44 protein-coding genes and 1 pseudogene (1 of these 45 only partly in view) are annotated in these 56,897 nt (G+C 73.2%); 12 read left to right on the top strand and 33 right to left on the bottom strand.

What is annotated here, in order from left to right; all coding sequences use genetic code 11:
* Positions 1-186 precede the first annotated feature (186 nt).
* The 5 genes from ACZ3IL_RS15940 to ACZ3IL_RS15960 form a co-directional block, all read right to left on the bottom strand.
* Complete coding sequence (locus tag ACZ3IL_RS15940) at positions 187-1,272, bottom strand: aldose epimerase family protein (RefSeq protein ID WP_467390708.1); 1,086 nt, start codon at positions 1,270-1,272, stop codon at positions 187-189.
* 129 nt (positions 1,273-1,401) lie between these two features.
* On the bottom strand, positions 1,402-2,409 hold the full coding sequence (yjfF, locus tag ACZ3IL_RS15945) for a galactofuranose ABC transporter, permease protein YjfF (protein WP_467390710.1): 1,008 nt from the start codon (positions 2,407-2,409) through the stop codon (positions 1,402-1,404).
* Entirely contained in the window at positions 2,406-3,521 is a 1,116-nt protein-coding gene (locus ACZ3IL_RS15950; protein WP_467390712.1) for an ABC transporter permease, read from the bottom strand. The genes yjfF and ACZ3IL_RS15950 overlap by 4 nt, the downstream gene beginning before the upstream one ends.
* A complete protein-coding gene (locus ACZ3IL_RS15955) occupies positions 3,518-5,077 on the bottom strand; it encodes a sugar ABC transporter ATP-binding protein (protein WP_467390714.1) in 1,560 nt (519 codons plus the stop codon). The genes ACZ3IL_RS15950 and ACZ3IL_RS15955 overlap by 4 nt, the downstream gene beginning before the upstream one ends.
* 68 nt (positions 5,078-5,145) lie before the next feature.
* Entirely contained in the window at positions 5,146-6,138 is a 993-nt protein-coding gene (locus tag ACZ3IL_RS15960; RefSeq protein ID WP_467390716.1) for an ABC transporter substrate-binding protein, read from the bottom strand.
* Positions 6,139-7,551: 1,413 nt separating this feature from the next.
* On the opposite strand from ACZ3IL_RS15960, the gene ACZ3IL_RS15965 reads away from it, so the two are divergent.
* Positions 7,552-9,858 (top strand): beta-L-arabinofuranosidase domain-containing protein, encoded by a 2,307-nt coding sequence (locus ACZ3IL_RS15965; RefSeq protein WP_467390718.1) that lies wholly within the window; start codon positions 7,552-7,554, stop codon positions 9,856-9,858.
* 105 nt (positions 9,859-9,963) lie between these two features.
* Here the strand turns inward: ACZ3IL_RS15965 and ACZ3IL_RS15970 are convergent, their stop codons facing one another.
* The gene (locus ACZ3IL_RS15970) at positions 9,964-11,388 is read right to left on the bottom strand and encodes a family 43 glycosylhydrolase (RefSeq protein ID WP_467391335.1); all 1,425 of its coding nucleotides are present in this window, start codon (positions 11,386-11,388) and stop codon (positions 9,964-9,966) included.
* A 722-nt stretch (positions 11,389-12,110) separates the two neighbouring features.
* On the opposite strand from ACZ3IL_RS15970, the gene ACZ3IL_RS15975 reads away from it, so the two are divergent.
* Positions 12,111-15,491 carry an RICIN domain-containing protein gene (locus ACZ3IL_RS15975; protein WP_467390720.1) on the top strand — a complete coding sequence of 1,127 codons (3,381 nt, stop codon included), beginning with the start codon at positions 12,111-12,113 and terminating at the stop codon, positions 15,489-15,491.
* Between the two features lie 105 nt (positions 15,492-15,596).
* Entirely contained in the window at positions 15,597-16,631 is a 1,035-nt protein-coding gene (locus ACZ3IL_RS15980; RefSeq protein WP_467390721.1) for a LacI family DNA-binding transcriptional regulator, read from the top strand.
* Between the two features lie 58 nt (positions 16,632-16,689).
* Here the strand turns inward: ACZ3IL_RS15980 and ACZ3IL_RS15985 are convergent, their stop codons facing one another.
* The 6 genes from ACZ3IL_RS15985 to xylA form a co-directional block, all read right to left on the bottom strand.
* Complete coding sequence (locus tag ACZ3IL_RS15985; protein WP_467390723.1) at positions 16,690-19,074, bottom strand: glycoside hydrolase family 3 N-terminal domain-containing protein; 2,385 nt, start codon at positions 19,072-19,074, stop codon at positions 16,690-16,692.
* A gap of 79 nt (positions 19,075-19,153) precedes the next feature.
* Positions 19,154-20,083, bottom strand: a complete 930-nt coding sequence (locus tag ACZ3IL_RS15990; protein WP_467390725.1) for a carbohydrate ABC transporter permease — start codon at positions 20,081-20,083, stop codon at positions 19,154-19,156.
* Positions 20,080-20,931, bottom strand: coding sequence for a carbohydrate ABC transporter permease (locus tag ACZ3IL_RS15995; RefSeq protein ID WP_467390728.1), 852 nt, complete (start codon positions 20,929-20,931; stop codon positions 20,080-20,082). The genes ACZ3IL_RS15990 and ACZ3IL_RS15995 overlap by 4 nt, the downstream gene beginning before the upstream one ends.
* Before the next feature lie 95 nt (positions 20,932-21,026).
* Positions 21,027-22,361 (bottom strand): extracellular solute-binding protein, encoded by a 1,335-nt coding sequence (locus ACZ3IL_RS16000; protein ID WP_467390730.1) that lies wholly within the window; start codon positions 22,359-22,361, stop codon positions 21,027-21,029.
* Between the two features lie 350 nt (positions 22,362-22,711).
* Positions 22,712-23,971 (bottom strand): FAD-binding protein, encoded by a 1,260-nt coding sequence (locus tag ACZ3IL_RS16005; RefSeq protein ID WP_467390732.1) that lies wholly within the window; start codon positions 23,969-23,971, stop codon positions 22,712-22,714.
* 161 nt (positions 23,972-24,132) lie between these two features.
* Complete coding sequence (xylA, locus tag ACZ3IL_RS16010; RefSeq protein WP_467390734.1) at positions 24,133-25,299, bottom strand: xylose isomerase; 1,167 nt, start codon at positions 25,297-25,299, stop codon at positions 24,133-24,135.
* Between the two features lie 126 nt (positions 25,300-25,425).
* Here xylA and xylB point away from each other — a divergent pair, with 126 nt between their 5' ends.
* Together xylB and ACZ3IL_RS16020 are read left to right on the top strand one after the other, a co-directional pair.
* Positions 25,426-26,871: a xylulokinase gene (xylB, locus tag ACZ3IL_RS16015; protein ID WP_467390736.1), complete on the top strand. Its 1,446-nt coding sequence runs from the start codon at positions 25,426-25,428 to the stop codon at positions 26,869-26,871.
* Positions 26,868-28,112, top strand: coding sequence for an ROK family protein (locus ACZ3IL_RS16020; RefSeq protein WP_467390738.1), 1,245 nt, complete (start codon positions 26,868-26,870; stop codon positions 28,110-28,112). Before xylB ends, ACZ3IL_RS16020 begins: the two co-directional genes overlap by 4 nt.
* Positions 28,113-28,555: 443 nt before the next feature.
* Here ACZ3IL_RS16020 and ACZ3IL_RS16025 read toward each other — a convergent pair whose 3' ends face one another.
* A complete protein-coding gene (locus ACZ3IL_RS16025) occupies positions 28,556-29,218 on the bottom strand; it encodes a DUF4097 family beta strand repeat-containing protein (RefSeq protein WP_467391336.1) in 663 nt (220 codons plus the stop codon).
* A gap of 224 nt (positions 29,219-29,442) precedes the next feature.
* Here ACZ3IL_RS16025 and ACZ3IL_RS16030 point away from each other — a divergent pair, with 224 nt between their 5' ends.
* Entirely contained in the window at positions 29,443-30,183 is a 741-nt protein-coding gene (locus tag ACZ3IL_RS16030) for a GbsR/MarR family transcriptional regulator (protein ID WP_467390740.1), read from the top strand.
* Between the two features lie 188 nt (positions 30,184-30,371).
* Here ACZ3IL_RS16030 and ACZ3IL_RS16035 read toward each other — a convergent pair whose 3' ends face one another.
* From ACZ3IL_RS16035 to ACZ3IL_RS16045, 3 genes are all read right to left on the bottom strand, one after another.
* The gene (locus ACZ3IL_RS16035) at positions 30,372-30,680 is read right to left on the bottom strand and encodes a hypothetical protein (RefSeq protein WP_467390742.1); all 309 of its coding nucleotides are present in this window, start codon (positions 30,678-30,680) and stop codon (positions 30,372-30,374) included.
* 49 nt (positions 30,681-30,729) lie between these two features.
* Positions 30,730-31,020, bottom strand: a complete 291-nt coding sequence (locus ACZ3IL_RS16040; RefSeq protein ID WP_467390744.1) for a hypothetical protein — start codon at positions 31,018-31,020, stop codon at positions 30,730-30,732.
* Between the two features lie 95 nt (positions 31,021-31,115).
* Entirely contained in the window at positions 31,116-31,712 is a 597-nt protein-coding gene (locus tag ACZ3IL_RS16045; protein ID WP_467390746.1) for a lysozyme family protein, read from the bottom strand.
* A gap of 235 nt (positions 31,713-31,947) precedes the next feature.
* Between ACZ3IL_RS16045 and ACZ3IL_RS16050 the strand changes: the two genes are divergently transcribed.
* The 3 genes from ACZ3IL_RS16050 to ACZ3IL_RS16060 are packed head-to-tail and all read left to right on the top strand — an operon-like array spanning position 31,948 to position 33,942.
* Positions 31,948-32,511, top strand: a complete 564-nt coding sequence (locus ACZ3IL_RS16050; protein ID WP_467390748.1) for a DUF2243 domain-containing protein — start codon at positions 31,948-31,950, stop codon at positions 32,509-32,511.
* Positions 32,511-33,380: a cytochrome c oxidase assembly protein gene (locus ACZ3IL_RS16055; protein ID WP_467390750.1), complete on the top strand. Its 870-nt coding sequence runs from the start codon at positions 32,511-32,513 to the stop codon at positions 33,378-33,380. Before ACZ3IL_RS16050 ends, ACZ3IL_RS16055 begins: the two co-directional genes overlap by 1 nt.
* A 13-nt stretch (positions 33,381-33,393) precedes the next feature.
* A complete protein-coding gene (locus ACZ3IL_RS16060; RefSeq protein WP_467390752.1) occupies positions 33,394-33,942 on the top strand; it encodes a flavoprotein in 549 nt (182 codons plus the stop codon).
* Here ACZ3IL_RS16060 and ACZ3IL_RS16065 read toward each other — a convergent pair.
* The 3 genes and pseudogenes from ACZ3IL_RS16065 to ACZ3IL_RS16075 all read right to left on the bottom strand — a co-directional run.
* Positions 33,885-34,274 (bottom strand): annotated as a pseudogene (locus tag ACZ3IL_RS16065) (DUF6892 domain-containing protein); the annotation flags it as partial. The gene ACZ3IL_RS16060 and the pseudogene ACZ3IL_RS16065 overlap by 58 nt on opposite strands.
* A 22-nt stretch (positions 34,275-34,296) precedes the next feature.
* The gene (locus tag ACZ3IL_RS16070; protein ID WP_467390754.1) at positions 34,297-34,620 is read right to left on the bottom strand and encodes an STAS domain-containing protein; all 324 of its coding nucleotides are present in this window, start codon (positions 34,618-34,620) and stop codon (positions 34,297-34,299) included.
* 128 nt (positions 34,621-34,748) lie between these two features.
* Positions 34,749-35,978: an ATP-grasp domain-containing protein gene (locus tag ACZ3IL_RS16075; protein ID WP_467390756.1), complete on the bottom strand. Its 1,230-nt coding sequence runs from the start codon at positions 35,976-35,978 to the stop codon at positions 34,749-34,751.
* A gap of 329 nt (positions 35,979-36,307) precedes the next feature.
* Here ACZ3IL_RS16075 and ACZ3IL_RS16080 point away from each other — a divergent pair, with 329 nt between their 5' ends.
* Positions 36,308-37,048: a 3-keto-5-aminohexanoate cleavage protein gene (locus ACZ3IL_RS16080; RefSeq protein ID WP_467390758.1), complete on the top strand. Its 741-nt coding sequence runs from the start codon at positions 36,308-36,310 to the stop codon at positions 37,046-37,048.
* 67 nt (positions 37,049-37,115) lie between these two features.
* On the opposite strand, the gene ACZ3IL_RS16085 is transcribed toward ACZ3IL_RS16080, so the two are convergent.
* Genes ACZ3IL_RS16085 through ACZ3IL_RS16120 form a run of 8 tightly spaced genes read right to left on the bottom strand, consistent with a single transcriptional unit; the run spans position 37,116 to position 45,321 of the window.
* Positions 37,116-37,535, bottom strand: a complete 420-nt coding sequence (locus tag ACZ3IL_RS16085) for a thioesterase family protein (protein WP_467390760.1) — start codon at positions 37,533-37,535, stop codon at positions 37,116-37,118.
* Positions 37,532-38,689 (bottom strand): GNAT family N-acetyltransferase, encoded by a 1,158-nt coding sequence (locus tag ACZ3IL_RS16090; RefSeq protein ID WP_467390762.1) that lies wholly within the window; start codon positions 38,687-38,689, stop codon positions 37,532-37,534. The genes ACZ3IL_RS16085 and ACZ3IL_RS16090 overlap by 4 nt, the downstream gene beginning before the upstream one ends.
* Complete coding sequence (locus tag ACZ3IL_RS16095) at positions 38,686-39,951, bottom strand: MFS transporter (protein ID WP_467390764.1); 1,266 nt, start codon at positions 39,949-39,951, stop codon at positions 38,686-38,688. The genes ACZ3IL_RS16090 and ACZ3IL_RS16095 overlap by 4 nt, the downstream gene beginning before the upstream one ends.
* Positions 39,952-39,998: 47 nt before the next feature.
* Positions 39,999-41,189: an acyl-CoA dehydrogenase family protein gene (locus tag ACZ3IL_RS16100; protein WP_467390766.1), complete on the bottom strand. Its 1,191-nt coding sequence runs from the start codon at positions 41,187-41,189 to the stop codon at positions 39,999-40,001.
* A gap of 22 nt (positions 41,190-41,211) precedes the next feature.
* Positions 41,212-42,195 carry a 3-oxoacyl-ACP synthase III family protein gene (locus tag ACZ3IL_RS16105; RefSeq protein WP_467390768.1) on the bottom strand — a complete coding sequence of 328 codons (984 nt, stop codon included), beginning with the start codon at positions 42,193-42,195 and terminating at the stop codon, positions 41,212-41,214.
* 17 nt (positions 42,196-42,212) lie between these two features.
* A complete protein-coding gene (locus ACZ3IL_RS16110) occupies positions 42,213-43,550 on the bottom strand; it encodes an aminotransferase (protein ID WP_467390770.1) in 1,338 nt (445 codons plus the stop codon).
* Positions 43,551-43,579: 29 nt separating this feature from the next.
* On the bottom strand, positions 43,580-44,317 hold the full coding sequence (locus tag ACZ3IL_RS16115; protein ID WP_467390773.1) for an SDR family oxidoreductase: 738 nt from the start codon (positions 44,315-44,317) through the stop codon (positions 43,580-43,582).
* 5 nt (positions 44,318-44,322) lie between these two features.
* On the bottom strand, positions 44,323-45,321 hold the full coding sequence (locus ACZ3IL_RS16120; RefSeq protein ID WP_467390775.1) for a Fe(II)-2OG oxygenase family protein: 999 nt from the start codon (positions 45,319-45,321) through the stop codon (positions 44,323-44,325).
* Between the two features lie 453 nt (positions 45,322-45,774).
* On the opposite strand from ACZ3IL_RS16120, the gene ACZ3IL_RS16125 reads away from it, so the two are divergent.
* Positions 45,775-46,749, top strand: coding sequence for a helix-turn-helix transcriptional regulator (locus tag ACZ3IL_RS16125; RefSeq protein ID WP_467390777.1), 975 nt, complete (start codon positions 45,775-45,777; stop codon positions 46,747-46,749).
* Between the two features lie 144 nt (positions 46,750-46,893).
* Here ACZ3IL_RS16125 and ACZ3IL_RS16130 read toward each other — a convergent pair whose 3' ends face one another.
* Positions 46,894-48,336, bottom strand: a complete 1,443-nt coding sequence (locus tag ACZ3IL_RS16130; protein ID WP_467390779.1) for a purine-cytosine permease family protein — start codon at positions 48,334-48,336, stop codon at positions 46,894-46,896.
* Positions 48,337-48,475: 139 nt separating this feature from the next.
* Here ACZ3IL_RS16130 and ACZ3IL_RS16135 point away from each other — a divergent pair, with 139 nt between their 5' ends.
* Positions 48,476-49,108, top strand: coding sequence for a TetR/AcrR family transcriptional regulator (locus ACZ3IL_RS16135; RefSeq protein ID WP_467390780.1), 633 nt, complete (start codon positions 48,476-48,478; stop codon positions 49,106-49,108).
* Between the two features lie 169 nt (positions 49,109-49,277).
* Here the strand turns inward: ACZ3IL_RS16135 and ACZ3IL_RS16140 are convergent, their stop codons facing one another.
* The 5 genes from ACZ3IL_RS16140 to ACZ3IL_RS16160 form a co-directional block, all read right to left on the bottom strand.
* A complete protein-coding gene (locus ACZ3IL_RS16140; RefSeq protein ID WP_467390781.1) occupies positions 49,278-51,233 on the bottom strand; it encodes a discoidin domain-containing protein in 1,956 nt (651 codons plus the stop codon).
* A 154-nt stretch (positions 51,234-51,387) separates the two neighbouring features.
* Positions 51,388-53,787, bottom strand: coding sequence for a discoidin domain-containing protein (locus tag ACZ3IL_RS16145; RefSeq protein WP_467390782.1), 2,400 nt, complete (start codon positions 53,785-53,787; stop codon positions 51,388-51,390).
* 48 nt (positions 53,788-53,835) lie between these two features.
* Positions 53,836-54,729, bottom strand: coding sequence for a carbohydrate ABC transporter permease (locus tag ACZ3IL_RS16150; RefSeq protein WP_467390783.1), 894 nt, complete (start codon positions 54,727-54,729; stop codon positions 53,836-53,838).
* On the bottom strand, positions 54,726-55,700 hold the full coding sequence (locus ACZ3IL_RS16155; protein WP_467390785.1) for a carbohydrate ABC transporter permease: 975 nt from the start codon (positions 55,698-55,700) through the stop codon (positions 54,726-54,728). The genes ACZ3IL_RS16150 and ACZ3IL_RS16155 overlap by 4 nt, the downstream gene beginning before the upstream one ends.
* A gap of 76 nt (positions 55,701-55,776) precedes the next feature.
* Positions 55,777-56,897, bottom strand: the 3' portion of a protein-coding gene (locus tag ACZ3IL_RS16160; RefSeq protein ID WP_467390787.1) for an ABC transporter substrate-binding protein. The gene runs 175 nt beyond the window's last position; only the last 1,121 of its 1,296 coding nucleotides appear in the window; the start codon falls outside the window, past its right edge — the gene reads right to left on this strand; the stop codon is at positions 55,777-55,779.

Raw genomic sequence — 56,897 nt, forward strand, 5'->3', positions numbered from 1 at the left:
GGGGGGGCTGCGGGGGGGGGGGCGGGGCGCCCGCCCCCGGGGGGGGGGCCCCCCCCCGCGGGGGGCCCCCCCCCCCCCCCCCCCCCCCCCCCCCGCCCGCGGCCGCCCCGCCCCCCCCCCCCCCCCCCCCCCCACGGCCGTGTCGTCGTTCCCCGCCCCGGTCGGCCGGGGGCGGGGAAGCCCCGGTCAGCCGGGGTGGCCGAACCGCAGGACCGTCCTCGACCGGTACTCCTCACCGGGGCGCAGCACCGGGGAGGGGTCGCCGGGACGGTTCGGGGAGTCGGGGAAGTGCTGGGTCTCCAGCGCGATGCCGGCGCCCGCCCGGTAGGGCGTGCCGCTCTTGCCGACGACGGTCCCGTCGAACTGCCCGGCGGTGTAGACCTGGAGGCCCGGCTCGGTGGTCAGCACCTCCATGCGCCGGCCCGCGGCCGGTGCGTGGAGGACGGCGGCCCGGCGGAGGGTCCCGTCGCCCTCTCGGGGGGTGAGGACGAAGTTGTGGTCGTACCCGCCGCCCGTGTCCACGGACGGGAGGCCGGGACGGGCCAGCGCCTCGGCGATCACGAGCGGCCGGCGGAGGTCGAACACCGTACCGGCGACGGGGCGGTGGGGCCCGCTGGGGATGAGGTCCGCGTCGACCGGCGTGTAGTGGGCGGCGTCGACGGCCAGTTCGTGGCCGAGGACGTCGCCCGCGCCCTCCCCCTCCAGGTTGAAGTAGGCGTGGTTGGTCAGGTTGACCGGGGTGGCGGCGTCGGTGACCGCCGCGTAGGAGAAGGTCAGTTCGGCGTTCCGGCCGACGAGGCAGCTGACGGTGACGTCCAGGTTCCCCGGGAACCCCTGGTCGCCGTCGGGGCTGCGGAGGTGCAGGAGCACGCCGGTGCGCTCCGGGGTGTGCACGCTCTCGGCCTCCCAGACCCGGTTGTCGAAGCCGTCGGTTCCGCCGTGCAGGCAGTGGCCGTTCTCCTGCGTGGTCAGCCGGTGGGTCTTCCCGTCCAGGGTGAACCGGCCGTGCGCGATGCGGTTGGCGTAGCGGCCGACGGTGGCGCCGAAGTACCGGGCCGCTGGGACGGGCCGGGCCGGGTCGCGGGGGCCGAGGACGACGTCGGCAGGGACGCCGTGCCGGTCGGGCACCCACAGCGCGTGGAGGCGGGCGCCGCGGGTGTGCACCTCCGCCACGAGTCCGTCGGGGAAGCCGAAGGTCCACAGCTGCCCGGACTCCGCGTCGGGCCGGCAGATCGGTGGGCCTCCGGTGAAGGAGGGCGGGGGCGGGTTCATGGGGTTCCTTGTCCGGGACGGGAACGGCCGGGAAGGGGGCCGGACGCGTGTCCGACCCCCTTGCCCGGGCACGGTCGTGTGCGGTGTCTCGATGCGGGGGGAGCTGGGTGCCGGTGTCCGGCGGGAGTCCTACCCGGCCGGCCGGGAGCCGCCGAAGAGGCGCTGCAGGAGGATGAACACGAACAGCAGGCCGCCGATGACGATGCGGGTCCACCACGAGCTGAGCGTGCCCTGGAAGCTGATGACCGTCTGGATCAGGCCGAGGACCGTCACGCCCAGCGCGGTTCCCAGCACGAAGCCGGACCCTCCGGTCAGGAGCGTCCCCCCGATGACGGCCGCCGCGATGGCGTCGAGCTCCATGCCGACCGCGTGCAGGGCGTAGCCGGACAGCATGTAGAACGTCAGCAGCAGACCGCCGAGGGCGGAGCACAGACCGCTCACGGCGTAGACCGCGATCTTGGTGCGTCCCACGGGCAGGCCCATGAGGCGGGTCGAGGACTCGTTGCCGCCCAGGGCGTAGACGGTGCGGCCGAAACGGGTGTGGTGCAGGACGACGAAGGCGAGCGCCAGCACGACCAGGGCGACGACCACCCCGAGCGAGACGAACAGGCCGCCGGGCAGGAGGACCCGGGTCTGGGCGATCCGCGTGGTCGTCGGGTCGGTGAGGGAGATGGACTCCGTGCTGATCATGTAGCAGAGGCCGCGGGCGAGGAACATGCCCGCGAGGGTCACGATGAAGGGCTGGATCTCGAAGGCGTGGATCACCCAGCCCATCAGCGCGCCGCCGCCGGCGCCCACCAGCAGGACCAGGGGCACGGCCAGGGCGAGCGGGAGGCCGTTCTGTTCGACGAGCCAGGCCGTCAGCATGGTCGACAGGGCCACCACGGAGCCCACGGACAGGTCGATCCCGCCGGTGAGGATGACGAACGTCATGCCGATCGCCACGACGAGCAGGAAGCCGTTGTCGATGAGGACGTTGAGCAGGACCTGCGCGGAGAAGAAGCCTTCGTACTGCAGGGAGCCGACCGAGAACATCGCGATCAGCAGGGTGGCCGTCACCATGAGCGGCAGACGGGTGGCGTGCCGGGCCGAGAGCCGGTGGAACGGCCTGGTGAGGGAGGCGAGGGTGGTGCTCACGGGTGGACCTCCTGCTTGCGGGCTCCCGTGTCGCCGGCGGCCGGGGCCTTCCCGGGGACGGCCGGTGCGCGGCGGCGCGAGAGCCGCGCGCGGAACGCGGACGACTGGACGAGGCACACGACGATGACGACCAGGGCCTTGAAGACGAGGGTGGTCTCCGGCGGTACGCCGAGGGTGTAGATCGTGGTCGAGAGGGTCTGGATGATCAGCGCGCCCAGGACCGTTCCGCCGAGGGAGAAGCGGCCGCCGGTGAGGGCGGTGCCGCCGATCACCACGGCCAGGATGGCGTCCAGCTCGATCCAGAGGCCCGCGTTGTTGCCGTCGGCGCTGGAGACGTTGGAGCTGATCATCAGGCCCGCCACCGCCGCGCACACGGCGCTGACGACGTAGACCATGACCAGGAGCCCGCCCGCCCTGATGCCGACGAGACGGCTCGCGACCGGGTTGCCGCCCACCGATTCGATGAGCATGCCGAGCGCGGTCCGCCGGGTGACGAGGGACGTGACGGCGACGAGGGCGGCGGCCAGCAGGACGGCGAAGGGGAGGGTGAGCCAGTACCCGCCGCCGATCATCTTGTAGGCGCTGCTGGACACGCTGATGATCTGTCCGTCGGTGATCAGCTGGGCCACGCCGCGCCCGGCGACCATGAGCACCAGCGTGGCGACGATGGGCTGGACGCCCAGCCGGGCGACGAGGAAGCCGTTCAGCAGCCCGATCGCGGCGGCGACGGAGAGGGCGATCACGATCGCCGACGTGACGGTGCCCGCGCTTCCGGGGTCCCCGGCGGTGGCGATGTGCTCGCACGCGAGGGCGCCGGCGATGGCCACCGTCGAGCCGACCGAGAGGTCGATGCCCCGGGTGGCGATGACCAGGGTCATGCCGAGCGACACCAGGACCAGCGGGGCGCCGAACTGGAGGATGTCGACGAGGCTGCCGTAGAGGTGCCCGTTCTGGACGCGGACGGCGAAGAAGTCGTGGGTGAGGGCGACGTTCCCCAGCAGCAGGGCGGCGAGGACGGCGGCGGGCCAGAACAGCCGGTGCTCGGTGAGCCGCCGGGCGCCGGCCGTCCGGGCCGGGCGCGCCGCGGCGCCCGTGTCGTCGGGTGGTGTCATGAGGTGGCTCCGGTGGCGATGGCGCCCAGTATCCGGTCGGGCGTCAGGGAGGGGTCGTTGTCGAGGGTGGCGACGAGCCGGTGGTCGCGCAGTACGCCCACCCGGTGGCTCAGCCGCAGCACCTCCTCGAGTTCCGCGGAGATGAAGAGGACGGCGGTGCCCTCGGCGGCCAGACGGGTGACCAGCTTCTGGATCTCCGTCTTGGCGCCGATGTCGATGCCCCGGGTGGGTTCGTCCAGGATCAGCAGCTCGGGATCGGTGAGCAGCCACCGGGCGAGCAGCACCTTCTGCTGGTTCCCGCCGCTGAGGTTGCGGACCTGTGCCTCGGGGTTGGCCGGACGGATGTCCAGGGTCTCGATCCACCGGGCGGCGATCTCGTCCTGCCGGGCGCGGGAGAGGGGCTTGATCCAGCCGCGGGCGGCCTGGAGGGCCAGCACGATGTTCTCGCGGACGGTGAGTTCCCCGATCAGGCCCTCCGCCTTCCGGTTCTCCGAACAGAAGGCGATCTTGCGGGCGATCGCGGCGCGCGGCGTCCGCAGCACGGCGCGGTCGCCGTCGATCCGCAGCTCGCCCTCGTCGGCGTGGTCGGCCCCGAAGAGCAGCCGGGCCGCCTCGGTGCGTCCGGCTCCGAGGAGTCCGGCGAGGCCGATGACCTCGCCGCGGTGGATGTCCAGGTCGTACGGCTGGATGGAGCCGGCGCGGCCGAGTCCGCGGGCGCTCAGGAAGGGGGCGTCCGCGGCGCCGGAGGCGGCGGCGCCCGTGTGGGAGGACTCCGCCAGTTCGTCGAGGGTGCTCAGCTCGCTGCCGACCATGCGGTGGACCAGGGTGACGGGGGTCAGCTCGTCGATCCGGTACTCGCCCTCGAGCCGTCCGTTGCGCAGGACGGTCACCCGGTCGCACAGGTCGAAGACCTGGTCGAGGAAGTGGGTGACGAAGAGGATCGCGACGCCCCGGTCGCGCAGCCGGCGCACCAGGGCGAAGAGCTGGGCGACCTCGTCCCGGTCGAGGCTGGAGGTGGGCTCGTCGAGGACGAGGACCTTCGCCTTGACGTCCACGGCGCGCACGATCGCGACGAGTTGCTGGACGGCGATGGAGTGGGCGCTCAGCGGCAGGCCGACGTCCAGGTCGAGTTCCAGTTCGGTGATGAGCCGTGCCGCGCGCTCGTGGAGGGCCGACCAGTGGATCAGGCCCAGGCGGCGGGGCTCACGGCCGATGAGGATGTTCTCGGCGACGGAGAGGTTGGGGCACAGGTTCACCTCCTGGTAGACCGTGCTGATCCCGGCGTGCTGCGCGTCCAGCGGTTCGGCGAACCGCTGTGCGTCGCCGTCGACGGAGACGGTTCCGCCGTCGGGCGGGTGGACCCCGGTGAGCACCTTGATGAGGGTGGACTTGCCGGCGCCGTTCTCGCCCATCAGGGCGTGGACCTCGCCCGGGAAGAGGCGCAGGTCCACGCCGTCGAGGGCGAGGACCCCGGGGAAGGACTTGCGGATGCCGCGGGCCTCCAGGACCGGCCGGCCGGTGTGGGTGGGTGTGCGGGGGGTGGGTGGGGCTGCCATCCGCCCTCCTCTCCTGAGGGGACCGGGGACGGCGCGAGGGCCGTCCCCGGCCGGGTGCGGGCGGGTGATCAGTACTGCCGGGTGGGCAGGGCGGCCGCGGCCTGGTCCTGGGTGAAGACGCCCTCCTTGACCTCGACCCGGCGCGGGACGCTCTCCCCCGCCGCGACCTTCTTGGCGAGTTCCATGAGCTGGTCGCCGAGGAGCGGGTTGCACTCGACCACGACGTTGATCTTCTTCTCCTGCATGGCGACGAAGGCGTCCTTGATGCCGTCGACGGAGATCACCTTGATGTCGGTGCCCGGCTTCTTGCCCGCCTCCTCGATGGCCTGGATGGCGCCCAGGGCCATGTCGTCGTTGTGGGCGTACAGGACGTCGATGTCCTTCTGCGACTTGAGGAAGGCCTGCATGACCTCCTTCCCCTTGGCGCGGGTGAAGTCACCGGTCTGGGAAGCGACGATCTTGAACTTGGGGTCGCCCTTGACGGCCTCGGCGAAGCCGGCCTTGCGGTCGTTGGCGGGCGCGGAGCCGGTGGTGCCCTGGAGTTCGACGATGTTGACCGGCCCGGAGGCGGACCCGTACTCCTTCACGAGCCACTTGCCGGCCTCCTGGCCCTCCTTGACGAAGTCGGACCCGAGGAAGGTCCGGTAGAGGGAGGTGTCCTGGGAGTCGACCGCGCGGTCGGTGAGGATGACCGGAATTCCGGCGTTCTTGGCCTCCTTGAGGACGGTGTCCCAGCCGGACTCCACGACCGGGGAGAACGCGATGACGTCCACCTTCTGCTGGATGAAGGTGCGGATCGCCTTGATCTGGTTCTCCTGCTTCTGCTGCGCGTCGGAGAACTTCAGCGTGAAGCCGGCCTTCTCGGCCGCCTCGCGCACGGACTTGGTGTTGGCGGTCCGCCAGCCGCTCTCGGCTCCGACCTGGGCGAACCCGAGCACCAGCTTTCCGTCGGAGGAGCCCTTGCCGGCGCCGCCGGTCTTCACGGGTTCGGTGGTACAGGCGGTCAGCACACTGCCGGCCAGAGCGGCGGCGGCGATGATGCGAAGGGCTCTGCGGGACATGTCGTGTTTCCTCTCGAAACGTGCGTTGCACCAGGTGGAGCCCTGAGGCGGCGGACCCGGCGGGGTGGGGCTGTGCGTGGAACGGTGACGGCGGGCACGTCGGGTGAAGCGCTGGTCCCGACGTCCGACGGGGTGGCGAATGCGACACATTGTGAGCGCTAACACTGGCGTAACTCAAGGGCTTGCACGACCGTTACCCGTTCTTGATATGCGGGCCCGGATCAACGACCCGGGCCGACGAGGGGGGGTTCGACAACCAGTCGGATCAAGTGGCCGCCCGCAGGGCCCTCTCCTCCCCGACGGGGCGACGGGCCCGGAACGGAACGGAGCGCCCCTCTTCCGACGCCTCCCCTTCGGTAGCCGTGCGCCGAGTATTGACCTAACTGATGTGAGCGTTAACACTCAGTGCCGTCATCCGTGCAGGCGAGGAGGAGGAAACGTCGGCCATGCGTCACCCCCGACCGCGACGACCACGACGACCACGACCACCGCGACGTGAACGCCGGGCGCCGGCACCGGACCGCGCACGGGACGACCGGAACGACCCGGGCGACCGGGCGGTCCGTCGTCCGGGGCCTCCGCGCTTTCCGTGACGTCCTCGCCTTCCTGGTCCTCCTCGTCCTCCGCTGTTTCCTCGCCCTCCGCGGTTTCCTCGTCCTCCGCTGCTTCCGCGACCTCTGCGGACGGGACGGGGGGCCCGGGAAGGAACCCGGACGTCCGTCGTCCGTGGCGCGCCCGGTGACGTCCGTGACGGCCGGGGGCCGGCGGCGTTCCCGAAGCGGGACCCCCCGCCCGCGCCGAGCGCCGGCTCCGGCTTCGGCTCCGGCCGCCGGGACGAACCACGGGCGTCGGCACGGACGACGGGAAAAGCAGGTCGGGCAGAACCCCGCCCACGGCCGCCGGACCGCCGGTTCGCTCCCCCGTCCGGGCACCGCACCCGTTTCCGCCCCCGTTTCCGCCCCCCTCCCCGCCTCCGTTCCCTTCACCGCCGCCACGACCGCCGCACCCGTTTCCGGCTCCGCCACCGTTTCCGCCGCCCCGCACGGCGGACGGTGGACGCCGTACGCCCCCACGAGGCCCGTCGCATACGCCCACGCCCCGACACCGGTGGGGGCACCGCCGTCCCCGCCCGCGGCGCCGCTTCCACGGGACCACCCGGAAGTCCCGTCCGGACCGGCGCCCCGGAGCCATCCGGTGATCCGGGAATCCGCCCGGATCACCGGAACCACCGAAGCCACCGAAGCCACCGACTGCGGTCCGGCGCCTGCCGAGCGGACGGCCCCGTACGCCCCGGCCGGCCCCTCTCCTCCTCCCCTCCCCCTCCCCTCCCCCGATCCCGCCAGGACCCCTTTCCGGCACGTGGCCCCCACACCCTCGCGACAACCCGCGAAGACCCACGAGAAAAGGTGCACCATGTCCTCATCCGTCAGCAGACGACGCCTCCTCCAACTGGCCGGAGCCACCGCAGCGGCATCCGCCGCGGGGCCCCTCCTCGGCGGTTCCGCCGCGAGGGCGGCCGTCCCCCCGGCCCGGTCCGACATCGGGACCCTGGCCTCCCCCTTCGCCCTCGGCCAGGTCCGGCTGACCGAGAGCCGCTGGCTGGACAACCAGAACCGCACCCGCGCGTACCTGCGGTTCGTCGACGTGGACCGGCTCCTGTACAACTTCCGCGCCAACCACCGGATCTCCACCGCCGGCGCCGCCCCCACCGGTGGGTGGGAAGCTCCCGACTTTCCCTTCCGCAGCCACGTCCAGGGCCACTTCCTCACGGCGTGGGCCCAGCTGTACGCGGTGACCGGGGACACCGTGTGCCGGGACAAGGCCCTCCACATGGTGGAGGAACTGGCCCGGTGCCAGGCCAACAACGCGGCCGCGGGGTTCGGCGCCGGATACCTGTCGGGCTACCCCGAGGCCGACTTCGCCGCCCTGGAGGCGGGGACGCTGTCCAACGGCAACGTGCCGTACTACACCGTCCACAAGACGATGACCGGTCTGCTGGACGTGTGGCGGCACATCGGCGGCACCCGGGCCCGCGACGTGCTGCTGGCCCTGGCCGGCTGGGTCGACCGGCGGACCGGCCGGCTGAGCACCGCGCAGATGCAGGCCGTCCTGGAGACCGAGTTCGGCGGCATGAACGCCGTCCTGACCGACCTGTACCAGCAGACCGGCGAGGAGCGGTGGCTCGCCGTCGCCCGGCGGTTCGACCACGCCGCGGTGTTCGACCCGCTGGCGGCGAACCAGGACAGGCTGGCCGGACTGCACGCCAACACGCAGGTACCGAAGTGGATCGGGGCCGTCCGCGCCTACAAGGCGACCGGCACCACCCGCTACCGGGACATCGCCACCCACGCCTGGGACATCTGCGTCGGCACGCACACGTACGCCATCGGGGGCAACAGCCAGGCGGAGCACTTCCGCGCCCCGCACGCCATCGCCTCCTACCTGCGCCACGACACGTGCGAGAGCTGCAACACCGTCAACATGCTCACCCTCACCCGGGAGCTGTTCGCGCTGACGCCGGACCGGGCCGCGTTGTTCGACTACTACGAGCAGGCGTGGCTGAACCACATGATCGGCCAGCAGAACCCGGCCGACCCCCACGGCCACGTCACCTACTTCACGCCCCTGAACCCCGGAGGCCGGCGCGGCGTGGGCCCGGCCTGGGGCGGAGGCACCTGGAGCACCGACTACACCACCTTCTGGTGCTGTCAGGGCACGGGCCTCGAGATGCACACCCGGCTGATGGACTCCGTCTACTTCCACTCGGGCACCACGCTGACCGTGAACCTCTTCGTGCCGTCGGTCCTCACCTGGACGCAGCGCGGCATCACCGTCACCCAGACCACGTCGTACCCCGCCGAGGACACCACGACCCTGCGCGTCACCGGCAACGCCGGTGGCACCTGGACCCTGCGCGTCCGCATCCCCGGCTGGACCGACGGAGCCACCGTCCGCGTCAACGGCGTCCTCCAGGACATCGCCACCCCGCCCGGCGGTTACGCGGCCCTGACCCGCGCCTGGTCCCCCGGGGACACGGTCACCGTGCGCCTGCCCATGCGCGTCGTCCTGCGTCCGGCCGACGACGACCCGACCGTCGCCGCAATCACCTACGGCCCGGTCGTCCTGTCCGGCGACTACGGCACCACCACCCTCGGCTCCCCGCCGTCGCTGGACCCGTCCTCGATCCGGCGCACCGGCTCCGCCCCGCTCGGCTTCACCGCCACCGCGAACGGCTCCGCCGTCTCCCTCGGCCCGTTCCACGACGCGCACGGCCACAACTACACCGTCTACTGGAGCACCGTCCCCACCGTCCGTCTCGTCAACGCGGGCAGCGGTCTCGTCCTGGGCATCCGGGACATGTCCACCGCGGACGGCGGCCGGGCGCTCCAGTGGACGGACTCGGGCACCGCCGACCACGACTGGCAGATGATCGCGGACGGCGACGCCTTCCGGTTCCGCAACTCCCACAGCGGAAAGGTCCTGGGCGTGCTCGACATGTCCACGGCCGCCGGTGCCGCCGTCCTCCAGTGGGCGGACAACGGCACCGCCGACCACCGGTGGACCCTGCTGGACCAGAACGACGGCACCTTCAAGATCCGCAACGTGCACAGCGGCGGGCTTCTCGCCATCGAGAACGGCTCCACCGCCGTCGGCGCCCTCGCGGTCCAGGACGCGGACGACGGCACCGCGGACAACCGGTGGCGCGTCGTGCGCGGTTGACACACCCGTACCGGCCCCGGACCGGCCGGTACGGGGGCCGGGAGCGGGGACACCGGCGGGGGCGGCACACGGGTGCGCCGCCCCCGCCGGCCGGTCAGCCGCGGCTCACTGGGTGTGGAAGGTGGCGTCGGCCCGGTCGGTCGCGGTGGTGAGGGCCTGGACCCGCAGCAGGTTGTCGTAGTGGCGCATGTAGCGGCCCGGGACGTTGGCCGACTCGTACGAGACCCCGGCCGGGTCGGAGAGGCCGGGCCGGGCGGTCCAGGAGGCGTCGCCGCGGAACAGCGCCGTGGAGTCGTCCTTCTCCAGCCACACCTCGAAGTTCCTGTGCCGCAGGTAGTGGCCGGGGAAGTTGGCCGATTCCAGGGAGACGGTGCCGTTGCCGGCCAGTCCCGTGACGACGCGGAACTGCGAGTCGGCCAGCGGGGAGACGTCCCGTTCGATCCTGGCGCGGAACTCCCAGTGGCGGACGAACCGGTCGGGGAAGTTGTACGAGGAGAGCCGGACGGGGGTGGGGCCGTCCGCGACCGGGATGCCGAAGTCGGGCGTGCCGTCGGCCCGCCAGTAGATCTTCTGCACGCGGGTGCGGCGGTTGGGGTCCTTCAGGGGGTCGCCGCTGATGTCCTTGTAGCCGCGGTCGTGGTAGACGAGGAGGTCGGACTTCCCGTCCTCGGAGACCGTGAACTGGTTGTGCCCGGGGCCGTACTGGCCGGTGGCCGGGTTGCTGGCGAAGACGGGGCCGGCGCTCTTGGTCCAGGACGACGCGTTCAGCAGGTCGGCGGAGGCGGACGCGGTCAGCAGGCCCACGCAGTAGTGGGCGTCGGTGGCGCTGGCCGAGAAGGTCATGAAGACCCTGCCGTTCCGCTGGATCACGGCCGGTCCCTCGTTGACCGTCTGGTTCCCGGCGGTCTCCCACGGGGCGGTCGGCCGGCTGAGCATGACCGGCGTGCCGGTGACGGTCCACGGGCTGGACATCCGCGCCATGTAGATGTTGGTGCCGGGGCCGACGGCCGGGTCGTTCTGCGCCCAGGCGAGGTAGCGGACGCCGTTGACGGCGAAGGTCGTCGCGTCCAGGGAGAAGGTGTCCAGGGGCAGCGCGATGCGGCCCTTCTCCGTCCAGGTGCCCGTGACCGGGTTCCCGTCGGCGCACTCCAGGACGTACGGGCGGATCTTCCAGACGTCACCGGCGTCACCGGCGGCGAAGTAGACGTACCACCTGCCGTTGATGAAGTGGATCTCCGGTGCCCAGATGTGGGCGCCCATCGCGCCGCTGGCGTGCCGGGTCCAGATGGTCCTCTCGGGGGCCGTGGAGAGCCCCTGGATCGTGGTGGCGCGGCGCAGGACGATGCGGTCGTACTCCGGCACGGTGGCGGTGAAGTAGTAGAAGCCGTCGGTGTGCTTCCGGATGTGCGGATCGGCGCGCTGCTCGACGAGGGTGTTCGTGTACGTCACCCCGGGGGACGCGGGCACGGCGGCGTGGGCGGTGCCCGGCAGGGCCCCGGCGAGGGCGGCGGCGGCCGAGCCGGTGATCATGCCGAGCACTGTGCGGCGGCTGGGTTCAGACCTCATGGTTCGCTTCCTTCGGGAGGGGGCGGGGCGGCGGTCGCCGGACGGGCGGTTCCCGGACCGGGACGGGCCCGGCGTACGGCGGACCGGTCGTGGCGCTACGGAAGTGTGAGCGCTAACAATCATGGAAGGCAAGAGGTCTGCACGAAGTGCGCACCGATACGCCTCCGGGAAACCGCCTCCGGCAGGCGGGCGGGACGGGATCGGCGGGGTGGGTGGGAAGAGCGGGAACGCGACCTCCACAGGGGAAAGAGTGAGCGCTTATGTGAGCGCTCACACCATGGTGGAAAGCAACCCGAACGAAGGGGGCGACCCGCATCCCCGCGGAGACGGCGGGTGCCGTCCGGAGACCGAGGGGCGCCCGCGTCCGGCTCCCCACCACGAGCGAAGGACACCGTAACCGGTGCGCACGAGATTCCCGCCGTACGCCCTCGCCGCGATACCGGCCGCGGGGAACACCGGTACAGCGGCCGGTCCGGGCCGCCGTGAACCCCCGGATCGCACCGGCCCGTTGGACGTCCGTCACGCCCGCCGTCAAACGATCCCTAGACGACAGGACCTCCGGGGGCGGAACCCTCCTCGTCCGGGCCGACGGAGCGGTCAACTACCGGTACATCGCCGGAGTGATCGGCCTGTGCGCGGGGATACCGGGCGGGCATCTCGCCGGCCGGTGAGGAGCGCGCACGATCATGATCTCGGCCCTCACGGTCCAGGCGGTGTCGATGGCGGCCCTCGTCCTCGTCGAGAGCCGGGCCGCGCTCACGGTCGTCGCGACGGTCGACCAGATCGCCTCGGCGGCCGGCGGGGCGGCGTGGGGCGCGCTGGTGGTCAGGGTCGGGAGTGATCGCCCGGTCCTCTTCCGGGCCAGGCTGCGCACGTTCGTCAACCTGGGCGTCGTCCTGGGAACGGCGGGTGCGGGGCTGGCGCCGGCCGCGAACACCCGCGGCGCCTACGTCACGCTGATCCTCGGCAACGCGGCGAGCTTCGCCCTGTGCGCGGTGCTTCTGCTCCTGCTGCCCCGCTGTCCGGTCCTGGCGGCGCCGCCGCGGCAGCGGCGCCGGCCGGTCTTCGCGGATCGTCCCTTCCTCGCGTTCACCGCCCTCTACGGAGCCATGGGACCGCAGTATCCGGTGGTCTCGCTGCTCCTGCCGATCTGGATCTCCGAGCACACCGAAGCGCCACGCTGGACGGTGGCCGCGCTGTTCGCCGTCAACTCCCTCTTCTGTGTGCTGATGCAGACCGGGATCGGGTCGCGCATCGAGACCCCGCACGACGGCGGCAGGGCGTTTCGCGCGGCGGGGCTGCTCTTCCTCGTCAGCTGCCCGATGATGGCGCTGGCGGCGTACGCCCACGCTCGTCGCCTACGACATCCCCGGCCGCGACTGCGACGGCGGCTGAGAACGGCCGGGGTACGCACCGGTCCCGGCCGGGCCGTACTCCGGCCGGGCCGTACCGGAAAGCGCCGCCGCGGCACCGTCCCCACCGCCGCCCGCCGGCTCGCCGCGAGGCCGGAACACCGGGGTCCGGGAGATCGGGACGCCGAAGTCCGGAAGACCGGAACTCCGTGGTCCGGAAGACCGGAACTCCGTGGTCAGGGAGACCGGAAGGCCGGGACCCGGGAGACCGGAACGCCGGGGTCCGCGAGGTCCGTGCCGTCAACTCCCGCGCACGACGGAGTCCGAAACTGTTTCGTGAGCCGACCGGTGACACGGGGATGCCGCGTGCCGATACTTCCACCAACCGGCTCACGGCCCGGGGCGCACCGCGCCCCCGCGTGGGCACCGGAGACGTTCCGCCTCGCCCCGCGAGGCGTCCCTCCCGTGCGTCCGGGCCGGCGGGACGGCCTCCCCGGACGCGCGGCATTCCCCGAGGAGTCGCAGCCGATGCCGGATTCGATACGGAAGGCTCTCACGGCCGCCGCGGCCGTGGGCGTCGGGGCGGTGTTCGCCCTGGCCCCCGCGCCGAACGCGTCGGCGTACCAGCCGAGTCCGTCCGACCTGTACGTGGCGGAGAACCCCACGTGCAACAAGCGGCCCTGCGTCCTGTACCCGAAGTCGGCCCAGCTTCCGGGCGGCAGGATCGTGGCGGCCTTCGAGAACAGCCAGGGCGATCCGGTGGGGCAGACGATCCCCCTGTACAAGAGCGACGACGACGGCACGACCTGGCAGAAGCTCACTGACGTCGGGGCGCCCGCCCGCATGACGGACGACCCCCGGTACGCGAAGTACACGAGCAACTGGACCAATCCCTTCCTCTACGTCCTCCCCCACGACGTGGGCCGTCTGAGGGCCGGCACCCTGCTCCTCGCGAGCGTCGTCTCCGGCGACGACCACTACTACCGCGAGCGGAAGGCCGCCGACCCCGGCTGGCAGCCCTCCGGCGACGGGGACCGCTCGGACGTGTCGATCGCCCTGTACGCCAGCACCGACGACGGCGCGACCTGGAGCTTCGAGAACATCGTCGCCGCCGGCGGCTGGCAGGGCGGCGGCGGGACGAACCGTTCGGCCGCCAACACCCACCGGCAGCAGGACCCCGTCTGGGAGCCCCACCTGTACGCCCTCGGCGGCAGGCTGATCGCCTACTACTCCGACGAGAACGAGTTCACCGGCCACGACGCCGCCACCGGTGTGCCGGTCCCCGACCCGGACAACGACACGGCGGCCGAGCCCGGCCACCAGATCCTCGCGCACAGGACCTGGGACGGCACCGCCGCGTCGTGGAGCGCCCCGGTGGTCGACGTGCCGGGCGCGACGGTGCGGGTCGGCGACAAGTCGCTGATCGGCGGCGGACGCCCGGGGATGACGACCGTCGCGCCGACCACCGACGGCAAGTGGCTCCTGACGTACGAGTACTGGGGCGGGGGCCCGACCGCCCGGTACCGGACGGCGGACGATCCGCTGGCTTTCCGCGCGGGACGCGACGACGCGGTCACCGCGCTGCCCGTGCCCTCCGGGGGCAGCCCGCTCGCGACGGGCGGCAGCCCCGTGCTCGTGGCGCTGCCCGACGGGCGCATCGTCTACAACGCCGGTCACAGCGGCGCCGTCTGGATGAACGAGTCCGGCAGGAGCAACGGCGTCTGGAAGGAGTACCGGACCCCGGTCGCCGCCGGTTACAGCCGTGCGCTCCAGCACGTCGGGGGCACGGGACGGGTCCTGATCCTCCAGGCCGCGTGGACCGGCGGAAGCATCGGCCCCGTGAAGTACGCCGAGGTCGACCTCGGGCACTCCGAGGGCGCCTACTACACGCTGGTGAACCGCCGCACCGGCCAGGCCCTGAGTCCCCGGGGAGGCAGGACCCAGGACGCCGACCTCACCGGAGGCGTCCCCGACCTCGTGACGAACCCGGTGGCCCCGGCCGACGACACGCAGCGCTGGCACCTGACCGACAAGGGCGGAAAGGTGACGCTGCTGAACAAGGCCGGTGGCCGCGCGGCCGGCATCTGGGGCGGCGCCGCGACCGCCGGACGGCAGCTCGCCCAGTGGGTCGACGACGGTGGCGCCGACAAGTGGTGGACGCTCGTCGCCACGACGGACGGCCACTACCGGATCAGGTCGGCGGACAACGGCCTGTACGTCACCGGGGCCACGGCGGGCGGGGCCGTCACCGTGGAGACGGCCGTCGACGCCTCCGGGAACCCCTCCGCGGACGACGCGCAGGAGTGGCGGCCGGTCCCGGACCCCCTGCCGACGGCCTCCTCCTTCACGCTGAGGGGCGACGCCTCCGGACGCTGCCTGGACGTGCCCGGCGGGCGGACCGGCGCCCAGGCGCAGATCCGCGACTGCGTCGGCGGCACCGGCCAGAGGATCACGGCGACCGCCGCGGGCGAACTGCGGGTGGCCGGCGGGTGCCTGGCGGCGGAGGCCGACCGGACCGCCCCCGGCACCAGGGTCATCCTGTGGACCTGCAACGGCAGGACCAGCCAGAAGTGGTCGTTCCGGCTGGACGGTTCGGTGGCCAACCGCTCCAACGGCCTCGTGCTCGACGTCGCCGGGTCGAAGACCGCCGACGGCTCGCCCGTCCACCTGTGGACGGCACTCGGCAGCGCCGGCCAGCGGTGGAGCCGGGGCTAGAAAGTGTCTTTCGGACGCCGGGCGCCGGGGGCTTGTCCACCGGCGCCCGCTGCTGTTGGCTGACGGCGGAACGCCCGGTGCGGAGCCGGTGGAGAAGGCAGGGCAGTGACTGTGTACGACAAGGGGCGGCCGCAGGCCCGGCACGGGCTGCTGACGAGCATCGCGCAGGAGGCGGGCGTGTCGCTCAGCACCGTCTCGAAGGTGGTGCACCGGCGCCGCGACGTGGGCACGGCGACCCGGGCCCGGGTCGAGGAACTGCTGTCGCGGCACAGCTACGTCCGTCCGTGGGAGCGGAATCCCGAGGTGCCCCGGCAGATCGTCGCGGTGTTCCGGGACCTGTCGGGCCCGTACACCCTGGAGGTGGCCCGGGGCATCGTGGACGCGGCCGGTGACCTCGGCATCCACGTGGTGACCGGCACCACCGGCAGGCGGTCCGTCTCCCAGTGGCTGCAAGAGGCCGCGGCGCTGGGCGCCGCCGGGCTGATCGTGGTGATCTCGATGCTGGCGGAGGAGGACCAGCGGCGCATCGTCGAGGAGCGGCTGCCGGTGGTGCTGATCGACCCCCTGAGCGCCCCGTCGGCGGACATCCCGAGCATCGGGGTGACGAACTGGAGCGGGGCCAAGGACGCGGTGCAGCACCTCGTCGGCCTCGGGCACACCCGGATCGGCATGGTCGCCGGGCGCTCCCACTCCCTGGCCGGGGCGGCCCGTCTGCACGGTTACCGGGCCGCGCTGGAGGAGGCGGGCATCGGCTACGACCCGGCGCTCGTGCGCTCGACCGACTTCGACTACGACGAGGCGCTGGCCGCCACCTCGCAGATCCTCGCGGCCGACCGGCCGCCCACGGCCGTGTTCGCGGCCAGCGACGCCCAGGCCCTGGGCGTGCTGGAGGCGGCCCGGCGGCGGGGGCTGCGCGTCCCGGACGACGTGGCGGTCATGTCGTTCGACGACACCCTGGTGGCGGCCATGGCCAGTCCGCCGCTGAGCGCGGTCCGCCAGCCGTTCGAGGAGCTGGGGCGGGAGGCGACCCGGGTGCTGCTCCAGATGGCCGACGGCCGGCCGCCGGCCTCGTCCCGCATCGAGCTGGCGACGGAGCTGGTCCTGAGGACCTCGACGGCCGCGCCCACGCACGGCGTCTGAGGGGAACGCCGGAGGGCGGCCGTCACGGGGACGGCCGCCCTCCGGCGGTGGGGCCGGTTCAGCTCCGGTCGAGGGTCACCGGCACGGTGCGGTGGCGGACGACGGGCACGTCCCGTTCTCCGCCCGTCAGGTTCACCACCGCTTCGGCCGGGGTGTCGGCGCTGGAGGAGCCGGCGTACAGCAGGATCTCGCCGGGTTCGACGATCCGGCGTCCGGCCAGGCCGGTGAAGGCCAGGCGGTCGGTGTGGACGCCGAAGCGGACCGTCGCCTCCTCGCCCGGTTCCAGGCGGACCTTGGCGAAGGCCAGCAGGGCCCGCACCGGCCGGGTGACCTGCGCGAGCGGGTCGGTGACGTACAGCTGGACCGTCTCGGTGCCGGAGCGGGCGCCGGTGTTGCGCACGCGGACCGAGGCGGTGAACTCCCCGTCGGTGGGCACCCGTTCGCGGTCCACGGACAGTCCGCCGACCTCGAACGCGGTGTACGACAGCCCGTGCCCGAAGGGGAAGGTGGGCGTGGGGTCGAGGTTGGACAGCCCGCTCTGCCGGTCGCCCAGCGGCGGGTGGAGGTAGGTGTAGGGCTGCCCGGCGGGCGAGAACGGTATCTGCACGGGCAGCTTTCCGGTGAAGTCCGCGTTCCCGGCGAGGAGTTCGGCGACCGCCCGGCCGCCCTCCTCCCCCGGCGGGAAGACCTGCACCATGGCCGCCGCGTCGGGGGCGAACCGGCCCACGGCGTACGGCCGGCCGCTGCTGACCACCAGGACGACCGGGGTGCCGGCGGCGAGCACGGCCTCCACCAGTTCCTCCTGGACGCCCGGCAGCCGCAGGTCCTCGACGTCGCACCCCTCGCCGGAGGTGCCGATGCCGAACATGCCGGGCTTGTCGCCGACGACCAGGACGGTGAGGTCGGCCGCCGCGCTCGCCCGTGCCGCGGCCCCGATGCCCGAGCGGTCGGGTTCGCGGACCGGGCAGCCCGGCAGGAAGTCCCATTCGACGCCGGGGAGTTCCGCGGCCAGCGCGTCGCGCAGCGAGACGGCTTCGACGCCGTCGCCGAGGTCGTCGCGCTGGGACAGGACGTGGTTGGGGAAGCTGTAGCAGCCGAACATCGTCCGTACGTCGTCGGCGCACGGGCCGATCAGGGCGATCCGGCCGGCGGACGGCAGCGGCAGGGTGCCGTCGTTCGACAGCAGCACGGCGCCGGAGCGGGCGACGTCGCGGGCGAGGGCGCGGCTCTCCGGCTTGTCCAGGTCGAGTTCGCCCGCGCGCAGTGCGGGCGGCCTCGGGTCCCAGTCCGCGTCGAGGAGGCCGAGCGCGGCCTTCTGGCGCAGCACCCGGCGCACGGCCCGGTCGACGTCGGCCTCGTCGGCCGCTCCCGCGCGCACGGCGGCCACCAGGGTGTCCCCGTAACCGCGCTGGTCGGGCAGTTCGACGTCCATGCCCGCCCTGAGGGCCAGTGCTCCGGCGTCGGACAGGCCGGCCGCCACCCGGTGCGCGCCGGCCAGGAAGGGCAGCGACCAGTAGTCGGAGACGACGGTGCCCTCGAAGCCCCAGCGTTCGCGCAGGACGGTCGTCAGGAGCCACCGGCTGGCGGCGGGCGCCTCGCCGTCGATCTCGGCGTACGAGTTCATCACCGAGCCCACGCCCGCGGCGACGCACCGTTCGAAGGGCGGCAGGATCACGTCGGCCAGTTCGCGGGGGCCGATCCGGGCGGGGGCGTGGTTGCGGCCGCCCATGGAGGCGGAGTAGCCGGCGAAGTGCTTCAGCGTGGCGTACACGCCCGCGTCCTGGAGGCCCCGTACGTACGCCTCGCCCATCTCGCCGACCAGGTGCGGGTCCTCCCCGTAGGTCTCCTCGCAGCGGCCCCAGCGGTAGTCGCGGATGACGTCGACGACCGGGGCGAGGCCCTGGTGGACGCCCGCGGCGGCCATGTCGGCGCCGATCGCGCCGCCGACCCGGCGGATCAGCCCGGGGTCGAAGGTGGCGGCCATGGCCAGGGAGGTGGGGTAGATGGTGGCGCCGTAGGCGGTGAAGCCGGTCAGGCACTCGTCGTGTGCCATCGCCGGGATGCCGAACCTGTTCTGCGCCATGATCTGCCGCTGGCGTTCGGCCAGGACGCGGGCGTGTTCCAGGGCGGGGCGGGGCACGGTGCCGTAGGGCCGGGTGAGCTGTCCCAGGCCGTGGCGGGCGGTCCCGGTCAGGTCGCCGACGGGGGCGAAGAGGCTGGTGCCTGGGGCGACCTCCGGGCCGGCGGGTTCGACGTCCTCCCAGCCGCTGCTCAGCTGGGCGACCTTCTCCTCCAGGGTGAGGCGGGAGAGCAGTGCCTCGACGCGTTCGCCGATCGGCCGGGCGGGGTCGTTCCACGGCCGGTCGCCGTCGTCCAGGGGGCCGGTTCCGTGGTCCGGCAGGCCGTGGTCCGGCAGGTCGTGGTCCGGGGTGGTGGTGGTCATGCGCGACTCCTCGGGGGATGGGTGGGCGCGCCGGGGCGGGCCGGGCGCGGTGGCCCGGCCCCGGCTTCGGCGCGGTGCGTCACTTGGAGAACCCGGCGGTCAGCCCGGCGACCAGCTGCCGCCTGGCGAGGACGAACACCACCAGCACGGGAAGGGTGGAGAGGACCACCGCGGCCATGGTGGCGGGGACGTCGATGCCGAACTGGCCCCGGTAGAGGGTCAGGGCGAGGGGCAGTACGGCCTTGTCCTCGCTCTGGGTGAGGATCAGGGGGAAGAGGAAGCCGTTCCAGACCTGGAGGCCGTCGTAGACGGCGACCGTCATCAGGGCGGGGCGGGCCATCGGCGCGACGAGCGAGAACAGCATGCGCCAGTCGCCGGCGCCGTCCACGATCATCGCCTCGAACAGCGACCGGGGGATGTCCCGCAGGAAGCTGACCAGGATCATCACCGTGACCGGCAGCGCGAACGCCGCCGAGGGCAGCACGATCGCGAGCAGGCTGTCGTACATCTCCATGCGGATGATCAGGAGGTAGACCGGGATGATCACCGCCTGCAGGGGGATGGCCAGGCCCAGCAGGTACATCCGGAAGGACAGGCGGGACCACGCGTCGGCGTACCGGACGATCGAGAAGGAGGCCGTCAGGGCGGCGGCCACGGTGATCGCGACGGCTCCGGCGGTGACGACGGCGCTGTTGAGCAGATAGGTCGTGAAGCCGCTGTCCAGGACGGTCCCGTAGTTGCTCAGGGTCGGGTCGTCCGGCAGGGACAGCGGACTGGCGGTGGTGAAGTCCCCGCGGTCGCGCAGGCTGGTGACGACCACCCAGTACACGGGGACGACGACGAGCGCGGTCCACACCAGCGCGGCCACGCCGCTGAGGGCGCGGCGCGGCGCGGCGGTCCTCCGCCGGCGGCGGGGTGCGTCCGGCTTCCGGGGGCGGGCGGCGTGCCGGGACCCGGACGCGGTGTGCGCCCCGGTCGTGGTGCGTGCCCCGGTCGTGGTGGTGCTCACATGCCCTCCTGCTGGCTGTCCATCCGGGTGAAGCCGGAGAGGCGGGTGGTGAGCAGCGACAGGCCGAGGCCGAACACCACCAGAAGGGTGGCGATCGCGCTGGCCCGGCCCATGTCGTGCGACTGGAAACCGGTGATGTACATGGCCAGCGGCAGTACCCGGGTCGCGGTGCCCGGGCCGCCCGTTCCCCCCGACAGGACGAAGATCAGGTCGAAGTAGGTCAGCGAGCCCACCAGCATGAGCGTGCTCGAGGTGACGAACGTGTACTTCAGCTGCGGAAGCGTGATCCGCAGCAGGCGCGTGACCGTTCCCGCGCCGTCGATGGCGGCGGCCTCGTACAGGGAGACGGGGATCTGCCGGACGCCCGCCTGGTACAGCAGCGCGTGGAAGGGCACGAACTGCCAGGCGATCACGAAGATCACCGTGTAGAGGGCCAGGTCGGGCGAGCCGAGCAGGGGCCGGGCCAGCCAGCGCAGTCCGGGGGTCGCGCCGATGCCGAAGGACGGGTCGAGCAGGGCCTGCCAGGTCAGGCCGATGGCGACGGCGGACAGCAGGAGCGGGAGGAACCACAGGACGGCCAGGAAGGCGCGCGTACGGCCCCGGGGCGCCTGGAAGAGTCCGAGGGCGAGGGCCAGCGGGGTCTGGACCAGCCAGCTGATCAGCATCACCTCGAGGGTGAGCCACAGTGCCTGCCAGGTGGCGCCGTCCGTCAGGACGGCGCTCCAGTTGTCGGTGCCGGCCCAGCCGATGGCCCCCAGGCCGTCCCAGCGGGTGAGACCGAGCACCACCACGCCGCCGAGGGGGACCAGGCCGAACAGGGTGAACAGCAGCAGGGCGGGGGCGGCCATGAGCAGGCCTCCGGGCCCCCTGCGGCCACCACGCGCCGTGGCCGGGCGCGCTCCGGGGGGAGCGGCCGGGCGCGGCGTACGAGCGACGGCGGCCATTACTTCGCCGCCTCGCTCATGTTCACGCCGAACCGCTCGGGCTCGATCTGCCGCAGGAACGACTTGTCCACGTTGGTCAGCAGCGGGTCGGCCTGGCCGGACGGCAGGTCCTGGTCCCAGGAGAGCTGGAAGCTCTGCGCGCCCTGCACCAGTTCGTACACGAAGGTCAGCCACTTCTTGTCCTCGGCGGACTTCACCGCCGCCAGCTTCGTCTCCAGCTTGTTGACCGGCGGCACGCTGCCGGCGGCGAGGTAGGAGTCGATCTGGGCGTCGTTCATGACGTACTTCTTGAGGTAGGTCAGCGCCGCCGTCTTGTTCTTGCTCCGCGCGTTCAGCGACAGGAAGTTCGAGGGGTTGCCGACGATGTCCTGCGGGTTGCCCGCGCCGCCGGGGAGCGCCGGGAAGGCGATGTAGCCCAGGTCCTTCTTCACGAAGTCCGGTGCCGCCTTGACCATGTTGGCGTATTCCCAGGTGCCCATCAGCTCCATGCCGGCCTTGCCGGTGTAGAGCAGGGCCGTGGAGGCTCCCTGGTCGTAACCGACGGAGGAGGCGTTGTCGCCGAAGGCGCCGGCCTCCACGAGTTCCTGCAGACGGGTGTTGGCCCTGGTGACCGCCGGGTCCTTCCAGGCCGCCGAGTCCCCGGAGGATATCTTCCGGAACACCTTGGGGCCGCCCTCGCGGTCGAGCAGGTACTCCAGGTGCATCAGCGTCGGCCACTTGGAGTTCGCCGCCAGGGAGATCGGGGTGATCCCCGCGCCCTTGAGCTTCTTCACGGCCGTCAGCAGTTCGGCGTAGGTCTTCGGCGGTTCGAGGCCCGCGTCCTTCAGGACCTTCTTGTGGTAGTAGAGGACGACCGGGGCGAGGCCGTTGGCGGGGACTCCGTAGACCTCGGCGCCGAACGTGGCGGTCCGCAGGACGCTGGGCATGAACCGCAGCAGGTCGACCTGGCTGTCGTCGAGGGGTTCGACCTTCCCGGCCTCGACGTAGTCGTTCAGGGCGCCGCCGCCCCAGTTGAAGAAGAGGTCCGGCGCCTGGTCCGCGCCGAACGCCACCCGCAGCTTCTGCTTGTAGTCGTCGTTGGCGAACAGCCGCAGGGTGATCTTCTCGTCCGGGTGGTCCTTGTTGTAGGCGTCGACGGACTCCTTGAGGGTCGTCTGGTCGTTCAGCGCCCACATCGTCAGCCCCTTGCCCGGCGAGGACGCGGACGGCCCCGACGATCCGCACGCGGTGAGGCTCAGTGCCGCCGCGACCGCGACCAGGGAAGCGATCGCGCGTCGTCGCGATGCCGGGAAGGTGCGGTTTCCCGCGTCACCGTGTTCCGGGGACCCGTGCATGCTCTGCCTCTTTTCTCTTTCGGCATGCTCTCTCCATGAACCAGGCGGGAGACCGGCGCCACGAAAGACTTTCGGATGCGCCCGGCCCGAACGGCGTGCCTGGTGAACCGGGACACTGGCACGGCTCTCGCGGCCGGGACAAGAAGGGGAAACCCCTCGGTTACGAAAACCTTTCGCGAACCGGCGGCGGCGTTCGGCGCGCCGGTCCGGGAGCGCGGGACACCGCCGGGAGGGGGAGGTTCCGCCGTCTCCGGAGCGGGGTGGGGGGACGGGGCCGGCCGGGGCGGCACCGGGGTCCGGTGTCGCCCCGGCCGGGTGGCGCGGTGCGGTTCAGGAGGAGAAGTGGCGGTTCAGGAGGGGAAGTGGCGGGCGAGGAAGTCGTTGCGGAAGACGCCCTCGGGGTCGTCGGCCGCCATCAGCTCCGCGAAACGGTCGTAGTGGGGGTAGAGGCCGCGCAGGGTGCCGGGCTCCGTGGTGAAGAGCTTGCCCCAGTGCGGCCGGGCGGCGAAGGGGGCCAGGGCGCGCTCGATCGCTCCGAGCGCCCTCGTCACGGGTCCGGGCTCGGGGAGCCAGGTGAAGTGGAAGGCCACCGAGGCGCGCCGGTGGGCGGGGCTGAGCCAGAGGTCGTCCCCGGCCACGCTGCGGATCTCCCCGATCCTCAGGTGGGGGGCGAAGTCCTCGCGCACGGCGTGCAGCGCGTCGAACGCGGCGACGGCGTCCTCGCGGGCGACGAAGTACTCCGACTGCAGTTCGTCGCCGCTGCTCGGGGTGTGTTCCAGCCGGAAGTGCGGCAGCAGGAGGTGGGACGGGCCCGGCAGGCCGTCCTGCGGGGTGCAGGAGCCGGCGGGCATCCCGGGAACGGGGTGGCGCGGCCCGTCGGCCCGTACGGCGCCGAGCCACCGGCCGGGCCAGGTCGCCGGCCCGTTGTCCTCCACGCGCCGCTTGAGCCAGACCTGGTCGATCGGGCCGCCCCGCCAGCGGGTGAAGAGGCTGACGCTGTAGGCGGCGGACATCACCTCCTCGAAGTCGTGCCGGAGGGCGGCCGGGGGCAGCCCCTCGTAGACCCGTTGCCGCAGGTCGAAGGCGGGCACCAGGTCCAGCGTCAGGGCGGTGACGACGCCGAGGGCGCCGAGGGCGACGACGGACCCGCCGAAGCGCTCCTCGCCCCGTTCGGTCCTCGCCCGTTCGCCGGTGGCCGAGACGTACTCGACCGCCCGGACGGCCGAGGAGAGGGTGCCGTTGCCGTCCCCCGATCCGTGCGTGCCGGTCGCGCAGGCGCCGGCGATCGAGAGGTGCGGCAGGGAGCCGAGGTTGTGCAGGGCGAACCCGGCCTCGTGGAGGGGGCCGGTGATCTCGCCGAAGCGGGTCCCCGCGCTCACGGTGACGGTGCCGGCCCCCGGGTCGATGTCGAGGACGCGGGGAAGGCGCGCCGTCGAGACCAGGGTCCCGGAGGTGTCGGCGATCGCGTTGAACGAGTGGCCGGTGCCCAGGGCGCGTACGGCCCGGGACCCGGCCACCAGTTCCTGGAGTTCCGCGACCGAGGCGGGGGCTTCGAGGCGGCGCGCGCCGAAGGTGATGTTCCCGGCCCAGTTGGTGAGGGGGTGTCTCATGTCCGTCCTCGTCGTTCCGGAGGGTCCCGTCGCGGCGGCCGGGGCGGACCGGCCCGGCCGCCGTGACGAGGGGGCCCGGCCTGTGGCGGCGGGCCGTGGGCGGCCGCCGGCGCCCGGGGGCGCCGGCGGGTGGTGCGGGGGCGGGCCGCCGTCGCGCCCGGTCAGCCGCTCACTCCCAGCAGGTGCTCCATGGCCAGCTGGTCGAGGCGTTCGAAGGCCATGGAGCGGGCGGCGGCGGCGTCCACGTCGAAGTCCTCGTAGGCCGTGCGGTCGGCGAGGAGGCTCCGCAGGCCGTCCCCGGCCGTGGGCAGGGCCAGTTCGTCCAGGCGGGAGGCGCGCAGGGCCTCCTGGACCAGCGGGTCGGCGCGGAAGGCCGCCGCCCGCTCCTTGAGGATCAGGTAGTTGCGCATGCAGCCCTCGGCGGAGGCCCAGACCCCGTCGAAGCCCTCGGTGCGCGGGGGCTTGAAGTCGAAGTGGCGGGGGCCCGTGTAGCCGGCGCTCTCCAGGAGGTCGACGAGCCAGAAGGCGGCGCGCAGGTCGCCGGCGCCGAAGCGCAGGTCCTGGTCGTACTTGATGCCGGACTGGCCGTTGAGGTCGATGTGGAAGAGCTTGCCGGCCCACAGGGCCTGGGCGATGCCGTGCGAGAAGTTGAGGCCGGCCATCTGCTCGTGGCCGACCTCGGGGTTCACGCCCACGAGTTCGGGGCGTTCCAGCCGCTCGATGAAGGCCAGGGCGTGGCCGATCGTGGGCAGCAGGATGTCGCCGCGCGGCTCGTTGGGCTTGGGCTCGATCGCGAAGCGGAGGTCGTAGCCCTGTTCGGTGACGTACTCGCCGAGCAGGTCGAAGGCCTCCTTCATGCGGTCCAGCGCCACCCGCACGTCCTTGGCCGCGCCGGACTCGGCGCCCTCCCGGCCGCCCCAGGCGACGTAGACCCCGGCGCCGAGCTCGGCGGCGAGGTCGATGTTGCGGAGGGTCTTGCGCAGGGCGAAGCGGCGCACGTCCCGGTCGTTGGCGGTGAAGGCGCCGTCCTTGAAGACCGGGTGGGTGAAGAGGTTGGTGGTGGCCATCGGCACGGTCAGGCCGGTGGCGTCCAGGGCCTCGCGGAAGCGCTTGACGTGTGCCTCGCGCTCGCTGTCGGAGGAGCCGAAGGGGATCAGGTCGTCGTCGTGGAACGTCACGCCGGAGGCGCCCAGGTCGGCCAGGCGCCGCACCGTCTCGACCGGGTCCAGGGCGGCGCGGGTGGCGCTCCCGAAGGGGTCCCCGCCCTGCCAGCCGACGGTCCACAGACCGAACGTGAACCTGTCCTCGGGGGTGGGCCGGTAGTTCATGCCACAGCTCCTTGTTCATGCGCGCGACTATTTCGTCATGGCACTTTACAAATTAGTATGCCGACGCACGGGTGGGAAGAGCCCAGGGGATGCGGTGTTCCCGGCCCCGCCGAGAGGGAGATCGTGATGTCAGTGACCGAGGGTCCGTTCGTCATCGGCGTGGACACGTCCACGCAGTCCACCAAGGCGCTGGTCGTCGACGTGCCCACCGGCAGGGTCGTCGCCGGTGGCCGGGCACCGCACACGGTCTCCTCGGGAGCGGGACGGGAGAGCGACCCCCGGGAGTGGTGGCGGGCGCTGTGCGAGGCGCTGCGGCAGTGCGGCGCGGACGCGCGCAGGGCCGCCGCGCTGTCGGTCGGCGGACAGCAGCACGGCCTGGTCACCCTGGACGCGCACGGCGAACCGGTGCGCCCCGCGCTGCTGTGGAACGACCTGCGGTCCGCGCCCCAGGCCCGCCGGCTGACCGGAGGACCGGGGGGCGCGGAGTTCTGGGCCGGACGCACCGGCAGCGTGCCCACGGCCTCCTTCACGGTGACGAAGTGGGCCTGGCTCGCCGAGCACGAGCCGGACGCGGCGCGCGCGACCGCGGCGGTGCGCCTGCCCCACGACTACCTGACCGAACGGCTGACCGGCCGGGGCACCACCGACCGCGGCGACGCGTCCGGCACCGGCTGGTGGGCCTCGGCGACGGAGGCCTACGACGAGGAGATCCTCGGACGCGTGGGCCTGGACCCGGCGCTGCTGCCGCGCGTGGTGCGGCCCGGCGAGGTGGTCGGCACCGTGCGCGACCACCCCGATCTGCCGCTCGCCGAGGGGGTCCTGGTCGCGCCGGGCACCGGCGACAACGCGGCCGCCGCACTGGGCCTCGGACTGCGCCCCGGCACCCCGGTGATGAGCCTGGGCACCTCGGGCACGGTCTACGCGGTCTCCTCCCGCCGTCCCGCCGACCCGACCGGGACCGTGGCCGGCTTCGCCGACGCGCGGGGCGACTGGCTGCCGCTGGCCTGCACGCTCAACTGCACCCTGGCCGTCGACCGGGTCGCCGCGCTCCTGGGCCTGGACCGCGAGGCCGTCGAACCCGCCGGGGACGTGACCCTGCTGCCCTACCTGGACGGCGAGCGCACCCCGAACCTGCCGGGCGCCTCCGGCCTCCTGCTCGGCCTGCGCCACGACACCACCGCCGGGCAGCTGCTGCAGGCCGCCTACGACGGCGCCGTCCACGCCCTGCTCACCGCGCTCGAACGGGTCCTGGACGAGGACGCGGACCCCTCGGCGCCGCTGCTGCTGATCGGCGGCGGCGCCCGCGGCGCCGCCTGGCAGCGGACGGTACGGCGGCTGTCGGGACGCCCGGTCCAGATCCCGCGCGCCGAGGAGTTGGTGGCGCTCGGCGCCGCGGCGCAGGCGGCGGGTCTGCTCACCGGGGAGGACCCGGCCGGGGTCGCCCGGCGCTGGGGCACCGCGCGCGGCCCCGTGCTCGACGCCGTGGCCCGGGACGAGGAGACGCTGGGCCGGATCTCCGGGGTACTCTCCGACGCGGCGCCCCTGCTGGAGCGGGGCGCGCCGGCCGGATGACACCGGCCGGGGACCGAACCTCCGGGAGGAGCGCACTGTTGCACGAGGCCCGTCCCGCGCCCCCCGGCCGCGCGCTGCCCGACACCCAGCAGGGCATGCGCCGGCGCAACCTGGCGCGGGTGATGCACACGGTCAGCGCCGAGGGCCCGCTCTCCCGCGCCGCGGTCGCCTCCCGCATCGGGCTGACCCGGGCGGCGGTGTCGACCCTCGTCGACGAACTCATGGGCACCGGGCTGCTGCGGGAGCTGGGGCCCGAGCGGCCGGGCCGGGCCGGACGGGGCCGGCCCGGGTCCGCCCTCGCCGTCAGCGACCGGGGTCCCGCCGGGGTCGGCGCCGAGATCGGCGTCGACCACCTGGCGGTCTGCGTGATGGACCTGCGGGGCGAGGTGCGCGCCCGGGTCGAGCGGCACGCCCCCAACCGGGGCCGCTCCCCCGGGGCGGTCGCCGGGGAGCTGACCGAACTCGTCCGGGAGGTCGCCGCCCGGGCCGGGGGCGAGGGACTGCGGCCGGCGGGGCTCGCCGTGGCGGTGCCCGGCCCGGTGGCACCGGACGGGCGCACCGTCGTCCACGCCCCGAACCTGGGCTGGCACGACGCCGACCTCGGTCCCCTGCTGCCCGGGGACCTCCTCCCGGTCGTGGACAACGAGGCCAACTTCGGCGGTCTGGCCGAGCTGTGGCTGGGCACGGACACGCCCCGGAACTTCCTGCACGTCTCCGCCGAGATCGGCATCGGCGCGGCGGTGGTCGTGGACGGGCACCTGCTGCGCGGTGCGCGCGGTTTCGCGGGCGAGCTGGGGCACGTGCCGGTGCGCCCGGACGGTCCGGCCTGCGGCTGCGGAGGCCGCGGCTGCCTGGAGCAGTACGCCGGCGAGAAGGCGATGCTGCGGGCGGCCGGCCTGGAACCGGACGCCCGGCGCGCGGGCCTGCTCGCCGAACGGGCCGCCGCCGGCGACCCGGCGGTGCGGCGGGCCCTGGAGGAGGCCGGCGAGGCGCTGGGCATCGCGCTGACCGGGGCGGTCAACCTGCTCGATCCCGAGGCCGTCGTCCTGGGCGGCGCGCTGGCCGGCCTCGCCCCCTGGCTGCTGCCGTCCCTGCGGGAGGAGCTGGAGGGGCGGACGGCCGGGCGGGCCTGCCCGGTGTCGGTGTCCCGGCTGGGCTCGCGGGGCCCCCTGCTGGGAGCGACGCACTCGGTGGTACGGGCCCTCCTGGACGACCCGGCGCGGGCGACCGGACACGTCTGAGGCACCCGCCGGGTCCCCGCGCGAAGTCCGTCACGGCCCCGAAGACGGCCCGGCGGGGCCTGTTCCGGCGGCGGGGGTGCCGACCCCACGGCGAGCGTCCCGTTCCCACGGCTGGCGTTCCGTCCCCGTGGTGAAGGGACCGGGGCCCGCGACGGAAGGGACCGGGACCCGTGCGACCCGGTCCGGCAGGCCGTTCCCGCCCGGCTCCGGCGGAACGGGGCGACGGAAGCGGCGACGGCCGGGCGGTCTCGCCGCCCCCGTCCGGAAGCGACGGGGTCCGCACCCTGCGCCGGCCGCGCGGACGGGCCGGAACGCCGACGGGGCGGCGTTCCGGCGTGGTGCCGGTGGACGCCGCCCCGGGCGGGACGAGGTGCGGGGGTCTCCCCCGGGCCCGCACCGCCCGCGCGGGCGCGCCCGTGGGGTGCTCCTCCGGAAGCCGCGGGTCAGAGGCTGCGGGCGGTGACGTCGCCGTAGGTGGTGGTCGCGTGGATGTCCAGGGTGGTGGTGCCGTCGTTCCTCAGGTCGTTGCCGACGCGGCCGTGGCCGGTGCCGGCGTCCAGGGAGGCGGAGACCCCGCGGGCCGCGCCGACCGAGATGTCGCCCTTCTCGGTGCGGAGCGTGACCGTGCCGCCTACGGCTTCGGCGATCCGGATGTCGCCCCGCCGGGTGGTGATCCGCGCGGAGCCGTCCAGGCGGCCGACCTCGATGTCGCCGTCCTGGGCGGTGAGGCGGACGCTCGCGGCCTCGTCGATCTTGATCTGCTGGTACGCGCCGTCGAAGGCGACGTCGCCGAGGCGTCCGACGCCCCGGAACGCGGTGGCGGCCGCCTTCCCCTCGATCCGGGAGCCGGCGGGCAGCCGGACGGTGACCTCGACGGAGCCGGAGGAACCGAGGGACCGGCTCTTCTCCGGCACCTCGATCCGCAGGACGCCGTCGGCGTACTCGACCGAGGTCTGCTCGGCGGCCCTGACGTCGCGGTCCTTGGAGGCGTTCGCGGGCAGGACCTCGACCACGGTGTCGGTCCGGTCGGCGGCGATGATCTGGACGCGTCCCGCGGGGATGCCGAGGACGGCGGCGATCGGGGCGGGGGTGTCGAACTTCTGCATGGTGTTCTCCTGGCCGTTCGCGGTTTCTGACACCGGAAAAGCTACGTTGCGTTCGCGGGTACGGCAATGGACTGATCGCGGCAGAACCAAGTAGTAGCAGCTCAAAGCCGCGAAATCATTGCAACGGTCTCCCATGTAATGCAACGTCAGCTTGTGGAAGCATTGCAATGGACTGACCGCGAACGCTAGGGTGGCGGCTCGGGAAGAACACGAAGGAGGCCGTGGTGCCGGGAGGCAGGCTCACCCAGAAGGACCGCCAGCGGATCGCGCTGGGGCTGGCCGACGGCCTCGCCTACGCGGAGATCGCCAGGAGCCTCGACCGTCCGACCTCGACGGTCACGCGCGAGGTCATGCGCAACGGCGGCCCCGCCGGGTACCGGGCGGACCTGGCCCATCGCGCCACGGAGCAGCGGGCACGACGGCGCGGGCCCGCCCCCTCCCGGAGGACGGAGCCGGACCCCCAGCCCTACGGACGGGACGCCGAAGCCGTCCGCGCGTACGAGGAGTCGTTCACCACCGTCATGACGCAGTCGGGCCTGCCCAGGATGATGGCCCGGGTGATGGTCGCCCTCCTCCTGTCCGACACCGGCAGCATGACGGCGGCCGAACTCGCCCGGCGCCTCCAGGTCAGCCCGGCGACCGTCTCCAAGTCGATCGCCTTCCTGGAGAGCCAGTCGCTCGTCCGCAGGGAGCGCGACGAAGGCCGCCGCGAGCGATACGTCGTCGACGCCGACCTCTGGTACCAGTCGACGATCGACAGCGTCCGGTCCCTCGTCCAGCAGGTCGAGGTGGCACGGGAGGGCGTGGACGTCCTCGGCCCCGGCACTCCGGCCGCCGTCCGCCTGGAGAACGTCGCCCGCTTCCTCGACTTCGTCGCCGAGAGCCTCGCCCGCGCCACGGAACAGGCCCGCGAGATCCTCTACGCGACCCCCGGAACCGTCCCGGACGACACCGCCGGACCGTGACGCCGGCACGTGGGCGGGCCGCCGGGAGACACCGGCTCCTCCGGGGGACGGCACGTTCCGCCGGGGAACGGCGAGCGGCCCGGTGGCGGTGTGCCACCGGGCCGCTCGCCGGACCGCGCCCGCGTATCCACGTCCCGCGGTCCCCCGCCGCCCGTTCGCCCGGGAAGCGGCGGGCGGCGGTGGACGCCTCAGAGGTCGTTGTCGATGCCGGTGACGGCCGGCGGGCCGAGCGGGGCACCGGACTCCGCGATCCCCGCCGCCCGCAGCGCGTCCGAGACGAGCCGCGTGGCGTCCAGTTCGGCCTCGTACCGGTCCGCCGCCTCGACTTCGAGGCGCACCGAGAAGGTGCCGTCCTCGTTCAGGGTGAGGAGGTCCAGGCCCTCGCTCTCGCTCACGTCGGTGTGCCGGGGTGCCAGTTTCCGTTCCAGGGCCGACCGCTCGGAGTCGGTGATCCCGGAGACGAACGTCCCCGGAACGGTGATGACGAAGGTGGTCATGGTGAATCCTTCCGTGGGACGGAGACCGGGCGCCTCTCCGGCCCGGGGATCAGGCGTTCGCGTGGCGGGGAGCGCTCACCCGGCGCGGCGCGGCGTGATGAGCGGGGCCCCCGGAGGCGGTCCGGAGGCGGCGCAGCCACAGGGAGACCGTGCCGAGCAGACCGGCGAAGACGGCCAGCAGGAGCGCGGAGATCCACATCTGCCGGGTTCCGGGATGCGTCCATCCCGTCCAGGCCGCGGCGGCCGCCCACAGCAGGACACCCGCGGCGTAGAAGGCGCGGACCCGGCGCAGCTGCCGGGCCGCCCGCACGGACATGAGGTTGTCGGTCTTCGGTGCCATGCGGACCCGTGTACCCCGATCGGCGCGATCCACCGGGGTTCCGCCGGGTGTTTCCGCACCCGGTCCCCCGGCGGCCGCGACCGCCTCCGCGGCGCTCACCCGGTCACCGCGTCACGCCGTCCCCGGTGGTCCGCCAGGACCTCGGCGGCCCTGTTCCGGTAGGCGCGGAAACGGCGCAGGTACGACCGCGCCATGGGGCCGGGCGGGACGCCCCGGGCGAAGGCCCGCATGTTGTGCTCGCCCGTGTTGTAGCCGAGGGCGAGCAGTTCGTCGCGGGTGTAGCGGCGCACGTGCCGCTCCGGAAGGTTCCGGTCGAGGTCCTTCAGGTGCAGGGCGGCCGCGTGGATGGCGAAGGCCGGGTCGTCACGGAGGTCCTGCCACCGTTCCGACAGCCCGTGCTCCCGCCGGACCTGTTCGAACGCCGAGCGGTGCATGTTGGCCAGGCCGAAGGAGGCGCCGGGCTTCCACCACTGCCACAACCGCTCCAGCAGCGGGTGGTGCGGTTTGTACGCCTCGTTGTGGAGCACGGTCATCACGAGCAGGGGCGAGACCCCGGCCTCCTCGGCACTGTGCACCACGGACGGGGCGTAGTCGGCCGGATCGTAGTCGCCGGGACGCAGCGGCGGCGTCCGCACGTCACCGCCCTCCGCCTGCCGGGACTGTCGCTTCGACGCCGTCGGTCGGTCGGCCATCCTCACCCGTTTCTCCCTGCTGCTCACCGCCCGCGCGAGCGGGCCGTTCTCGTCCTGGGGAGCGCGTGCCCGTGCGGACCGGTCTCAATCCGGTCCGGCCGTCACGCCCCCGGAGGTCCGGTCCCCCGGCGGCGGGGCCGGACGGAGGACACCGGGACCGGATGGGTCCCGCGATGCGGGGAAAGGGTTCCGCGAAACGTTCCCGACGCACCAGGTGCAGAAGTGGAGACCGGCGATGGCCACTACGGTGGGCGAGGCCCCGGCCGACGTCGCACGGCCGGAGGACATCCGGCTGCCGGGCGTCCTGCTCGGAGTGGGGGTGGGCGGGTTCGCCGACGGCATCCTGCTCCACCAGCTGCTGCGGTGGCACCACATGCTCAGCAGCACCGATCAGGACCGCGTCGGCGTGAAGTACTACGACCCCCGCACCGTGTCCGGCCTGGAGATGAACACCGTCTGGGACGGCGTCTTCCACACGGTGTGCTGGCTCGCGGTGCTCCTGGGGCTCGCCGTCCTGTACGCGCGCGTCACCCACGGCCGGCGGCGGGTGTGGGCCTCCCGGGTGCTCTGGGGCTGGGTGCTCGTCGGCTGGGGGCTGTTCAACCTCGTCGAGGGCGTGCTCGACCACCACCTCCTCGGCATCCACCACGTCCGCGCCGGGGACGGTCAGCTCTGGTGGGACCTCGCCTTCCTCGCCCTGGGCGTCCTGCTGGTCGCCGGCGGTTGGCTGTGGCAGCGCGGCGGCCGGGCCCTCGGTCCCGGCGCCCCCTCCGCCCCGCACGAGGGCCGGCGCGCCTGATGGACCACGACCTGTCCGGGCACGGGCACGCCGGGGGCGGGGGCGTCCCGGGGGCGCTGCCGCCCGCCCTCGTCCTGCTGACCGCCGCCGTCGCCTACGTGCTGCTGGCCCGCCGGGCACGGCACCGCAATCCGGTCCTGGGCTGGAGCCCGTGGCGGACGGCGAGCTTCCTGACGGGCGCCGCCCTGCTCGGCGTCGCGCTGCTGCCGCCCGTGGCCCCCTTCGCGCACGGGGACTTCCGGGGGCACATGCTCCAGCACATGCTCATCGGCATGTACGCGCCGCTCGCGCTCGTCCTCGCCGCCCCCGTCACCCTCCTGCTGCGCACGCTGCCTCCGGCGCGGGCACGGCGGCTGAGCGCCGTGCTGCACGGTGCGCCCGTCAGGGCGGTCACCCGTCCCGCGGTCGCGTTCGCCCTGTCCACGGGCAGCCTGGTCCCGCTCTACTTCACCCCCCTCTACGACGTGGCCTCGGGGAACCCGGCGGCGCACTGGCTGCTGCACGCCCACTTCCTGCTGTCCGGCTGCCTGTTCGCCCATGTCGTCGCCGGACCGGACCCCTCCCCCTCCCGGCCGGGCGTGCGCGTACGCCTGGTCTGGCTCGGTGTCGCGATCGCGACGCACGCGGTGGTCTCCCAGCTCCTGTACGGCGGTTTCGGCACCCACGTCCACGCGCCCGCCGACCAGGTCCGGGGCGGCGCGGAGATCATGTACTACGGGGGCGACATCGCCGAACTCCTCCTGGCCGCGGCCCTGGTCACGACCTGGCGCCCCGACCGCCGGCGCGCGGCGGGCCGTCGTGCCGCCGCCCCGCCGGTGACGTCCGCCCGGCGGCCGGACGGGGTGCCCTCCGGCGGAACACGCGTGTGATCGGATGGGAGCCATGAACATTCGGACCTTGTACCTGTTCAGCAGCGCTGCCCAGCCCGTCTTCGACGTCGCCCGGGTCATCGAGGAGGCACAGGCCGACGGCTGGGACGTGTGCCTGGGGCTGACGCCGAGGGCCGCCCACTGGCTCACCGGTTCCCTCGACGGCCTGGCCGCGCTCACCGGGCACCCCGTGCGCTGGGACCACCGGCTTCCCGGCGAGCCGGACGTGTGGCCGGAGCCGGACGCGATACTCGTGGCACCGGCCACGTTCAACACGGTCAACCGGTGGGCCCTGGGCATCACGGACACGTGGCTCGTCGGAGTGGTCGCCGAGGGCATCGGGAAGGGCGTGCCCATGGCGGTGATGCCGTGCGTGAACTCCGCGCACGTCGCGCACCCGCAGTTCGAGCGGTCGGTCGAGACCCTTCGCGGTGCCGGGGTGCGGGTCCTGCACGGCGAGGGAGGGTTCGTCCCCCACCCGCCGGGCGCGGGCGATCCCGGGGCCTATCCGTGGCGGGCGGCGCTCGACGCCGTCGCCGACGTCCTCCACCCCGTGCCCTGACGAACGGAGGGGGCGGGCCGGATGCTCCCGGCCCGCCCCCGGATGCTCCCGGCCCGCCCCCGGCGGCACCCGCCCGCCGGCCGCGCCGGCGGCGGCGCGGGTCCGTGCGGTCGGAGCAGGTCCGCCTCGACGCCCCGGTCGCGGAGCCCGGAGAGCTGTTCGTCGGTCGCGGCGAACAGCGTCATCCCGGTGAGGTTCGGGAAGAGCGCGACGTCGCGGAAGTCGGTGATGTCGAAGGTGTCGTCCTCGCCGCTCCACCGCGGGCAGATCGCCATGGAGACCTCGTCGCCGCCGTCCTGGTGGAGGGAGGTGACGGCGGCGGCGAGACCGGCCGGGGCCGGTGCCTTCTCCGGCTCACCCGGCGCGGGCCTCGTCGAGGTCCGCCGCGAGGGTGAAGGACGCGTCCGCCCCCGTGATCCGCAACAGCCGGGAGACCTGGCCGGACAGGGGACCGGCGAGGACGACCGGTACCCGCCGGCGCAGGAGGAGCAGGCAGTTCAGGCCGGAGGAGTCGGCGAAGGTCACCCCGCTCACGTCCACGACCAGGCGCTCGACGCCGGGAGCGGCCGCGACCGCCTCCCCCGCCCGCCGCAGGTCGGCGGCGGTGTCGAAGTCGAGTTCCCCGGCGCAGTGGATCACCCGCACCGGGCCCTCGGCCGGATCGGTCAGCACCTGCATGGAACCAGCCACCTTCGTCGTCGGGTTCGTCCCCGCATTCGATCACGCGGGCTTCCCGGCGTCGTCGTCGCCCCGTCCCCGGGCCCGGACGGGCGGGGCCGGGGACGGCGCCGGGGCTCCCCGGCGGGTCAGGCGGTGAACACCGCCCGGTGGGCGTCGAGGGTGCGCAGGTCCTCCAGGAGGACGTCGTGGTCGGGGTTCCACAGCAGTACGGCGGCGCTGAAGTCCCTGATGTCGCGGGGGGCCTCCGTGGTCTGGCCCGTCTCCACGTTCCACCGCCAGTGGTGGTCGCTGCGCAGCCCGGCGGTGCGGAGGTCCACGACGGTGCCGGAGCGATGGGGGAAGTACGCCCAGGCCGCGTGCAGCCCCGTGGCCTCCGGGGCGAGGGGGCGTTCCCCGCGCTGCAGCCGGAAGTGGGACTCCTCGATGTCCACGCCCCAGGCGATGCGGTGGGTGGAGGGCACGAGCGCCGCCGGGGCGCGGGAGGCGATCTCCAGGAAGACGAGTTCGCCGTCCCCCCGGCGGAAGACCTCGTGGTGGAAGACGCCGTCGCGCGGCTTGTCGGGGAACGCGTCGAGGACCCGCCGGTTGAACTCCTTGAGGGCCCCGGTCTCCGGCAGCTCGTCGGGGAGGGTCCAGGAGGCGCAGAGACGGCCCTTCAGGTAGTCGTAGCAGGGGTGGAGGTACCGGTTGGCCTTGGCGTGGAGGATCTTCCCGTCCTGGACGGTGGTGTCCACGTGGAAGAGGTCCCCGTCGAGGTACTCGTCCATCTCGAAGCGCCGTTCGCCCGCCTCCCGGGCCCAGGCGTGCAGGGCGGGGGCGTCGTGGAGGACGGCGGTGCCGACGCTGCCGGACTCGTCGAGCGGCTTCACGAACACCGGCCAGCCGATGTCGTCGCCCAGCCCGGCGGCGTACCCTTCGGGGTCGCGGTGGTAGTCGGCGGCGGACCACTCCCGGTGCTTCGGCAGCCGTACGCCCGAGTCCGCCAGGGCGGCCTTCATCACCAGTTTGTCGACGAACGGGGCCACCTGCTCCGGGCGGTCGCCCGGGACTCCGGCCAGGAGGCGCGCCTCGGCCACGGCGCCGAGCGCGTACTCGTCGTGGCAGAGCAGGCGTACGCCGTCGCGGTCGTCCGGGGGCAGGGCGTCGCGCACCGCCGTCACGCACCGCGCGATGCCCCCGGGGCCGAAGTCCTCGTGGACGATCACGCGGTCGAAGGCGTCCGCGCGGTTGCGCTCGAGGAGCTTGCGGTGCTGCGCCGGGCTGGTGACCAGGACGGTGCGGCGGTGGGGGCGGGACAGGACGGCGGGGTCGATGCGGAAGGAGGCGACGTTCTGTACGACGATGTCCGTCAGCATGTCAGCTCCCGTCCGGGCGGCGGTTCCGGGTCCGCGCGGTTCCGGGTCCTTCCGTCCCGGCCCGTGCGGTGGGTGCGGCCGGGCGGGGCGCTCCCACGGGCGGCCGGTCCTGGTGCGTCGTCACGCGCTGCATGGCGTTCCTCTCTGAAGCTGCCACTGTCGGCGCCCGGTCGGATGACCGGTGGCGCGCGCGTCATGCGCGCCGGGACGCTTCCTCAAGTGGCCGTGCCGGAAGTGGAAGCGGGGGGGGCCGCCGTCGCGTCCCGGTCCGTGGCGTTCCCGGCGTGTGCTTCGCCGCCGCCGGGCCGGGGCGTGCCAGAGTGCCACGCATGCTGCAAGTCTGTCTCAACGGAACGCGCCGGCCCGACGAAGGCCCCGGAGTGGGTTTCACCGCCGGGGAGTTGGCGGCCGAGGCGCGTCGGGCGGTCGACGCGGGGGCCGAGGACGTCCATCTGCACCCCCGGGACGGGCGGGGGCGGGACACGCTGGACCCGGTGGTGGTCCACGACGTGCTCCAGGCCGTCCGCGAGGCCGTCGGGCCCCGGGTTCCCGTCGGGGTGACCACGGGGGCGTGGATCGAGGGCGACGCCTCCCGCCGGGCCCGGCTCGTCGAGTCCTGGACGACCCTGCCCGACCACGCGTCGGTCAACTGGCACGAGGACGGGGCCGGTCTGGTCGCGCGGGCGCTGGCGGAACGCGGTGTCGGCATCGAGGCCGGGCTCTTCTCCGGTACCGACGGGCCGCGCGCCTTCCTCGCGTCCCCGTTCGCCGGCCGGGTCCTGCGCGTGCTGGCCGAGGTCACCGGCACGCCCGCCGGCCGGGCGGCGGAGACGGCCCGGGAGATGGTCCGGCGCCTGTCGGCGGCGACCTCGGCGCCGATCCTCCTGCACGGTGACGACGCGGCGGCGTGGCCCGTCCTGGAGACCGCCGCCGAGCTGGGTCTGGACACCCGCGTCGGCCTGGAGGACACGCTGTTCCTTCCGGACGGTTCGCCGGCCGGGGGCAACGCGCCGCTCGTGGAGGCCGCTCTGGGCGTCCTGCGGCGCAGCGGGGCCCGTTCCGCGCGCTGAGGGGACGCACGTGGCCGGGCCGGCCGGTGTCCTGGACACCGGCCGGCCCGGCCACGTCGTGCGGAGGTCAGCCGCGGCGCCGGTCGATCCGGGCGACGAACCGCTTCCGGTCGACGAGGGCCCGGGTGTGGCGCCCGCGCAGGACGACGGCCTCGGAGTCCCGGGCCTCGACGTCGAAGACGAGTTCGCGGCCGTCGACGCGGATCAGGGTGGCCGAGACGGTGACCTCGTCCCCGACGGGCGTGGGCGCGAGGTGGCCCGAGTCGTGCGCGAGGCCCACGGTCATGTCGCCCTCGCCGAGGGCCGGTTCGACGACCTTCATGGCGGCGATCTCGCTCAGCCACAGCAGGACCGGGGTGGCGAGCACCGGCAGGTCGTTGCCCCAGTGGGTGGCGGAGTCCTCGTCGGTGACGGTGTGCGTGACGCGGGCGCTCGTGCCCACCAGGGAGGACGGGTCGGCCGTGGTGTGCGTCGTGGAGGGGGTCATGTCGTCGCCTTCGCTGTCGCAGGGGTGGGGTCGGGGTTCTCGCCGGCGCGTTCCGCGAGGTGGCGCAGGTGCCGGCGGGCGGTGTCGGTGAGCGGGACGAACCAGGCGTCGCGCGGGTGCGTCCGCGCGCCGCGGCGCCGTTTGACGGCGTCCGAGCCGACGGACAGGTCGATGTGGCGGACGCCGTGGGCGTAGGCCCACCGGATGGGTTCGTGCAGGGCGGCGCCGAAGTAGACGGCGCCGCCGTCGCCGGCTCGCGGGTCGAAGCCCGCCTGGCGGACGTGGAGCCGGGGCCCGTGGCGGACGAGGGAGACGAACCCGATGTCGGCGCCGTCGCGGCGGGCCCGTACGAGCAGGGCGTCGTCCCCCAGGTGGTCGAGGTAGGCGCGGTGGAGGGCCACGGCCTCCTCCCGGGCGTACGCGTGGCCGTACTTGTCGTAGAGGCCCAGTTCCAGGGGGACGATGCGGTCGATGTCGGACTCCCGCAGCGGGGAGACGGTGAAGTCGACGCCGGACGCGTCGAGCCGGCGCAGGTCGGCCTTCTCCTTGGCGCGCTGCTTGCGGGGCAGCGAGGCCAGCCAGTCCGGCCACCCGTCGCCGGGCAGGCCGAGGATGTTGGCGCCGTGGGAGGGGAACCTGACGCCCCGGTGGGCGCGGAAGGCGGCGACGAGGTCGGCGTCCCCGGGCGAGCAGTACAGGGCGGCCAGGCAGGCGGCGCCGCGGGCGGCGGCCTGTTCGGCGGCGGCCTCCAGGAGCCGGGTCAGGACCGCGGCGCGCTGCCGGACGGAACCGCCGGTGCAGAACTTGCTGCGTCCGGGACGGCGTCCGCCGATGGTGAAGGCGGGCAGCAGGGCCTCGTGGCCCTCGCCGGTCCCCGTCGCGCCGGCCAGGAAGAGGTCGGGGCGGGCGAAGGGCCAGGGGTTGCTGGTGCGGTCGAAGCCGTACGCGGGCGCGAAGGCGGTCGCGTCCCCGGTGCGCGCCCAGGTGTGGAAGGAGGCGCCGGGGTGGGCCTGTTCCTCGACGCGGAGCCAGCGCGGGCCGCAGTACAGATGGGGGCAGTGGCGCACCAGGGGGTGGTCGAGCGTCCGGGGGGTGAGGACCGCGTCGACGTGCGTCCCGCCGGAGCGGACGGGGGGTCGGGTCGTGACGTTCACTCTGTCTCCGTGACTTCAGTGGGGGCCGGAGTCCTGCGGGGGGTAGCGGCGATCATCGGGACCGCCGCCGCGAGCACGAGGCAGCCGGCCACGAGGAGCACCGGGCGGGAGCCGAAGTGGCTGCCGACGACACCGGCGAGGGCCGATCCCAGGGGCAGGCAGCCGAAGGCGATCAGGCGGTAGGCCGAGGTGACCCGGCCGAGCATCTCCTGCGGGACGGTGCGCTGGCGGTACGAGACGGTCACCACGTTGATCAGGACGAGCAGGCCGGTGCAGCCCAGTCCGGCGCCCAGCGAGGCCGTCGTGAGCAGCAGTCCCGGCAGGAGGAAGCCCACGGCCATGCCGGCCAGTCCCAGCGCCGTGCACGGGCGCGCGCCCAGCCGGGCGGTGGCCGTGCCGGACAGCAGTCCGACGGCGAGCCCGCTGACGCCGGCGATCATCAGCAGGGTTCCGTAGGCGGAGGGGCTCAGGCCGAGGGGGCCGGGCCGGAGGGCGAGGACGGGCAGGGCCGCGTAGACCGCGGCCCAGGCCAGGTTCAGCACGCCCACGCCCAGGGCGTAGACGAGGAGGGTGCGGTGGCCGACGAGGAAGGCGAGCCCGGCGCGGATGTCGCGCAGGACGCCGGTGCGGCCGGACGCCGCGGCCCGCGCGGTCCGGTCGTCCGGGGCCGGGAGGGCGAGGAGGGCCAGCACGGTGGCGAGGTAGAGGACGGCGGTGGCGCCGAAGGCGAGGGCGGCGGTCAGGCCGAGGAGCAGGCCGCCGACCGGCGGGCCGGCCATCTGGTTGGTGGTGATCTCGGCGGCCTGGAGGCGCGCGTTGGCGCGTTCGAGCTGGGAGGAGTCGACCAGTCCGGGGGTGGTGGTGTGGAACGCGGTGTCGAAGACGGTCTCGCCGATGCCGAGGAGGAACGCGGCGGCGGCGAGCAGGGGGATGCTCCCCTCCCCCAGGGCCAGCAGCAGGGCGACGGTGCCGAGGACGAGGACGCGCGCGGTGTTGACGAGGCGCATCAGGCGTCGTTCGTCGTACCGGTCGACGAGCAGGCCGGAGAACAGGGCGAAGAGCAGCCACGGGAGGCGGGACATGGCGGCCACCAGGGCGACGCCGCCGGAACCGCCGCCCAGGTGGACGGCGGTGGCCGGCAGGGCGACCTGGTAGATGCCGTCGGCCAGGTTCGATCCCGCGCACGCGTTCCACAGCCAGAGGAAGGGGCGCCCCAGGGACGTCCGCGAGGGGACGGCGGGGTCGGTTGATGTCGCGGTCATCGGCTCCTCGTTCCGGGTGCGTGCGCGGGTCGTCCGCGCGGATCGGTTCAGTCCGTGCGGTGGGCCAGCATCTGGTTCAGGATGTTCTTGCGCTGCATCTCGCTGGTGCCCCCGGCGATCAGGGTGCCCAGCGCGTCCTGGACGATGCGCGACAGGGGGCCGCGCATGTATCCGGCGTGGCCGTGCAGCCGCATGAGGTCCTGGGCGGCCTCGACCAGGCCCTCGGAGCCCACGAGTTTGGCGACGGAGCAGCGCAGGGACGCCTCGGGGTCCCCGGCGACGAGCGCGTCGATGCCGGCCAGGGCGGTGGCGCGGGCGACCTCGACGGTGACGCGGATGTCGGTGACGCGGCCCTGGACGTACTGGTGGTCGAGGATGGGCACGCCGAACGCCTCGCGGCGGCGGGCGAAGTCGACGGTCCTGTCGAGCTGGGGCTCCAGGAACGCCGCGATGACGAGTCCGTACAGGGCGCGGTCGAAGCTGATGACGTCGTACAGGGTGCGCAGGCCGTCGCCCGGTTCGCCCAGGACGGCGTCCGGGTGCAGCAGGACGTCGCGCAGGTGGAGGGCGCCGGTCGGGCTGGTCCGCAGGCCGAGGAGTTGTTCGGCCGGGCCGCGGCGGACGCCGGGGCTGTGCAGGTTGACCAGGAAGAGGGTGATGTCCCGGCGGCCCAGGTCGGGGACGCGGCCGAGGACGAGGGCCCGGTCGGCGACGGGGGCGTTGGTGATGTGGTCCTTCGTGCCGGTGAGGCGCCAGCCGTCGGGGGTCCGTTCGCCGACGGTCCGGGTGCGGGCGACGTCCGATCCGCCGTGCGGTTCGGTCAGGGCGGTGGCTCCGACCGCCCCCTTCATGAGCGGGGGCAGCACGGTCCGGTGGTGGTGGGCGTTGCCGTGTTCCACCAGCGCCCGCAGGAGGCCGGCGTGGGCGATGAGCGACAGGGTGAAGCCCAGGTCGTCGCCGCCCCGGGCGATGTCGGCGATGCGCTCGGCGAGGTCGCGCCAGGTTCCCCCGGTGCCGCCGAGGTGCTCGGGGACGCCGACGCGCCACAGGCCCAGGTCGGCGAGGCGCTGCCAGGACAGGCGGTCGAGGACCTCGGCCTCGTAGGCCGTGTCGGCCCGGGGCGCGATGTGGGTGCGGGCGAAGTCGGTGAAGACGGACGCTCCGGAGGGCGTCCGCGCCGGGGCGGCGTGGTCCGGGGAGGTGGTCGGGCCGGCGGGGGCCGTGGTGGGAGCGGTCATGTGAGGGTCTCCAGGGTGTGGGTCAGTACCAGCGCAGGACGAGGGCGCCGGCGGTCATGCCGCCGCCGACCGCCGCGAGCACCACGACGTCGCCGCGGCGCGGCGTGCCCGTGGCGCGTGCTTCGTCGAGGGTGATGGGGACCGAGGCGGCCGCGGTGTTGCCGTAGCGGTCGACGGTCATCGGGATGCGGTCGAGCGGGACGCCGGCCCGGGTGGCGCATTCTTCGATGAGCCGGGCGTTGGCCTGGTGGGTGATGAGGGCGTCCACGTCGCCGACGTCGAGGCCGGCGGCGGCGAGGGCGCCCTTGACCACGCGGGGTACGGCCTGGGTGGCGAAGTCCCACACCCGGCGTCCGTCCATGTGGAAGTAGTGGCGCCGTTCCTCGACGGTCCGGCGGCTCGTGGGTTCGCGGGTCCCCCCGGCCGGGATGCCGACCACGTCGAGCCGGGTGCTGTCGGCCATCAGGTCGCAGCCGAGGATGCCGTAGCCGTCGGGGACGTGGCCCAGGACGGCGGCGCCGGCGCCGTCGCCGAAGAAGACGCAGGTGCCGCGGTCCTCGTAGTCCAGGATGCGGCTGTACGCCTCGCAGCCGACCACCATGACGCGGCGGTACTGCGGGAAGGCGCCCATGAGTCCGGCGGCGGTGGCGGTGGCGTAGACGAAGCCGCTGCACACGGCGCCGACGTCGAAGGCCGGGACCTGGGTCAGGCCCAGTTTGGCGTGGACGTTGCAGGCGGTGGAGGGCTGGATCTGGTCGGGCGAGCTGGTGGCCACCACCAGCGCGTCGAGCTGGTCGGGGGCGAGGCCGCCGTCGTCGAGGGCGGCCAGGGCGGCGCGGTGCCCCAGGTCGGAGGTGTGCTGTCCGGGGTCGGCCCGGCGCCGCTGCCGGATGCCGGTGCGGGAGGTGACCCAGGCGTCGGAGGTCGGGACCACCCGGGCGAGGTCGTCGTTGGTGACGACGTGGTCGGGCAGGTACGAGCCGGTGGCGAGGATGCCGATGGCCATCGGGCTGCTCCTTGCGGTCAGGCCGTTCGTCGGCCGAGCGAGTCGAGCACGTCGTGGTGGGCCGCGGTGAAGCGTTCCATCAGGTCGTCGATCTGGTCGGGCGTGATGATCAGCGGGGGCGCGAAGACGACGGTGTCGCCCATGGCCCGCAGGAGCAGTCCGCGCTCCTTGGCCGCGCGCAGGACGGCCTGTCCGATCCGGCCGGGCTCATGGCCCCCCTGGGACGGGTCGAACTCGACGCCGCCCAGCAGGCCGTGGTGGCGCACGTCGCGGACGAGTTCGGCGCCGCGGAACTTCTCCAGCGCGCGTTCCAGGTGCGGGGCGACGTCGCGGACGTGGCCGGGGATGTCGCGTTCCCGCAGGATGGCGAGGGTCTCGCGGGCGACGGCCGCCGCCACGGGGTGCCCCGAGTAGGTGAAGCCGTGGCCGAAGGTGCCGATCCGCCGGCTGCCCTCGGCCAGGACGGCGCTGACCTTCTCGCTCACCAGCGTGGCCGAGATGGGCAGGTAGGACGAGGACAGTCCCTTGGCGGTGGTGATGATGTCGGGGGTGAGCCCGAACTCGGTGGTGGCGAACATCGATCCGGTGCGGCCGTAACCGGTGATGACCTCGTCCGCGATGAAGAGGATGCCGTGGCGGTCGAGGACCTCCTGGAGGCGGGCGAAGTATCCGGCGGGCGGGATGATGAGGCCGCCGGCGCCGAGGATCGGTTCGGAGATGAACGCGGCGACGGTCTCGGGCCCGACCTCGTACAGCAGGTTCTCGAAGTCCTGGACGAGCCAGTCGACCTGTTCGGCCTCGCTCATTCCGCGCGAGGCGGGGTGCAGCGGGCTGGGGCAGTGCGCCGAGGGGAAGTCCTCGGTGGCGAACTGGAAGCCGTGGTGGATGTGCGGCAGTCCGGTGGCCGATCCGGCGGCCAGGGTGGTGCCGTGGTAGCCGCAGCTGTGGGAGATCACCTTGCGGCGCTCCGGCCGTCCCTGGGCCCCGTGGTAGTAGCGGGCGAACTTGATGGCGCTGTCGTTGGCGTCCGAGCCGGAGTTGCCGAAGAAGACCCGGCCCATGGGGATCGGGGCGATCTCGGCGATGTCGGCGGCCAGGGCGAGGGCGACGTCGTTGGTCCGGTGGTTGAACGATCCGTAGAAGGGGAGCCTGTTCATCTGCTCGGTGGCGGCGCGCACCAGGCGGGGTTCGCTGTAGCCGAGGGTCACGCTCCACAGGCCGGCCACGCCGTCGACGAACCAGTCGCCGGCTTCGTCGCGGACGCTGATGCCGGAGCCCTCGGTGATCACGTGCGGGGGCGTGTCGGCGTGGAGGGGGCTGTGGGGTTCGAGCAGGAAGGTGGGCGTTTCGGGCATGGGGTCTGCTTCCTTGTGCGGGGAGGGGGTCATCGGCCGCCGCCCACTTCGAGGACGGTTCCCGTGATGTAGGAGGCGGCCGGGGAGAGGAGGAAGACCACGGCTCCCGCGACTTCCTCCGGTGTGCCGATGCGGCCGAGGGGGACGGTCGCCCGGAGCCGGTCGGGCCGGTCGGGGACGCCGTTGGCCCGGTGCAGTCCGGTGTCGATCAGTCCGGGGGCGACGGCGTTGACGCGGACGTCGTCGGCCGCCGCCTCCTGTGCGGTGCCCCAGGTGTGGACGTTGACCGCGGCCTTGAGGGCGGCGTAGTGCACCCATTCGTGGCCGCCGCCGGTACGGGCCCCGGTGGAGGAGATGTTGACGATGCTCCCTCCGGTGCCGCCGCGGCTGCGGGCCATGCTGCGCAGGCCCCGGCGCGTGCACAGCGCGACGCTGCGCAGGACGGCGCGGTAGGCGGTGTCGAGCTGGGCGATGTCGAGGTCCACGACCCGGGCCAGGCCTCCGGTGACGCCGGCGTTGTTGACCACGGCGGTGAGCGGGCCGAGTTCCGCCTCGGCCGTCGCGAAGAGGCGTTCCACCTCGTCCTCCTCGGCCACGTCGGCCCTGACCGCCATGGCCTCGACGCCCGCCCGCCGCAGGTCGTCCACGACCCGGGCCGCGCCCGCGGAACTGGTCCGGTAGTTGACGCACACCGGCCGGCCCAGTTCCGCGGCGCGACGGGCGACGGCGGCCCCGATGCCCTGTCCTGCGCCCGTGATGACGATCATGTGGTTCAGCCGTTGACCACGCCGTAGCGGTCGCCGAGGAAGAACTCCTCGAACGCCCTGCGGGTGTGGACGTTGTGGGTCTTCAGGAGCCAGCGCTGCTTGAGTCCCTCGATGTCGTGGACGGCGTGCACCTCCCGGCCGTGGATGACGTGCCGGTTGGAGAAGGTGACCGAGTCGCCGGGCTTGGAGACCCGCATCTGCTTGCGGGCGTGCAGCGCCCCGATGAAACGGTTCAGCACCTGCTGGGCCTCGTCGTCCAGGCCCCGGGTGCGGTCCTCGAAGACCCGGGCGCCCTCCTCGCCGTTGACGACCGCGTGGTTCTCGGCGCGCCGGTCGTGGAGGATGTTGCCCTCGCGGGTGGAGACGTCGTCGAAGGGCGTGTGGAACCTGGGCTGGGCGAGGACCTCCCGGTCGGAGTCGCTCAGTTGCTCCAGGGCGTGCAGGGTGACCGTGAAGGTGGAGTACACCTCGTTGGTCGGGGTGTCCCGGAGGGTGAGGGTGTTGACGAAGTCGGGGCTGACGAAGTGGTTGGCGAAGTCCCGGTGGAACTTGAGCGTTCCCAGCGTCTTCTGCGACTGGGTGTCGAACATGGACTCCTTGGGGTAGATGTCGTGGAAGAAGTCGCCCCCGTTGACGCTGAGGTGCCCGATGATCTCGGTGCCGGTCAGGACCGCGTAGGCGGCCAGGAAGCCCTCGGCGACGAAGGTCTTCTTCAGCCGGTACTTCTCGTGCACGGGATCCGCCGACCCGAAGAGGGGCAGGTCCGGGTCGATGGGGGCGTTGCCGATGACGACCAGCGGTTCCTTGGAGAAGTCCCGCAGCATCGACCCCTCGCAGAAGTCGGTGAAGCGGGAACCGAGCCGGCGGTCCCTGCGGAGTCCGGACACGTCGGCCATGTAGGTCTCGAAGTCGCTGTACGGGCTGGTGGCGAGGTCCAGCAGGACCGCGCGCAGCGCGTCGCGCTCGGCGTCGGTGAAGACGAAGTCGTAGTCGATCTGCTGCATGGTGCGTTCCTCCGTCGGAAGGTGCTCGTGCCGGGGGCACGGGGGACGAACGGTGGGAGGGGCCCGGTGGCCGCGGTCGGCGGCGGGGCGTCAGGCCCGGGGCCGGGGACCGTGCCGGAGTCCGGCGCCGGGTGCCGGGGCGAGCGGCCGGGCACCGGGTGCGCGGAGCCGGGCGGCGCGTGCGCCCCGGCCCCCGCACGGCGGGAGGAGGTCCCAGATGTTGCCTTCTCCGCCGGTGGTGGCGGCCGGTGGCCGCCGGTCCGCGCGGCAGGCCGTACGGAAGGTTCCCCCCGTGGGCGTCGGTGCGGCTCCCGCGGTCTCCCGTAGGCGTTTCATCCAGCTTCCCTTTCTGGTGTCACGGGTCGGGCAAGCCAACGGGTATCCGCGCCCGATGGGGGCATGCGCCCGTCATGTGACAGCTAGTGGCCGGACCACTACTGGACAGCGGGAGGGATGTCGTTGATCTTCGACCGGGTGGACGTGGAGCTCTACCGCGCCGAGGTGCAGAGACCCCGGTACACCGACGCGGAGCTGGCCGAACGCCTGGGGGTGGTGCCCGAGGAGGTGCGCGAGCGGAGGAGACGGCTGGCGGACGCGCGTCTGCTGCAGCGGATCGACGAGGACGCGTGGGTGGCCCGCAGTCCCCAGGCCGCGGCCGACGCCCTGCTGGCGGACGAGGAGGAGGAACTCGACCGGCGCCGCAGGGAGCTCCGCCGGCGCAAGGAGGAACTGCTGGCGCTGACCGCCGACTACCTCGACGCCCGCCGATTACGTTCGAGCACGGGACTCGTGGAGGTCCTGCACGGCGTCGAGACGGTCCGGGCCGCCCTGACCGAGCTGGCCGCGCTGTGTTCCCGCTCGGTGGACTCCATGGTCCCCGGGGGCGCGCAGAGCGAGGAGGCCGTCCGGGCCGCGCTGCCCCTCGACAGGGCCCTGCTGGACCGGGGCGTCGCCCTGCGCAGCCTGTTCCTCGACTCCGCCCGTTCGCATCCGGGCACCCACCGCTACCTGAAGGAACTCGGGCGGGCGGGAGGAGAGGTCCGCACGGCGGCCCTCCTGCCCACCCGCATGCTGCTCTACGACGACGCGACCGCCGTCGTGCCGCTCGATCCGCGCGACAGCGCCCTGGGCGCCGTGGTCGTCCACGACCGGCCGCTGGTCACCCTGCTGAGCGACCTGTTCAACCTGTACTGGAACCAGGCCGCGCCCCGGGAGCCGGAGGACCCCGGCGGCGACGAGCCCAGCGAACTGGAGCGGTCCGTCCTGCGGCTCATGGCCGCGGGCCAGCTGGACGAGGCCATATCCCGCCAGATCGGCCTGTCGGTGCGGACCACCCGCCGCATCATCAGCCAGCTGTCCGCCCGGCTGGGGGCCTCCAGCCGGTTCCAGGCGGGGGTCAGGGCCGTCGCCCGCGGCTGGGTCGACTGACCGCGGCGGCCCGGGGGCTCCGGGGCTCCGGGACTCCGGGGCTCCGGGGCTCCGGGGCTCCGGGGACATGCCACCGCCCGGGGCGGACCCGTACGGTCCGCCCCGGGCGGTGTGCGCGGGGAGGCGTCCTCCCGTCCGGTTCCCTCAGCGCCGGCCGGTCGCGTCCGGGATCGTGCCGAAGGCGCGCGACAGGGCCCAGTACAGGGCCGCCGCGCCGAGGACGCCGACGGGGATGGCGAGGTTGAGGCCGCCCATCGCGGCGGCGAGGGGGCCGGCCCAGAAGGTCGAGCCGGCGCACAGGGCGGCCCCGCCCGCGCCGCCCAGGGTGGCGAGCATGCCGGCCCAGTTGAAGCCCCCGTGGTACCAGAAGGGGCTGGTGCGGCTCTGGTCGTGGAGCAGTTCTCCGTCGTAGCGGTTGCGCCGCAGGACGATGTCGGTGGCGTAGACGGCCATGCACGGGCCGGTGACGATCACGACCAGTTCCATCATGGTGTTGACGGCGGTGAGGAAGTCGAAGACCAGGAGCCCGAACAGGGTCATGGTGGTGCCGATGACGCCGACGACGAGGACGGTGAACATCCGGGGCAGCCGCACGCCGATCGACTGCATCGACAGGCCGGAGCTGTAGGCGGTGAGGCCGTTGTTCGCGATGGTGTTCACCACCACCGCGGTGACGAAGGTGGGCACGAACCAGGGCGGCATGATGCTCTCCAGGGCCGCCTGCGGATCGCTCATGTCGAGCGTGGTGGCCGCGAGGGCGCCGATGCCCGTGAACAGGACGCTCGGCAGGTAGGCGCCGAAGGCGGTCCACAGCGTGACGGCCCGGCCGCTGGTGCCGCGCGGCAGGTAGCGGGCGAGGTCGGGGCTGTTGGCGTACGAGAGCGGGGCCGAGGCGACGAGGGTGAAGCCGGAGGCGAGGACGACGAGGTGCTCGATCCCGGTGAGCGGCTCGGCGGGCGCGTACGACCAGTCCGTGTGGCCGAGCACCATCACGCTCAGGGCCAGGAAGACGAGCGCGAGGAAGACGCTCACCGCGCCGTAGAGGCGGACGATCGTCGCGTGTCCGTAGATCGCGATGACGATGGTGACGCCGGCGATGAGACAGACCACCGTGAAGTCCAGGGCGGCGGACTGGGCCATCCCCAGCTGGGCCGTCATGCCGATGGCGGCGGTCGAGGCCGCCGACCAGTTCAGCGCGAGGTAGAGCGACGAGATCAGCCATCCGGTGAGCGCGACGACGAGCTTGTTGCCGACGATCCCGTACATGGCCCGGGAGATCACGGAGCCGGAGGTGCCCGTCACGGGGCCGCTGACGGCGATGAAGCCGGTCAGGAGCCAGAAGAGGTTTCCGGCGGCGATGACCGCCATCGCCTCGATCAGCGACAGTCCCATCAGGACGAGGGTTCCGCCGACCACGAAGCTGAGGTAGCTCACGTTCGGCGCGGCCCAGACCGAGAACAGCTCGCGCGCCTTCCCGTGCCGCTCCGAGTCGGGCACGCAGTCGATGCCCCGGCTCTCGACCGAGCCCGCCAGGTCACGTCCCGTGTCGTACGAGGCCGCGACGGGGCCTGCTGGAGAACGCTGCATGGGTGTTCCTTCGAGGAGGGGGGTGGGCGGCACGGTCCTCGCCACCGAGGTGTCCGGGAGGGTGCGGCCGAAGGTGACCCAGTCTTGTTGGTGAGTTAACCAATAGACTGTTGGTGCGTCATCCAATAATGTGATCCGCATGACGTCAACCCCCCGGGGGCCACGGACCCGCAAGACCGCCGAGGAGCGGCGGTCCGACATCGTGCGGGCCGCCGGCCGGCTCGCCCTGGAGCGGGGGCTGGAACGCGTGACGATGCAGCTGGTCGCCGACGAGCTGGGAGTCCGCCCCGGCCTGATCAGCTACTATTTCGCGACCGTCGACGACCTGCTGTGCGAGGCGTTCGTCCGGGCGGTCGGCCGCGAGCGCGACGCCCTCCTGCCGGAGGCCGACGCCGCCCTGCCGCCGGTACGGAGGCTGAGCCGCCTGCTGCACCGGCTCGGCGGCGAGGACTTCACCGACCTCGGCAGGCTCTGGCTCAACGCCCGCCACCTCACCCGTTACCGTCCCGGCCTCGGACGCGTCGTCTCCGAACAGGAGGCGGTCATGCGCGACGCCCTGACGGCGCTCATCGAGGACGGCGTGCGCGCCGGAGACTTCACCACGGCGGACCCCCTCGGGGCGTGCGTGGTGATCCTCGTCGCGATCGACGGACTCGGCACCTACGTGAACGACCCCTCCCCGTTCACCCACCCGGCACTCGACGCCCTGGTGTTCACCACGGCCGAACGCGAGCTCGGCCTCGCGGAGGGCACCCTGCGCGAAGCCCTCTGACGGCGGCGGGCGGGAGCCCCGTGTACGCGACGGGGCCTCCCCGGCGGCGCCTCCGGCCGACGGGCGGAGCGGGCACCGGCGCGGCTCCGCGCGCGGAGGGGCCCGGTGCCCCGCCGCGCGCGGAGGTGCCGCTCCTCCCCCGCCCCGGTGGCGGGGCGGAGGAGGCCCGTCAGGCCGCGGTCAGTTCGTTGAGGGCGACATTGCCCCACTGGCGGTTGGCCGCCTTGACGACGAGCCGCACCCGGGCGGTGTCGACGGGAGAGGGAAGCGTGAGGGTGCGCCGCTCCACCACGGACGTGTTGCTGCTCCAGCCGATGGCGGCGTCGGCGAGCCGGGTGGTCCAGACCGATCCGTCCCAGGTCTGGACGTCGACCCGGGTGAAGCCCTGCCCCTGGCCGAAGTGGGTGGCCAGGGTCACGGAGGAGACGCGCCGGACGGCCCGGTAGTCGACCGTGATGCTGCCGGGCAGCGTCGCGGAGACCGTGCTCGCCCAGCTCGTCGCCTCGCTGCCGTCGGCCACCGCCGCGACGGAGCCCTGGCCGACGCCCATCGTCGTGGAGACGGCGGGAGCGCCCTGGCTGCCCTGCGCGCCCTGCACGGCGCCGATGACGGCGGCCGGGAAGAGGGGGACGCCCAGGATGTCCCGGCCGCCGTTGTCCGCGACGGTCAGACCGGCGTCGATGGCGGCCGACCCGGAGAGCGGCCGGTAGCCGGTCAGGTCGGCCCGGGAGGTGGCGGTCCCCGGCGCGGTGAGCCTGGGATCGCCGGTGATCGCGGCGGAGTCCGGCGGGACCGGCCCGCCCCGGTAGAGGTTGTTGAGGTAGGTGATGCCCGCGGTGTCGTACGGGAGGTTCGCCTGGTTGACGAAGAGGTTGTTGCGGAAGGTGACGTTCTTGGGGTTGTGGTAGACCTGCGCGATCTTGTAGAGCGGGCGGCTCGGCGAGGAGGAGACGTAGACGGTGTTGTTGTAGACGTCGACGCCGTCGGTGTTGGTCGAGAAGGTGAAGATCTCGTTGCCGTCGTTCTGGCTGATGTTGTAGCGGACGACCGCGCTGGCGGGGGCGGAGCCCAGGGAGACGGAGATGAAGAAGCCGCCGCCGTTGTCGTGGCTGTAGTTGTACTGCACCAGGCTGTCGTGGGTGGAGGCGTCGGCGTCGAAGGCGGTGCAGTCGAGGCCCCGCCCGCCGAACCGGGCTCCGTACACCTCGTTGTACTGCACGGTCGTGCGGTCCGCGCCCGACCACCAGATGCCGACGTTGGTGGTGGTGGAGGTGGGGCGGGCCACGGTGTTGTACTCGATCAGGGTGTCGGCGACCTGGTTGGGGTTGATGCCCCCGGAGCCGACGTCGTGGACGTGGTTGCCCCGGATCACCAGGCCCGTGCTGGGCGTGAACGGGCCGTACTCGGTGGAGGGGATGTTCAGCTCCCCCCACAGGGAGGTCCAGCCCTCGCGCTGCATCCAGGTGGACCAGGTGGTGATGCCGTACGCCTTGGTGTCGGCGATCTCGTTGTTCTCGATCAGCATCCCGGTGTAGTACGTCGGGACGCTGTTGCCCCGGACGTCGACGAGGATGCCGGCCGAGCCGATGTTGCCCTTGCCGACCTGGGCGACGCCGTCGATCCCGTGCACGTACAGGTTGCGCAGGGTGATGCCGGGGACGGCGCCGATGTCCTTGGCCCGGACCTCGACGCCGGTGCGCCAGGTGGTGGAGCCGGTCCCGTTGGTGATCTCCAGGCCGTCCAGCGTCCAGTGCCGCAGGTTCTCCAGGAGGACCGCCGACGGGACGGTGTTGCCGCCCGCGATGACCGGCTTGGGGCCGGTGCCGTACGAGGTGGCGGTGACCGGGCTGCCCTCGGCGCCCGACCCCTTGGGGGCGAACTGCCCGGTCCAGGTGCGCCCGGCCAGGAACCGGACGGTGTCGCCGGGCCGGAAGACCTGCTGGTTCACCCGGGCCAGCGTGCGCCAGGGGGTGGCGGTGGAGGTGCCGGCCGCGGAGTCGTTCCCGGCGGCGGAGTCCACGTAGTACGTGGTGCCCGCCACCGCCGCCCGGGCGGCGGTGGCGGGCACGGCGGTGGCCAGGGCCGTGCCGAGGACCGCGGAGAGAAGGGTGCGCCTGCTGTGCATGGGACCTCCTGGGTGAGCGGTTACATAGCAAAATGTCTTTCATAAGTGCTGGTTCCGGGTCGCTCCGGCGAGGGCGGATGGACGGGTGGGAGCGGATGGGAGCGGACGGGCGCGGACACGCCCGGGGGCAGCACGGCCCGCTCCCCCGCCGCGGTCACGCCACGACGACCTCGTAGAGGGCGAGGTTCCCCCACTGGAGGTGGGCCGCGTGCACCACGAGACGGATCTTCCGGGTGGTGACGGGGGCGGGGAGGGCGAGCGTCGCGGTCTCCACGACGCCGCTGTTGTGCTGCCACGCGATCGGCAGGTGGTCGATCCGGTCCGTCCAGGCGGTGCCGTCCCAGGTCTGGAGCGACACGTCGCTGACGCCCTGGCCCAGGGCCCAGCCGGTGTGGAGGGCGACGGTGGAGACCTCGCGCGGTTCCCGCAGGTCCAGGGTGATGTCGCCGGGGAAGGCCAGGCCCTCGGCGGCGGTCGACCACGCGGAGTTCGGGTCGCCGTCCACCAGGTTCGTCCAGGGGGTGGCCGGCGAGGAGGGGAACGAGCTGGTGACGAGCGGACCCGTCCACGGCGTCTCGAACGGGCCGGTGGCGGCCGGGACTCCGAGCCGCACCTCGCTGATCCGGAGGCTTCCGCCGCCGCTCGCGGAGGTGAGGACGAGCCGGACCCGCTCCGTGGTCACCGGCGCGGCCGTGGTGAAGGTCCCGTCCTTCCACTCGCCGGACAGCGTGGCCCAGGCGGACCCGTCCCAGGTCCGCACCGTGGCCCCGGTGACCGCGCGTCCGGTGCGGGGCGTGAGCACGGAGAGGGCGGAGAAGGTCCGCGCGACCGGGTACGCGAGGTCGATCGTGGCCGGGAGGCGCGGTTTGGGCACGCTCTGCCAGTACGTCGCCGGATCGCCGTCGGCCAGCCGGCCCAGGCCGCCCTTCGGGGAGAGGTCGCCGCTCACCCGGGGAGCGGCGACGCGGCGCTGGAAGGCCCCCAGGTCGGGCGCCGCGTCCGGGACCGGGACGCCGGTGATGTCGTGGGTGGCGGGGACGGTGACGCCCGCGTCGAGGGCGGGCGAGCCGGGGAGGGGGCGGTAACCGTCGAGGGAGCCGTCGCCGGGCGCGGCCAGCTTCGGGTCGGCCTCGACCGGCGCGTGGTCGTTGCCGGTGGGCGGCCGGGCCGTGCCCGCGTAGAGGTTGTGGTCGTAGACGACGCCGTTCCTGGTGTCGAATCCGGCCCCGGCGGCGTTGAGGAAGACGTTGTTGCGGACCGTCACGTTCGCGGCGTCGCCGTAGAGGCGCACGACCCGCCCGAGGGGGTAGCTCCCCTCCCCCCTGTACGGCGGCGGGACGACGACCACGCGGGACGTCGTGTGGACGGTGTTGTTGTGGATGTGGGTGCCGGTGGTGGCGGTGGAGATGCCGAAGGTCTCGTAGCCGTCGTCGTGGCTGACGTTGTACCGGACGGTCGTGTCCCTGGTCGGGGCGCCCGCGAACGACACCGAGATGAAGAAGCCGCCGTCGTTGCCGTGACTGTGGTTGTACTGCACCAGGCTGCGGTTGTTGTCGGCGTCCGCGTCGAATCCGTGTCCGTCGCTGCCCGGGCCGTTGAACCCGGTGCGGGAGACCTCGTTGTGCTGGACGACGAGGTCGTCGGTGCCCTGCCACCAGATGCCGACGTTCCCGCCGTTGGGCACCAGACGGCCCGTCACGGCGCGGTCCACCCTGTTGCCCTCGACCAGGCCGCCGGCGAGGTGCATCGGCGCGATGCCGCCCGCGGTCACGTCGTGGACGTGATTGCCGCGGATGACCACGCCCTCGCTCGGCGTCCAGGGCCCGAGTTCGCCGTCCTGGATGCCGGTCTCGGACGGGTAGAAGCTGGTCATGCCGTTCCTCTTCGACCAGCTGGACCAGAGGAGCATGCCGTAGGAGCGGACGTCGGATATCTCGTTGCGCTCGATCGTCAGGTTCTTGAAGTAGGTGGGGACCCGGTTGCCGGTGATCGAGGCGATCAGGCCGGCCTTGCCGACCGACGTCCCGCCCTTGCCGTCCACCCGCCGGATCGTGAGGTCGCGCAGGGTGATGCCGGCCAGTTCGCCGGCGTCCCGGCCGTGCAGGTGGACGCCGCTGCGGTAGACGTCGGTGGCACCGCTCCAGTTGGTGACCTCGATGCCCTCGAGGACGAAGTCGTGGACGTTCTCGAGGAGGACCGCCGAGTCGGCCTTCCCGCCGCCGTCGATGACCGGTTTGGCCCCGGTGCCGTACGAGGTGATGGTGACGGGGCTGCCGGGGGCGCCGGCGCCGTTCGGCACGAGCCGGCCGTGCCACCTCCGGCCGGCGCGGAACCGGACGGTGTCACGGGGCCCGAGGGTGAGCCCGTTGACCTTGTCGAGGCTCTTCCAGGCGTCACCGGGAAGCCGGCCGCCGGCGGAGTCGTCCCCGGTGACCGCGTCCACGTAGTAGGTCCTGCCCGGGCCGGTCCCGGCGGAAGCCGTCGCCGGGACCGGAGCGGTCGCGATCGCCAGCGCGGCGATCACGGCCGCCGCTCGTCCCAGTGCGTCGCGCATGAGGGAGGTGTCCTCTCGGAGGGGTGGGGAACAGCGGGAGGAAGGGGGTCACTTGCCGATCCCCGCGGTCATGCCGTCGATGATGCGGCGCCCGCACCACAGGTAGAGGACGACCATCGGGTAGACGAGGATGGCGATCCCGGCGAACATGCCGCCCCAGTTGGACGAGTACTGCATCGTCCCGTAGAGGTGGAGGAGGGCGACCGGGAGCGTGCGCTCGTCCTCGCCGGGGGCGATCACCATGACCAGCAGGGTGGAGTTCCACAGGCCGATCACGTTGAGCACGAGCACCGTGACGATGCCGGGCCTGGCCAGCGGGACGATCACCTGGACGAAGGTCCGCAGCGGTCCCGCCCCGTCCAGCTCGGCGGCCTCCTCGACCTCGTGGGGGAGCGAGCGGAGGTAGCCGGTGAGCACGAAGACGGCGAAGGGCAGGGAGAGGGCGACCTCGAAGACGAGCAGGGTGATCCGGTCGTCCCACCAGCCGGTGACCCAGTCCACCATGAACGTGTGGAGCGACAGCTTCACGACCACGACGGGGATGATCAGGGTCTGCAGCGGAATGCTCATCCCCAGGGCGAAGTAGCTGGTGAGCGGCGCGGCCACGCGGCGCGACGAGCGGGCGAGCGCGTAGGCGGCGGGCGCGGCGAGGCCGACGATCAGGAACGAGCCGGCCGCGGTGAGGAGGACGCTGTTGAGGGCCGCCCCGGAGAACTGCGCGGCCTGCCACGCCGAGGAGTAGTTCTGCCACTCCAGCGAGGTCGGGAGGGCGAAGGGGCTGAGCCACACGTCGCCCGAGGACTTGAGCGACTGGAGGCCCACCCAGGCCACGAGCGCCAGGTTGAAGAGCACCCACGCCCACAGCGCGACCGCGGTCGCCCGGGGGACGAGGACGTCGCCGACGAAGGTGGCGACCGGACGACCGCTCCTGACGGAATTCACGAGAGCTCCACTGGATCGCGACGCGTCGCCCGGCGGATCAGCAGGATCAGGACCAGGGTGATCAGGACGACGACCACGCCCATGGCCGCGCCCTGTCCCAGGTCGGGGACCGCGTTGCCGCCGGAGACGGAGATGTATTGCTGGACGGCCACCGTGCGGGCCTGGAGCGGCGGGTTGCCGGGGGTGCCGCCGGTGGTGAAGGCGAGCACGATCTCGAAGACCTTCAGGCTGTTGACGACCCACAGCACGGCGGCGACGGAGAAGACGTCCCAGGTCAGCGGGAGCGTGATGTGGCGGAACTGCTCCCACCGGGTGGCCCCGCTGAGGCGGGCGTCCTCGTACAGGTGCGGGGGGATCGAGTCCACGGCCGACATCATCAGGGCGATGTAGAAGCCCGTCGACGACCAGACCAGGCCGGCGACGACGCACCGGAAGACCAGGTCGGGCCCGAGCCAGGGCGGTCCGTCCACCCCGAACACCGCGAGGACGTCGTTGACCGCGCCGCCGGGATTGAGCAGGAAGCCGACGGCGGCCCCGACGGCGATGGCCGAGATGATCATCGGCAGGAACACGACGGACCTGATGAACGCCCGGCCCCTCAGCTGGCGCAGCACCGTCATCGCCAGGAACGTGACGGTGAAGACGGCGGCCCCGCCGCCCAGCGACAGCACCAGCGTGTTCCAGAACGAGGACTGGAACGCCTCGTTCTGGAAGAGGGCCGTGTAGTTCTTCGCGCCCCGCCAGGTCATCTCGGCGCCGGGGCCCGGCCAGCGGTACAGGCTGACCCAGGCGCCGTAGAGCGCGGGCGCCACGAACAGGCCCGTGTAGAGGGCGAGCGCCGGCAGCAGGAACGGCCAGAAGGACCGTTCGCGCGCCGGCCGCAGGCGGCGGGCCGGCCGGCGCGGATCGCGTTCCGGCGGGAGGGTGCGGGGCCCGGGGTCGCGCGAGGTACGGGTCGCTGTCGCGCTCATGGTCACCTACTTCGGGGCGTGGGAAGGCGTGGGAAGAGCGGGCGCGGCGGACGGCGTGGGTCCGCCGCGGCCCGGTTCAGCTGTTGGACGCGATGAACGCGGCGCTCTTCTGCTTGCCCTGTGCCACGAACTCCTCCGCGGTGAGGGAGCCGCCGAGGAGCTTGTCGTCGAGGGGCATGAAGACGTCGGTCCACCAGGCGTTCAGGCCGGGTGCGCCGTCGTAGGGCTTGTGGACCGCGGTGGCCTCGCCGATGGCCTTCTGGAGGGTGACCAGGTTCCCGGGCGCGGGCACGTCGGAGCGGGCGGGGATGTTCAGCGCCTCGGCGCCTATGCGCTCCGCGTACTTCTTCTGCTGGACGAAGGCGAGGAACTTCTTCGCGGCCCCGGGGTGCTTGCCCTTGGCGTTGACGCCCCAGCCGAGGGCGCCCGCCTCGACGGAGCCCTTGCCGCCGGCCGGGTACTGGAACGAGTTGATCCGCGCGTCGGCGGGCAGTTTGGGCTTGATCTCGCTGGTGAGCCAGGTGCCGTTGATGTTCAGGTCGTACCCGCCGGTGGCGAACGCGTCCTGGGCGGCCGGGAACTTGGTCGCCATGTACGACTTCTGGAAGTAGCCGCCCTTGGCGAGCTTCTCCACCTGCCTGGCCGCGGCCAGCACCTCGGGCCGGTCCCAGGCGCCGGCGTCGGTGCCGAGCGCGTAGAGGCTTCCGGCGCCGTTGGCGCGGACCAGGGCCGAGTAGAACCAGTACGCGTTGTAGAACGGAACCGTGCCGTCCTGTCCCAGGGGGGTGCGTCCGGCCCTCTTCGCGCCGTCGAGGTACGCGACGAAGGCGTCCCACGTCCGCGGCGGCGCGGCGGCCAGCTCGGGGTGCCTGGTCGCGTCGTACCACACGCCGGTCGAGATGATCGTGTGGGGAACGAAGGCGAGGCCCTTCTCGTCGGAGGACGCCTGCTTCGCCGCGGCGGGCAGCACGTCCCCGACGGCCTTCCCCTCCCCCGGGATCTTCGCGGCCAGCACGTCGTCGACCGGGGCCAGCAGGTTCTGGGCGCGGAACTTGGCGATGTTGTCGGTGCCGGTGTCGAACAGGTCGGGGCCCTGGCCCGCGGCCATCTCGGTGGCGAGGCTGTCGGTCCCCTTGCGCCCCATCCACTTCACCTCGGCCTTGATCCCGGTCTGCTTCGTGAAGTCGTCGACGGCGG

The sequence above is a fragment of the Streptomyces sp. NPDC014907 genome (assembly GCF_055562975.1).

Coding starts and splice junctions, on each gene's coding strand:
- ACZ3IL_RS15940 (WP_467390708.1), bottom strand. CDS start 1,272: ATGAACCCGCCCCCGCCCTCCTTCACCGGAGGCCCACCGATCTGCCGG.
- ACZ3IL_RS15950 (WP_467390712.1), bottom strand. CDS start 3,521: ATGACACCACCCGACGACACGGGCGCCGCGGCGCGCCCGGCCCGGACG.
- ACZ3IL_RS15955 (WP_467390714.1), bottom strand. CDS start 5,077: ATGGCAGCCCCACCCACCCCCCGCACACCCACCCACACCGGCCGGCCG.
- ACZ3IL_RS15960 (WP_467390716.1), bottom strand. CDS start 6,138: ATGTCCCGCAGAGCCCTTCGCATCATCGCCGCCGCCGCTCTGGCCGGC.
- ACZ3IL_RS15965 (WP_467390718.1), top strand. CDS start 7,552: ATGTCCTCATCCGTCAGCAGACGACGCCTCCTCCAACTGGCCGGAGCC.
- ACZ3IL_RS15970 (WP_467391335.1), bottom strand. CDS start 11,388: ATGATCACCGGCTCGGCCGCCGCCGCCCTCGCCGGGGCCCTGCCGGGC.
- ACZ3IL_RS15975 (WP_467390720.1), top strand. CDS start 12,111: ATGATCTCGGCCCTCACGGTCCAGGCGGTGTCGATGGCGGCCCTCGTC.
- ACZ3IL_RS15985 (WP_467390723.1), bottom strand. CDS start 19,074: ATGACCACCACCACCCCGGACCACGACCTGCCGGACCACGGCCTGCCG.
- ACZ3IL_RS15995 (WP_467390728.1), bottom strand. CDS start 20,931: ATGGCCGCCCCCGCCCTGCTGCTGTTCACCCTGTTCGGCCTGGTCCCC.
- ACZ3IL_RS16000 (WP_467390730.1), bottom strand. CDS start 22,361: ATGCACGGGTCCCCGGAACACGGTGACGCGGGAAACCGCACCTTCCCG.
- ACZ3IL_RS16005 (WP_467390732.1), bottom strand. CDS start 23,971: ATGAGACACCCCCTCACCAACTGGGCCGGGAACATCACCTTCGGCGCG.
- xylA (WP_467390734.1), bottom strand. CDS start 25,299: ATGAACTACCGGCCCACCCCCGAGGACAGGTTCACGTTCGGTCTGTGG.
- xylB (WP_467390736.1), top strand. CDS start 25,426: ATGTCAGTGACCGAGGGTCCGTTCGTCATCGGCGTGGACACGTCCACG.
- ACZ3IL_RS16020 (WP_467390738.1), top strand. CDS start 26,868: ATGACACCGGCCGGGGACCGAACCTCCGGGAGGAGCGCACTGTTGCAC.
- ACZ3IL_RS16025 (WP_467391336.1), bottom strand. CDS start 29,218: ATGCAGAAGTTCGACACCCCCGCCCCGATCGCCGCCGTCCTCGGCATC.
- ACZ3IL_RS16035 (WP_467390742.1), bottom strand. CDS start 30,680: ATGACCACCTTCGTCATCACCGTTCCGGGGACGTTCGTCTCCGGGATC.
- ACZ3IL_RS16040 (WP_467390744.1), bottom strand. CDS start 31,020: ATGGCACCGAAGACCGACAACCTCATGTCCGTGCGGGCGGCCCGGCAG.
- ACZ3IL_RS16045 (WP_467390746.1), bottom strand. CDS start 31,712: ATGGCCGACCGACCGACGGCGTCGAAGCGACAGTCCCGGCAGGCGGAG.
- ACZ3IL_RS16050 (WP_467390748.1), top strand. CDS start 31,948: ATGGCCACTACGGTGGGCGAGGCCCCGGCCGACGTCGCACGGCCGGAG.
- ACZ3IL_RS16055 (WP_467390750.1), top strand. CDS start 32,511: ATGGACCACGACCTGTCCGGGCACGGGCACGCCGGGGGCGGGGGCGTC.
- ACZ3IL_RS16060 (WP_467390752.1), top strand. CDS start 33,394: ATGAACATTCGGACCTTGTACCTGTTCAGCAGCGCTGCCCAGCCCGTC.
- ACZ3IL_RS16070 (WP_467390754.1), bottom strand. CDS start 34,620: ATGCAGGTGCTGACCGATCCGGCCGAGGGCCCGGTGCGGGTGATCCAC.
- ACZ3IL_RS16075 (WP_467390756.1), bottom strand. CDS start 35,978: ATGCTGACGGACATCGTCGTACAGAACGTCGCCTCCTTCCGCATCGAC.
- ACZ3IL_RS16080 (WP_467390758.1), top strand. CDS start 36,308: ATGCTGCAAGTCTGTCTCAACGGAACGCGCCGGCCCGACGAAGGCCCC.
- ACZ3IL_RS16085 (WP_467390760.1), bottom strand. CDS start 37,535: ATGACCCCCTCCACGACGCACACCACGGCCGACCCGTCCTCCCTGGTG.
- ACZ3IL_RS16095 (WP_467390764.1), bottom strand. CDS start 39,951: ATGACCGCGACATCAACCGACCCCGCCGTCCCCTCGCGGACGTCCCTG.
- ACZ3IL_RS16100 (WP_467390766.1), bottom strand. CDS start 41,189: ATGACCGCTCCCACCACGGCCCCCGCCGGCCCGACCACCTCCCCGGAC.
- ACZ3IL_RS16105 (WP_467390768.1), bottom strand. CDS start 42,195: ATGGCCATCGGCATCCTCGCCACCGGCTCGTACCTGCCCGACCACGTC.
- ACZ3IL_RS16110 (WP_467390770.1), bottom strand. CDS start 43,550: ATGCCCGAAACGCCCACCTTCCTGCTCGAACCCCACAGCCCCCTCCAC.
- ACZ3IL_RS16115 (WP_467390773.1), bottom strand. CDS start 44,317: ATGATCGTCATCACGGGCGCAGGACAGGGCATCGGGGCCGCCGTCGCC.
- ACZ3IL_RS16120 (WP_467390775.1), bottom strand. CDS start 45,321: ATGCAGCAGATCGACTACGACTTCGTCTTCACCGACGCCGAGCGCGAC.
- ACZ3IL_RS16125 (WP_467390777.1), top strand. CDS start 45,775: ATGTCGTTGATCTTCGACCGGGTGGACGTGGAGCTCTACCGCGCCGAG.
- ACZ3IL_RS16130 (WP_467390779.1), bottom strand. CDS start 48,336: ATGCAGCGTTCTCCAGCAGGCCCCGTCGCGGCCTCGTACGACACGGGA.
- ACZ3IL_RS16135 (WP_467390780.1), top strand. CDS start 48,476: ATGACGTCAACCCCCCGGGGGCCACGGACCCGCAAGACCGCCGAGGAG.
- ACZ3IL_RS16140 (WP_467390781.1), bottom strand. CDS start 51,233: ATGCACAGCAGGCGCACCCTTCTCTCCGCGGTCCTCGGCACGGCCCTG.
- ACZ3IL_RS16145 (WP_467390782.1), bottom strand. CDS start 53,787: ATGCGCGACGCACTGGGACGAGCGGCGGCCGTGATCGCCGCGCTGGCG.
- ACZ3IL_RS16155 (WP_467390785.1), bottom strand. CDS start 55,700: ATGAGCGCGACAGCGACCCGTACCTCGCGCGACCCCGGGCCCCGCACC.